Annotated in this window: 46 protein-coding genes (1 of these 46 only partly in view); 25 read left to right on the top strand and 21 right to left on the bottom strand. The window is 65.2% G+C overall.

Annotation, left to right across the window (positions count from 1 at the left end; all coding sequences use genetic code 11):
* Nucleotides 1–427: the 5' portion of a c-type cytochrome gene (locus tag BMW90_RS02740; RefSeq protein ID WP_074834758.1), read on the bottom strand. It extends 86 nt beyond the left edge of the window; 427 of the gene's 513 nt are visible here — the first part of the coding sequence; it begins with the start codon at nt 425–427; its stop codon lies off the left edge, out of view.
* 119 nt (nt 428–546) lie between these two features.
* On the opposite strand from BMW90_RS02740, the gene BMW90_RS02745 reads away from it, so the two are divergent.
* On the top strand, nt 547–1,380 hold the full coding sequence (locus tag BMW90_RS02745; protein ID WP_048532466.1) for a prephenate dehydratase: 834 nt from the start codon (nt 547–549) through the stop codon (nt 1,378–1,380).
* 48 nt (nt 1,381–1,428) lie between these two features.
* On the opposite strand, the gene BMW90_RS02750 is transcribed toward BMW90_RS02745, so the two are convergent.
* The 3 genes from BMW90_RS02750 to ileS all read right to left on the bottom strand — a co-directional run bounded on the left by BMW90_RS02750 (nt 1,429) and on the right by ileS (nt 5,976).
* Nucleotides 1,429–1,881: a methylated-DNA--[protein]-cysteine S-methyltransferase gene (locus BMW90_RS02750; RefSeq protein WP_074834759.1), complete on the bottom strand. Its 453-nt coding sequence runs from the start codon at nt 1,879–1,881 to the stop codon at nt 1,429–1,431.
* A 52-nt stretch (nt 1,882–1,933) separates the two neighbouring features.
* A complete protein-coding gene (gene yghU / locus BMW90_RS02755; RefSeq protein WP_074834761.1) occupies nt 1,934–2,797 on the bottom strand; it encodes a glutathione-dependent disulfide-bond oxidoreductase in 864 nt (287 codons plus the stop codon).
* A gap of 167 nt (nt 2,798–2,964) precedes the next feature.
* Nucleotides 2,965–5,976 carry an isoleucine--tRNA ligase gene (ileS, locus tag BMW90_RS02760; RefSeq protein ID WP_074834763.1) on the bottom strand — a complete coding sequence of 1,004 codons (3,012 nt, stop codon included), beginning with the start codon at nt 5,974–5,976 and terminating at the stop codon, nt 2,965–2,967.
* Between the two features lie 491 nt (nt 5,977–6,467).
* On the opposite strand from ileS, the gene BMW90_RS02765 reads away from it, so the two are divergent.
* The 9 genes from BMW90_RS02765 (at nt 6,468) to BMW90_RS02805 (ending at nt 17,506) form a co-directional block, all read left to right on the top strand.
* Entirely contained in the window at nt 6,468–7,235 is a 768-nt protein-coding gene (locus BMW90_RS02765; RefSeq protein WP_083415924.1) for a LytTR family DNA-binding domain-containing protein, read from the top strand.
* A gap of 491 nt (nt 7,236–7,726) precedes the next feature.
* Complete coding sequence (gene acs, locus BMW90_RS02770) at nt 7,727–9,658, top strand: acetate--CoA ligase (protein ID WP_139211177.1); 1,932 nt, start codon at nt 7,727–7,729, stop codon at nt 9,656–9,658.
* A gap of 5 nt (nt 9,659–9,663) precedes the next feature.
* Nucleotides 9,664–10,344 carry an adenylate kinase gene (locus BMW90_RS02775; RefSeq protein ID WP_048533883.1) on the top strand — a complete coding sequence of 227 codons (681 nt, stop codon included), beginning with the start codon at nt 9,664–9,666 and terminating at the stop codon, nt 10,342–10,344.
* Nucleotides 10,345–10,477: 133 nt separating this feature from the next.
* Nucleotides 10,478–10,738, top strand: a complete 261-nt coding sequence (locus BMW90_RS02780) for a DUF4212 domain-containing protein (RefSeq protein ID WP_074834769.1) — start codon at nt 10,478–10,480, stop codon at nt 10,736–10,738.
* Nucleotides 10,739–10,750: 12 nt separating this feature from the next.
* Entirely contained in the window at nt 10,751–12,538 is a 1,788-nt protein-coding gene (locus tag BMW90_RS02785) for a sodium:solute symporter family protein (RefSeq protein WP_074834771.1), read from the top strand.
* Nucleotides 12,539–12,700: 162 nt separating this feature from the next.
* Nucleotides 12,701–14,524 (top strand): DUF294 nucleotidyltransferase-like domain-containing protein, encoded by a 1,824-nt coding sequence (locus BMW90_RS02790; protein ID WP_074834773.1) that lies wholly within the window; start codon nt 12,701–12,703, stop codon nt 14,522–14,524.
* A 6-nt stretch (nt 14,525–14,530) separates the two neighbouring features.
* Complete coding sequence (locus BMW90_RS02795; RefSeq protein ID WP_074834775.1) at nt 14,531–15,043, top strand: hypothetical protein; 513 nt, start codon at nt 14,531–14,533, stop codon at nt 15,041–15,043.
* An 8-nt stretch (nt 15,044–15,051) separates the two neighbouring features.
* A complete protein-coding gene (locus tag BMW90_RS02800; protein ID WP_048532455.1) occupies nt 15,052–15,447 on the top strand; it encodes a response regulator transcription factor in 396 nt (131 codons plus the stop codon).
* Nucleotides 15,448–15,451: 4 nt separating this feature from the next.
* Nucleotides 15,452–17,506 (top strand): 3'-5' exonuclease, encoded by a 2,055-nt coding sequence (locus tag BMW90_RS02805; protein WP_074834777.1) that lies wholly within the window; start codon nt 15,452–15,454, stop codon nt 17,504–17,506.
* Nucleotides 17,507–17,656: 150 nt separating this feature from the next.
* Here BMW90_RS02805 and BMW90_RS02810 read toward each other — a convergent pair whose 3' ends face one another.
* From BMW90_RS02810 to BMW90_RS02840, 7 genes are all read right to left on the bottom strand, one after another.
* Complete coding sequence (locus BMW90_RS02810; protein ID WP_074834779.1) at nt 17,657–19,843, bottom strand: 3-hydroxyacyl-CoA dehydrogenase NAD-binding domain-containing protein; 2,187 nt, start codon at nt 19,841–19,843, stop codon at nt 17,657–17,659.
* A gap of 29 nt (nt 19,844–19,872) precedes the next feature.
* Nucleotides 19,873–21,084, bottom strand: a complete 1,212-nt coding sequence (locus BMW90_RS02815; RefSeq protein WP_048533881.1) for an acetyl-CoA C-acetyltransferase — start codon at nt 21,082–21,084, stop codon at nt 19,873–19,875.
* An 11-nt stretch (nt 21,085–21,095) separates the two neighbouring features.
* The gene (locus BMW90_RS02820; RefSeq protein ID WP_074834780.1) at nt 21,096–21,737 is read right to left on the bottom strand and encodes a glutathione S-transferase family protein; all 642 of its coding nucleotides are present in this window, start codon (nt 21,735–21,737) and stop codon (nt 21,096–21,098) included.
* Nucleotides 21,738–22,053: 316 nt separating this feature from the next.
* A complete protein-coding gene (locus BMW90_RS02825) occupies nt 22,054–22,266 on the bottom strand; it encodes a hypothetical protein (protein ID WP_048532451.1) in 213 nt (70 codons plus the stop codon).
* A 53-nt stretch (nt 22,267–22,319) separates the two neighbouring features.
* Entirely contained in the window at nt 22,320–24,095 is a 1,776-nt protein-coding gene (locus tag BMW90_RS02830) for an acyl-CoA dehydrogenase C-terminal domain-containing protein (RefSeq protein WP_074834782.1), read from the bottom strand.
* A 30-nt stretch (nt 24,096–24,125) separates the two neighbouring features.
* Nucleotides 24,126–24,527 carry a MerR family transcriptional regulator gene (locus tag BMW90_RS02835; RefSeq protein ID WP_048532449.1) on the bottom strand — a complete coding sequence of 134 codons (402 nt, stop codon included), beginning with the start codon at nt 24,525–24,527 and terminating at the stop codon, nt 24,126–24,128.
* Between the two features lie 152 nt (nt 24,528–24,679).
* Nucleotides 24,680–25,087 carry a MerR family transcriptional regulator gene (locus BMW90_RS02840; RefSeq protein WP_074834784.1) on the bottom strand — a complete coding sequence of 136 codons (408 nt, stop codon included), beginning with the start codon at nt 25,085–25,087 and terminating at the stop codon, nt 24,680–24,682.
* 190 nt (nt 25,088–25,277) lie between these two features.
* Between BMW90_RS02840 and BMW90_RS02845 the strand changes: the two genes are divergently transcribed.
* From BMW90_RS02845 to BMW90_RS02855, 3 genes are read left to right on the top strand one after another with little or no spacing between them, the layout of a single operon-like run.
* Nucleotides 25,278–25,700, top strand: coding sequence for a PaaI family thioesterase (locus tag BMW90_RS02845; protein WP_074834786.1), 423 nt, complete (start codon nt 25,278–25,280; stop codon nt 25,698–25,700).
* Between the two features lie 32 nt (nt 25,701–25,732).
* Entirely contained in the window at nt 25,733–26,239 is a 507-nt protein-coding gene (locus BMW90_RS02850; protein ID WP_048532446.1) for a PaaI family thioesterase, read from the top strand.
* A gap of 7 nt (nt 26,240–26,246) precedes the next feature.
* Nucleotides 26,247–27,596 (top strand): MATE family efflux transporter, encoded by a 1,350-nt coding sequence (locus tag BMW90_RS02855; protein ID WP_074834788.1) that lies wholly within the window; start codon nt 26,247–26,249, stop codon nt 27,594–27,596.
* 34 nt (nt 27,597–27,630) lie between these two features.
* Here BMW90_RS02855 and BMW90_RS02860 read toward each other — a convergent pair whose 3' ends face one another.
* The 4 genes from BMW90_RS02860 to BMW90_RS02875 form a co-directional block, all read right to left on the bottom strand.
* Nucleotides 27,631–28,770 (bottom strand): glycosyltransferase, encoded by a 1,140-nt coding sequence (locus BMW90_RS02860; RefSeq protein WP_074834790.1) that lies wholly within the window; start codon nt 28,768–28,770, stop codon nt 27,631–27,633.
* 67 nt (nt 28,771–28,837) lie between these two features.
* Nucleotides 28,838–29,830, bottom strand: a complete 993-nt coding sequence (locus BMW90_RS02865; RefSeq protein ID WP_074834793.1) for a YcjF family protein — start codon at nt 29,828–29,830, stop codon at nt 28,838–28,840.
* Entirely contained in the window at nt 29,827–30,273 is a 447-nt protein-coding gene (locus BMW90_RS02870; RefSeq protein ID WP_074834795.1) for a GNAT family N-acetyltransferase, read from the bottom strand. The genes BMW90_RS02865 and BMW90_RS02870 overlap by 4 nt, the downstream gene beginning before the upstream one ends.
* On the bottom strand, nt 30,270–31,685 hold the full coding sequence (locus BMW90_RS02875) for a YcjX family GTP-binding protein (protein WP_074834796.1): 1,416 nt from the start codon (nt 31,683–31,685) through the stop codon (nt 30,270–30,272). The genes BMW90_RS02870 and BMW90_RS02875 overlap by 4 nt, the downstream gene beginning before the upstream one ends.
* A 108-nt stretch (nt 31,686–31,793) precedes the next feature.
* On the opposite strand from BMW90_RS02875, the gene truA reads away from it, so the two are divergent.
* The 3 genes from truA to argF all read left to right on the top strand — a co-directional run bounded on the left by truA (nt 31,794) and on the right by argF (nt 34,929).
* Nucleotides 31,794–32,564, top strand: a complete 771-nt coding sequence (gene truA, locus BMW90_RS02880) for a tRNA pseudouridine(38-40) synthase TruA (protein WP_074834798.1) — start codon at nt 31,794–31,796, stop codon at nt 32,562–32,564.
* Nucleotides 32,565–32,756: 192 nt separating this feature from the next.
* Entirely contained in the window at nt 32,757–33,929 is a 1,173-nt protein-coding gene (locus BMW90_RS02885; RefSeq protein ID WP_074834800.1) for an aspartate aminotransferase family protein, read from the top strand.
* Nucleotides 33,930–34,002: 73 nt separating this feature from the next.
* A complete protein-coding gene (argF, locus tag BMW90_RS02890; RefSeq protein ID WP_074834802.1) occupies nt 34,003–34,929 on the top strand; it encodes an ornithine carbamoyltransferase in 927 nt (308 codons plus the stop codon).
* A gap of 40 nt (nt 34,930–34,969) precedes the next feature.
* On the opposite strand, the gene BMW90_RS02895 is transcribed toward argF, so the two are convergent.
* Nucleotides 34,970–35,497, bottom strand: coding sequence for a TetR/AcrR family transcriptional regulator (locus tag BMW90_RS02895; RefSeq protein ID WP_074834804.1), 528 nt, complete (start codon nt 35,495–35,497; stop codon nt 34,970–34,972).
* A gap of 70 nt (nt 35,498–35,567) precedes the next feature.
* Here BMW90_RS02895 and BMW90_RS02900 point away from each other — a divergent pair, with 70 nt between their 5' ends.
* Complete coding sequence (locus BMW90_RS02900) at nt 35,568–36,638, top strand: alcohol dehydrogenase family protein (protein WP_074834806.1); 1,071 nt, start codon at nt 35,568–35,570, stop codon at nt 36,636–36,638.
* Between the two features lie 51 nt (nt 36,639–36,689).
* On the opposite strand, the gene BMW90_RS02905 is transcribed toward BMW90_RS02900, so the two are convergent.
* Nucleotides 36,690–37,601: a pirin family protein gene (locus tag BMW90_RS02905; protein WP_048532435.1), complete on the bottom strand. Its 912-nt coding sequence runs from the start codon at nt 37,599–37,601 to the stop codon at nt 36,690–36,692.
* A gap of 173 nt (nt 37,602–37,774) precedes the next feature.
* Here BMW90_RS02905 and BMW90_RS02910 point away from each other — a divergent pair, with 173 nt between their 5' ends.
* Nucleotides 37,775–38,254: a hypothetical protein gene (locus BMW90_RS02910; RefSeq protein WP_074834807.1), complete on the top strand. Its 480-nt coding sequence runs from the start codon at nt 37,775–37,777 to the stop codon at nt 38,252–38,254.
* A gap of 76 nt (nt 38,255–38,330) precedes the next feature.
* Here the strand turns inward: BMW90_RS02910 and BMW90_RS02915 are convergent, their stop codons facing one another.
* Genes BMW90_RS02915 through BMW90_RS02925 form a run of 3 tightly spaced genes read right to left on the bottom strand, consistent with a single transcriptional unit; the run spans nt 38,331 to nt 41,038 of the window.
* The gene (locus BMW90_RS02915) at nt 38,331–38,900 is read right to left on the bottom strand and encodes a TadE/TadG family type IV pilus assembly protein (RefSeq protein WP_048532433.1); all 570 of its coding nucleotides are present in this window, start codon (nt 38,898–38,900) and stop codon (nt 38,331–38,333) included.
* Between the two features lie 6 nt (nt 38,901–38,906).
* Nucleotides 38,907–39,446: a TadE/TadG family type IV pilus assembly protein gene (locus BMW90_RS02920; protein WP_074834809.1), complete on the bottom strand. Its 540-nt coding sequence runs from the start codon at nt 39,444–39,446 to the stop codon at nt 38,907–38,909.
* Nucleotides 39,443–41,038 (bottom strand): TadE/TadG family type IV pilus assembly protein, encoded by a 1,596-nt coding sequence (locus tag BMW90_RS02925; protein ID WP_170850502.1) that lies wholly within the window; start codon nt 41,036–41,038, stop codon nt 39,443–39,445. Before BMW90_RS02925 ends, BMW90_RS02920 begins: the two co-directional genes overlap by 4 nt.
* A gap of 472 nt (nt 41,039–41,510) precedes the next feature.
* On the opposite strand from BMW90_RS02925, the gene BMW90_RS02930 reads away from it, so the two are divergent.
* The 4 genes from BMW90_RS02930 to BMW90_RS02945 all read left to right on the top strand — a co-directional run bounded on the left by BMW90_RS02930 (nt 41,511) and on the right by BMW90_RS02945 (nt 45,969).
* Entirely contained in the window at nt 41,511–42,941 is a 1,431-nt protein-coding gene (locus BMW90_RS02930) for a Glu/Leu/Phe/Val family dehydrogenase (protein WP_074834812.1), read from the top strand.
* Nucleotides 42,942–43,247: 306 nt separating this feature from the next.
* Nucleotides 43,248–44,867, top strand: coding sequence for a TadE/TadG family type IV pilus assembly protein (locus BMW90_RS02935; protein WP_074834814.1), 1,620 nt, complete (start codon nt 43,248–43,250; stop codon nt 44,865–44,867).
* Complete coding sequence (locus tag BMW90_RS02940; protein ID WP_074834816.1) at nt 44,864–45,403, top strand: TadE/TadG family type IV pilus assembly protein; 540 nt, start codon at nt 44,864–44,866, stop codon at nt 45,401–45,403. Before BMW90_RS02935 ends, BMW90_RS02940 begins: the two co-directional genes overlap by 4 nt.
* Before the next feature lie 5 nt (nt 45,404–45,408).
* The gene (locus BMW90_RS02945; protein WP_074834881.1) at nt 45,409–45,969 is read left to right on the top strand and encodes a TadE/TadG family type IV pilus assembly protein; all 561 of its coding nucleotides are present in this window, start codon (nt 45,409–45,411) and stop codon (nt 45,967–45,969) included.
* Nucleotides 45,970–46,032: 63 nt separating this feature from the next.
* On the opposite strand, the gene yghX is transcribed toward BMW90_RS02945, so the two are convergent.
* Nucleotides 46,033–46,935 carry a YghX family hydrolase gene (gene yghX, locus BMW90_RS02950; protein ID WP_074834818.1) on the bottom strand — a complete coding sequence of 301 codons (903 nt, stop codon included), beginning with the start codon at nt 46,933–46,935 and terminating at the stop codon, nt 46,033–46,035.
* Between the two features lie 314 nt (nt 46,936–47,249).
* Between yghX and BMW90_RS02955 the strand changes: the two genes are divergently transcribed.
* From BMW90_RS02955 to BMW90_RS02965, 3 genes are all read left to right on the top strand, one after another.
* A complete protein-coding gene (locus BMW90_RS02955; protein WP_048533878.1) occupies nt 47,250–47,666 on the top strand; it encodes a secondary thiamine-phosphate synthase enzyme YjbQ in 417 nt (138 codons plus the stop codon).
* Nucleotides 47,667–48,592: 926 nt separating this feature from the next.
* Nucleotides 48,593–48,976 carry a hypothetical protein gene (locus tag BMW90_RS02960; RefSeq protein ID WP_074834820.1) on the top strand — a complete coding sequence of 128 codons (384 nt, stop codon included), beginning with the start codon at nt 48,593–48,595 and terminating at the stop codon, nt 48,974–48,976.
* Between the two features lie 165 nt (nt 48,977–49,141).
* A partial coding sequence (locus BMW90_RS02965; RefSeq protein ID WP_074834883.1) for an IS5/IS1182 family transposase occupies nt 49,142–49,402 on the top strand: 261 nt, incomplete at its 3' end.

Below are 49,402 nucleotides of genomic sequence, written 5' to 3' on the forward strand. Positions count from 1 at the left end.
GTGCAAAATCCCTGGGATTCTCGAGGAAGGCTTGCAGGTTTTCCGGTGTCCAGACATCGGCGACCGCGACAAGCGCGCCCGAATAGCCAAAGCCGGCAACAGAGCCCACGTCGCGGCCCACGACACCGAACAGGTGCGGGCCGGTGCCGTTCGCGCCGTCCTCGACCTTGTGGCAGGCGCGGCATTTGCCCCAGACGCGTTCGCCCTTGCCCGGATCGGCCGCGGCCAGAAGTTCGGCGAAAGGCACGGCCTCTTCGGCTTCGCCGCTGGTTTCTTCTTCGCCGGTATCGATGACATAGGCCTGCTCTTCGCCGCCATGGCCGCTACCGGTTTGATAGATCTCTTCCGCCGCCCATTTGCCGAGCAGGAAGATCAGGAAAGCGCCGCAGAAGCCCCCCAGAATCTTGGTCGAGGTCATTGTATCCATAACACGCGAGTCCCTTAGCTTGGTCTTGTTCGGGGTCTTACGGCTTCCCCTTCGCGGAGGCAAGGTATAGAAACCGCGACGAAACGCCCGGGGCCGGGCCGAAATATGGAAAATCAGCCATGACAGGACGCATCGCCTTTCAAGGGGAGCCCGGAGCCTACAGTCACGAAGCCTGCCGTGACGCACGGCCGGATATGGAGCCGCTGCCCTGCGGCAGTTTTGAAGAAACCATCGCCGCAGTGACGTCCGGCGCGGCCGAGCTGGCGATGCTGCCGGTCGAGAACACCACCTATGGCCGGGTGGCCGACATTCACCGCCTGCTGCCGCAGAGCGGGCTCAGGATCGTCGGCGAAGCCTTTGTGCGGGTGCATGTGAGCCTGATGGCGCATCACGGCGTGCAGATCGAGGATGTCGAAACGGTGCGCGCGCATATGGTGCTCTTGCCGCAATGCGCCGACTTCCTGAAGACCTATGGCATCCGCGGCGAGGCCGCCGCCGACAGCGCCGGGGCCGCCGCCGAACTGGCCGAGAGCGGTGACCGGCGCTCCGGTGTGCTGGCCTCGGACCTGGCGGCCGAGATCCACGGGCTGCACATCCTCGCGCGCCATATCGAGGACCATGCCCACAACACCACGCGTTTCCTGCTGATGGGGCGCGAGCCCGACATGTCGCGGCGCGGCGATCACGGCATGCTGACGACCTTTGTCTTTCAGGTGCGCAACATTCCGGCGGCGCTGTACAAGGCGATGGGCGGCTTCGCGACAAATGGCGTCAACATGACCAAGCTGGAAAGCTACATGGTGGGCGGGTCGTTCACCGCGACGCAGTTCTATGCCGATATCGAGGGCCATCCCGACGATCCGGCGGTGCAACGCGCGCTGGACGAGTTGGATTACTTCACCGACATGCTGGAAATCCTCGGCACCTATCCGCGCGATCCGCGGCGCGATTGAGGCGTCCTGCGGTTGCCGTCGACTGGGACGGTGGCCGATCGGCGGGGGCTAGATCAGCAGGCTGGCGGCCCCTTCGTGCCGCAACAGCCAGACCTTGGTTTCCACGCCGCCCTTTGCCGAGAATCCGCCCAGGCCCGAGGCCCCGAGAATGCGGTGACAGGGGATCAGCACCGGGATCGGATTGGCGCCGCAGGCCTGACCGATGGCTTGAGCCGGCACCTGCATCTCGCGCGCAAGATCGCCATAGGTGCGGGTTTCGCCAAACGGGATGGCCTGCATCGCGGCGCAGGTGCGGCGGGTGAGGTCTGAGCCGCGCGGCGTGAGCGGCAGATCAAAGCTCTGGCGGGCTCCGGAAAAATAGGCGTCAAGCTGGCGCGCGGCCTCGATCAGCAGCGGATCGTCATCGTAGCCGCCGGCCCGCCAGTGCAGGGCGGTGATGGCGCCGTTTTCCGCTTCCAGCGTCACGGGGCCGAGGGTTGTGGTCAGGCTGCGTTCCGGCATAGAGGCAGATTGGCCTGTCTTGGCGGCAGGCTCAATCCGGTTCCTGCGGATATCAGGCGTTTTCCAGCTTGTCCTGGGTGCGGTTCTCGAAATCCTCGGCCGCGTGACGCTCGTGCAGTTGCGACGAGAGGTCGCCGCCGGTGCGGTTGACCATGCGGCCGCGCTGCACCGCGGGGCGGGCGTCGATGCGTCTGGCCCAGTCCATCACATGGGCATAGCTCTCGACGTCGAGGAATTCGGCGGCATTGTAGAGCCGGCCCAGCACCAGCTGGCCGTACCAGGGCCAGATCGCCATGTCGGCCAGGGTATATTCGCCGCCGACCATCCAGTCGCGTTCGGCCAGATGCCGGTTCAGCACGTCGAGCTGGCGCTTGCTCTCCATGGCGTAGCGGTTGATCGGATATTCGTATTTCTCCGGCGCGTAGTTGTAGAAATGGCCGAAGCCGCCGCCGAGGAACGGCGCGCTGCCCATCTGCCAGAACAGCCAGGACAGAAGCTCGGCGCGGTGCTCGGGCGCGCCCTGGAAGGCATTGCCGAATTTCTCCGACAGATGCAGCATGATCGCCACGGATTCGAACACCCGCACGGGGGTCTCGCCCGAGCGGTCCATCAAGGCGGGGATCTTGGAGTTCGGGTTGATCTCGACGAAGTCCGAGCCGAACTGATCGCCATTGCCGATGCGGATCAGCCAGGCGTCGTATTCGGCGGCGTGGCCGGCGGCCAGCAGTTCCTCGAACAGCACCGTGGCCTTGACCCCGTTGGGCGTGCCCTGGGAATAGAGCTGGAAGGGATGTTTGCCGACCGGCAGCTCCTTGTCATGGGTGGGGCCGGCGATGGGGCGGTTGGTCGAGGCGAACTGGCCGCCGTTTTCCTGATCCCATGTCCATACCTTGGGGGGCGTGTAGCTTTCGGTCATCGGTCCGTCCTTGGATTGGGTCTTGGTGCAGACCTAGGGCGTAGCGCGGGTTCAACCAAGGTCTGCACAGGGCTTGTGCGTTTATATGGGGGCTTTGCCCCCCGGCCTGCGGCCGCCCCCCAGGAATATTTGGGGCCAGAAGAAGCAGGGGGGCGGTGCGGGATCGCTCAGGTCAGCGCGGCGTTGCAGCGGGCGCAGGTGGCGGGGTGGGCATGCGTGCCGACGTCGGGCAGGATCTTCCAGCAGCGCTGGCATTTCTCGCCTTCGGCTTTCTCGAAGACCACGCCGACGCCGTCGATCTCGGGCAGGCGGAAGGCCTCGGCCGGTTGCGGATCGCCGGTCAGCGACATGCCGGAGGTGATGCAGATGTCGTCGAAGTTGATCGACGTCAGCGCCGCCAGCATCTCCTTGTCGCGGATATGGACCACCGGGGCCGCCTCGAGCGAGGCGCCGATCACCTTGTCGCTGCGCTGGATTTCCAATGCGGCGGTGACCACGCGGCGGGCCTGGCGGACCTTGGCCCATTTCGCCGCCAGCGGCTCGTCGAGCCAGTCGGCGGGGGTTTCCGGGATGTCGGTCAGGTGGACCGAGCTCTCCTCGCCGGGGAAGCGTTCGAGCCAGACCTCTTCCATGGTGAAGACCAGGACCGGTGCCAGCCAGGTGGTCAGCCGGTGGAACAGCAGGTCCATCACGGTGCGCGCGGCCCGGCGGCGCTGGGTGTCGCCGTCGCAATAGAGCGCGTCCTTGCGGATGTCGAAGTAGAAGGCCGAAAGCTCGACCGTGGCGAAGTTGAACAATTGCTGGAAGACGCCCTGGAAGTCGAAGGCGGCATAGCCCCTGCGCACCACATGATCGAGCTCGGCCAGCCGGTGCAGGATGTAGCGTTCAAGCTCGGGCATCTCGGCGGGTGCGACCCGGTCGCTTTCCTCGAAATGCGACAGCGCCCCCAGCAGGAAGCGCATGGTGTTGCGCAGCCGCCGATAGCCGTCGGCCACGCCCTTGAGGATCTCGGGCCCGATGCGCTGGTCGGCGGTGTAATCGGTCTGCGCCACCCAGAGGCGCAGGATGTCAGCGCCGTATTGCTTGACCACCTGGTCGGGGGCGATGGTGTTGCCGAGCGATTTGGACATCTTGTTGCCCTTCTCGTCCAACGTGAACCCATGGGTCACCACGTTGCGATAGGGGGCACGGCCGAGGGTGCCGCAGGCCTGCAACATCGAGGAATGGAACCAGCCGCGGTGCTGGTCGGTGCCCTCCATGTAGACATCGGCGATACCGTCCTCGGTGCCATCCTCGCGGTCGCGCAGCACGAAGGCATGGGTCGAGCCTGAATCGAACCAGACGTCGAGGATGTCGAAGACCTGATCCCAGTCGTCGGGGTTGTGATCCGTGCCCAGGAAGCGTTCCTTGGCGCCGTTCTTGTACCAGGCGTCGGCGCCCTCGGCCTCGAAGGCTTCGAGGATGCGGGTGTTGACCGCCTCATCCCGCAGCAGGAACGCGGGATCGGTGGGCAGGGCGCCCTTTTTCGTGAAGCAGGTCAGCGGCACGCCCCAGGCGCGCTGCCGCGACAGCACCCAGTCGGGCCGGTCCTCGATCATCGAATAGAGCCGGTTGCGGCCGGTCTTGGGCGTCCAGTGCACCAGCTGATCGATCGAGGTCAGGGCGCGCTGGCGGATGGTCTTGCCGTATTGATCCTGGCCGTCGCCGACCTCGCGGTCGATGGCGGCGAACCACTGCGGCGTGTTGCGGAAGATCACCGGCGCCTTGGAACGCCAGGAATGCGGGTAGGAGTGCTTGATCTTGCCGCGCGCCAGAAGGCCGCCGACGGAGGCGAGCTTGTCGATGATCTTCTTGTTGGCGTCGCCTTCGCCGCCCTTGCGCGACAGGATGTAGCTGCCGCCAAAGAACGGCAGATCGGGCCGGAAAGACCCGTCGTCGAGCACGTTGTAGGTGATGACGCGGTCGAGCATGTTCAGGTCACGGTAGAGCTCGTATTCCTCCATCCCGTGGGAGGGCGCGCAATGCACGAAACCGGTGCCTTCGGTATCGGTGACGAAATCGGCGGCGCGGAAATCGCGCGGCGCGTCCCATTCGCCGTTCGCGCCCTCGGCGCCTGCCAGCGGGTGCAGCAGGGTCAGCCCGGCCAGCAGATCGGCGCTGACGCTGCGGACACGGGCGTACTGGTCCTCGTTCAGGCGGGCGCGCTTGAAGACATCGGCGGCCAGGTTGTCGGCCAGCAGGAAGCGGTCGCCGGGGGCGGCCCAGCATTCCTCGGGCGCGCCGGTCACCTCGTAGAGCCCGTAAGAAATGTCGCGGCCGAAGACCACGGCCTTGTTCGAGGGCAGGGTCCAGGGGGTGGTGGTCCAGATCACCACATGCGCGCCAATCAGGTCATGGGCGACCTGTTCCTCGGCGGCCATGACGGCGCGGCCTTCCTCGGCCTCGGTCTCTTCGCCGGCCAGCGTCAGGTCGGGGAAATCGACATTGGAGACGCGGAACTTGACCCAGACGGTAAAGCTCTCCTTGTCGTGGTATTCAACCTCGGCCTCCGCCAGGGCGGTCTTTTCCACCGGTGACCACATCACCGGCTTGGAGCCCTGGTAGAGCGTGCCGTTCATCAGGAATTTCTGGAACTCTTCGGCAATCACCCGCTCGGCATGGAAATCCATCGTCAGATAGGGCGCGGGCCAGTTGCCGGTGACGCCCAGCCGTTTGAATTCGTCGCGCTGGACATCGACCCAGCCTTCGGCAAAGCGGCGGCATTCCTGGCGGAAATCGATGACCTCCACCTCGTCCTTGTTCTTGCCTTTCTTGCGGTATTGCTCCTCGATCTTCCATTCGATCGGCAATCCGTGGCAGTCCCAGCCGGGGATGTAGCGCGCGTCGAAGCCCATCATCTGGTGGCTGCGGACGATCATGTCCTTGATCGTCTTGTTCAGGGCGTGGCCGATGTGCAGGTGACCGTTGGCATAGGGCGGGCCGTCGTGCAGGGTAAAGGGCTTGCGGGCATCCTCGGTGCTGGCGGCGCTGGCGGCACGCTCGCGCAGGCGGTCGTAGATGCCGATGCTTTCCCAGCGCTCGAGCCATTCGGGTTCGCGCTTGGGCAGGCCGGCGCGCATCGGGAAATCGGTGTTGGGCAGGTTCAGAGTGTCTTTGTACTCAGGCGTATCGGCGCACATGAAGGGCGTCCTTGTCGGTTTATTCGGATGTCAGGGGTGAGGCGGCGCGGCAGTCCATACGCCTTGTCCCGGCGGCTCGTCTGATCAGAGCGCCGGGCATGTAATTCGAATGATGATCGCGAAATGTGCCATCTTGGGGTTGCTTATAGGCGCGGGGGAAACGGGCGTCCAGTGGGCCCGGATGGCATGGGGGCGGGCGCCGGGGCGCAGGTGCACCCGATAGACCGCGCTGCAAAATGAAAGGCCGGCCTCGGTGGTGCAACTCCCCCAGGGTCATTGCGCCATCCAGGCCGGCCCGCTCTAGAACACGCACCTTCAAAGGTGCGGCGGTTTGGTCATGGGTCCGAAGACCCGCAAAAGAACTGTAAGAAACGCTCCCCCCTGAATATCGCGGCAGGCTCAGGTATCAAACGCCCGAATCCCGGATCGGCCTAGTTAATCTTCGTAAATTTTTGCTGGATTTCGTGAGTTACCTAGGGTCAAATTTCACGATGCGTGAAACTTTGGCAGAGATCTGGGCCTCCATCGACTGGGAACGCAAGATCATCGCGTTCTTTGGCGGGGTGCTGGTGATGACCCTGGCCGGGCCCTTCGGAACCTATGAGTACATGAGCTTCAACCAGAGGCTGGTGTTCTGGCTCGTGGTCTTTACCGGCGTCGGGTTTTTCATGCATGTGTTCCAGACCACGGCGCTCAAGTCGGCTTATCTGGGCCGGATGCCCAGGCTGTTGCGCCTTGGCATCGGAGCGGTGCTGGCCGGGCTGCCGGGGGCGGCGGTGGTGATCTTTGTCTACGGCGTGTTCCGCCCGGCGATGATCTCGGCCGAGGCGTTGCCTGTGATCTGGATGCAGGTGGCACTGATCGGCTGGGCCGTGGGGACCGTCGAGTTCTTTGAGTGGCGTCAGGCCAGCGCGCCGGAAGAGACGCCGACCCGGCGCACCGTCTTTCACAAACGCCTGCCACCGGCGCTGGGCGACGATATCATCTCGATCTCGATGCAGGACCATTATGCAGAGGTCACCACGCCGCTTGGTTCGCATCTGGTGCTGATCCGCCTGTCGGACGCGTTGGCCGAGCTCAAGGGCGCCGCCGGGCTTCAGGTGCATCGCTCGCATTATGTCATGACGGCACATATGGAACGGTTCTGCCGCGAGGGAGGGCGGTTGCGCCTGCGTCTGACGGACGGCCGCGAGCTGCCGGTCAGCGCGCGCTACGCCGACAAGGTGCGCGCCGCGCTGAAACAGAAAGCGGCGGCGTGATCACAAGTGCGCTCCGGACCGCTGTTGTCGCGCCGGGCAATGCCCGAGGGGCCGGCCGGCCCTGCTGGAACGGCCCGGGTTCGCAGGGAATCACTGATGTGATCACAAATCGGCGGTCATGAGACCATAGTCGCGGTTTTTCCGCCCCGGATGGCATCGCCGGGACGCGGCGGCGACACGCCTGCAAATTTGTCGCAGGCCTCGCGCAAGATTGTTAGCGTCCCAAATCTGGCGGCCGAGCGGAAATTTACTAATTCCTGTCGGCGCGGGCAAAAATGCAAACATCTGACGTAACGGCATTTTTCGCTGCAATGGCACAAAAATTTACTGATTGACAGCGCCGCCTGTCGATTTCTTTACAGAAAAAGCCTTAAGCTTGAGTGACCCGCATCAAATTCCCGCAATCCTCTGTAAACTTGCCGCGACGTTGTTCATCGGGGCGCATGGAGGAGCCATGCTGCGCCCCGGCACAGGGAAAAAAGGGGGACCACATGCCCAACGATCATTCCGCACGCCAGTACCATGTCGACGCAGCGAAATATCAGGAAATGTATGCCGCATCGGTTGCTGATCCGGAGGCGTTCTGGGCCGAGCAGGGCAAGCGCATCGACTGGATCAAACCCTACAGCCAGGTCAAGGATGTGAGCTTTGCCCCCGGCGACATTCACATCAAGTGGTATCACGACGGCACCCTGAACGTTTCCGCCAATTGCATCGACCGCCATCTCGAGACCCGCGGCGACCAGACCGCCATCATCTGGGAGCCGGACGACCCGGAGGAGCCGGCGCAGCACATCTCCTACAGGGAACTGCACGCCAACACCTGCAAGATGGCCAATGTGCTGACCGATCTGGGCGTGACCAAGGGCGACCGGGTGGTGATCTACCTGCCGATGATCCCCGAAGCCGCCTATGCCATGCTGGCCTGTGCCCGCATTGGCGCGATCCATTCCATCGTCTTTGCGGGGTTCTCGCCCGATGCGCTGGGTGCACGGGTCAACGGCTGTGACGCCAAGGTTGTGATCACCGCGGACGAGGCCCCCCGCGGCGGCCGCAAGACGGCGCTGAAATCGAATGCCGATGCCGCGCTGGCGCAATGCAAGGACAGCGTGAAATGCCTGGTGGTCAAGCGCACCGGCGGCGAGACCTCCTGGAACGACGGCCGCGATCACGATTATACCGCGCTGGCCAAGGATGCCGCCGACAGCTTCGATCCGGTCGAGGTCGGCGCCGAGGATCCGCTTTTCATCCTCTACACCTCGGGTTCCACCGGTCAGCCCAAGGGCGTGGTGCATTGCTCGGGCGGCTATCTGGTCTACGCCGCGATGACGCATGAGATCACCTTCGACTACCACGATGGCGATATCTACTGGTGCACGGCGGATGTCGGCTGGGTCACCGGCCACAGCTATATCGTCTATGGGCCGCTCGCCAATGGCGGCACCACGCTGATGTTCGAAGGCGTGCCGACCTACCCGGATGCCAGCCGCTTCTGGCAGGTCTGCGAAAAGCACAAGGTCAACCAGTTCTATACCGCGCCCACCGCCATCCGCGCGCTGATGGGGCAGGGGCCGGAGTTTGTCGAGAAGTGCGACCTGAGCGATCTGCGCCTTCTGGGCACCGTGGGCGAGCCGATCAACCCAGAGGCCTGGAACTGGTACAATGAGGTTGTCGGCAAGGGCAATTGCCCGATCGTCGACACCTGGTGGCAGACCGAGACCGGCGGCCACATGATGACGCCGCTGCCCGGCGCGCACGAGCTGAAACCCGGCGCCGCGCAACAGCCGTTCTTCGGCATCGAGCCCAAGGTGCTCGATCCGCAGACCGGCGAGGAAATCACCGGCAATGGCGTCGAGGGCGTCCTGGTCATCGCCGACAGCTGGCCGGGCCAGATGCGCACCGTCTGGGGCGATCACGAGCGGTTCGAAAAGACCTATTTCTCCGACTACAAGGGCTATTACTTCTCCGGCGACGGCTGCCGCCGCGACGAGGACGGCGATTACTGGATCACCGGCCGTGTCGACGACGTGATCAACGTCTCGGGCCACCGGATGGGCACCGCCGAGGTCGAAAGCGCGCTGGTGGCGCATCCCAAGGTCGCCGAGGCCGCGGTGGTCGGCTATCCGCACAGCATCAAGGGGCAGGGCATCTATTGCTATGTCACGCTGATGTCGGGCGATGCACCGACGGACGCGTTGCGCAAGGAGCTGCGCGATTGGGTCCGGCAGGAGATCGGGCCGATCGCCAGCCCGGATCTGATCCAATGGGCGCCGGGCCTGCCCAAGACCCGTTCGGGCAAGATCATGCGCCGCATCCTGCGCAAGATCGCCGAGAACGATTATGGCGCGCTGGGCGATACCTCGACGCTGGCCGATCCGTCGGTCGTCGATGATTTGATCGACAACCGGATGAACCGGGACTGATGGGCATGGAGGCTTCTGTGCAGACCCGCCCCGCCGTTCTGATCCTTCTCGGGCCTCCGGGCGCCGGGAAGGGCACCCAGGCCCGCAAGCTCGAAGAGACCTTCGGGCTGGTGCAACTCTCGACCGGCGACCTGCTGCGCGCCGCCGTGGCCGCCGGCACCGAGGCCGGCCGCCAGGCCAAGGCGGTGATGGAGGCCGGCGGGCTGGTGTCCGACGAGATCGTTATCGCCATCCTGCGCGACCGGCTGGCCGAACCCGACACCGCGCGCGGCGTCATCCTCGATGGCTTCCCGCGCACGAGTGCGCAGGCCGAGGCGCTCGACCGGCTGCTCGACGAGAGCGGCCAGAAGATTACCGCCGCGATCTCGCTCGAGGTCGAGGATGCGGCCATGGTGACGCGGATTTCCGGCCGCTACACCTGCGCCGACTGCGGCGAAGGCTATCACGACAGCTTCAAGCAGCCGGTCGAGGCCGGGATCTGCGATAAATGCGGCGGCACCGAGTTCAAGCGCCGGGCCGATGACAATGCCGAAACGGTGGCGTCGCGGCTTGCCGCCTATCACGCGCAGACCGCGCCGCTGATTGCCTATTACGACGGCCAGGGCGTGCTGAAGCGCGTCGATGCCATGGGCGAGATCGGCGCCATCGCCGCCGCGCTCGAAGAGATTGTCGCCAAGGCCCGCTAGGGCCGGGGCGACAGACCAACCTACGCACAATCTGCGTTGGAGCAACGCGGGGGGCCTCGGCCGCCCGCGCACAGGGAAGGTGCGTCCGCGCCATGGTGGCCGGAGGCTTTGGAGAGAGAGGGGAGAGACCGACATGTCGGACAACTCTGAAAACAATGGCTACTGGCAGGCGAATATTCGCCTCGTCAAGATTTGCCTGGTCATCTGGGCCCTGGTGTCCTTCGGCTTCGGCATTCTGCTGCGGCCGATGCTCGGCGGCATCCCGGTCGGCGGCACCGACCTGGGCTTCTGGTTCGCCCAGCAGGGATCGATCATCGTCTTCCTGGCGCTGATCTTCTTTTACGCCTGGCGGATGAACAAGCTCGATGCCGAACACGGCGTCGACGAGCAATAAGGGACGGAGATCATGGATCAATTTACCATCAACCTGCTGTTCGTAGGCGCCTCTTTCGCGCTCTACATCGGCATCGCGATCTGGGCCCGGGCGGGCTCAACCTCGGAGTTCTATGCCGCAGGGCGGGGCGTGCACCCGGTCACCAACGGCATGGCCACGGCGGCCGACTGGATGTCGGCGGCCTCCTTCATCTCGATGGCCGGCCTCATCGCCTTTACCGGCTATGACAATTCCACCTACCTGATGGGCTGGACCGGTGGCTATGTGCTTCTGGCGCTGCTGCTCGCGCCGTATCTGCGCAAGTTCGGCAAGTTCACCGTGTCCGAGTTCATCGGCGACCGGTTCTACAGCCCCACCGCGCGCATGGTGGCGGTGATCTGCCTGATCGTCGCCTCGACCACCTATGTGATCGGCCAGATGACCGGCGTCGGCGTGGCCTTTGGCCGCTTCCTCGAGGTGTCGAACACCGCCGGCCTTCTGATCGGCGCCTGTGTGGTCTTTGCCTATGCGGTCTTTGGCGGCATGAAGGGTGTGACCTACACCCAGGTGGCGCAATACTGCGTGCTGATCATGGCCTATACGATCCCGGCCGTCTTCATCTCGCTGCAACTCACCGGCAATCCGATCCCGGCGCTGGGTCTCTTTGGCGATCACGCCGCCAGCGGCGAGCCGCTTCTGGCCAAGCTTGACCAGATCGTGCAGGAGCTCGGGTTCAACGAATACACCGCGCACCATGGCGACACCTTCAACATGGTGCTCTTTACCCTGTCGCTGATGATCGGCACCGCCGGGCTGCCGCATGTGATCATGCGCTTCTTTACCGTGCCCAAGGTGTCGGACGCGCGCTGGTCGGCCGGCTGGACGCTGATCTTCATCGCGCTGCTGTATCTCACCGCTCCCGCGGTCGGCGCCATGGCGCGGCTGAACATCACCGAGCAATTCTGGCCCAATGGCACCGAAGGCCAGGCGGTCTCGGTCGAACAGATCGAAACCGACGAGACCTATGCCTGGATGCAGACCTGGCAGAAGACCGGCCTGCTGGGCTGGGAAGACAAGAACGGCGACGGGCGCATCCAGTACTACAACGATGCCAACCCCGAAATGCAGGAACGTGCGGCGGCCAATGGCTGGGACGGCAACGAGCTGACCAACTTCAACCGCGATATCCTGGTGCTGGCCAACCCCGAGATCGCCAACCTGCCGGGTTGGGTGATCGGTCTGGTCGCTGCCGGTGGTCTTGCGGCCGCGCTGTCGACGGCGGCGGGCCTGCTGCTGGCGATCTCCTCGGCGGTCAGCCATGACCTGCTCAAGGGCCAGCTGACGCCCAACATGTCGGAGCGCGCCGAGCTGATGTCGGCTCGGATCGCCATGGCGGTGGCCATCGCGGTGGCGACCTACCTGGGGCTCAACCCGCCGGGTTTTGCGGCGCAGACCGTGGCGCTGGCCTTCGGCCTCGCAGCGGCCTCGATCTTCCCGGCGCTGATGATGGGCATCTTCTCGAAGCGGGTGAACAACACCGGCGCGGTTGCCGGCATGCTGGTCGGCCTGCTGGTGACGCTGGTCTACATCTTCCTGCACAAGGGCTGGTTCTTCATCCCCGACACCAACAGCTTTACCGACGCCGATCCGCTGCTCGGCACGGTCAAGTCGACCTCCTTCGGGGCGATCGGCGCCCTGCTGAACTTCGGCACCGCGATCCTCGTGTCGAAGCTCACGGCGGAACCGCCGAAGCACATCCAGGAACTGGTCGAAAGCGTGCGTGTGCCGCGTGGCGCAGGTGCGGCCGTCGAAGGCCATTGAGATGGTGCGGCCCGGTATCCCCCGCGATATCGGGCCGACCTCTGGCGGCGTGCCTCGGTTTCCCGGGCGCGCCGCCGTCATTTGCTGTAAGCCTTGATCCAGAGCAAGGCGGGGCGACCGGACATGCCCCGAACCGGACCCGACACACAACCAGAGGCGCCCATGGCCCTTGAGACGACCAGCACGCTGGCATTCCTGCAATCGGTCCACCCCTATGACGCCATGGCGCCGGACCGGCTGGCGCAGGTGGCGGCGGCGATGACGCCCGCCGGCTTTCAGCCCGGCGCGCCGATCTATGCGCTGGGCGAGGTGCTGGCCGGGCTTTGTCTGATCGTCTCGGGCGAGGTCACGATTTCCGATGCCAACGGCGTGCAGGTCTCGGCACTGGGGCCGCGCAACTCCTTTGGCGAACGTGGTCTGCTGCGCGACCGGCACGCCGTCACCTCGGCCCGCGCCAAGACCGCGGTGCGCCTGCTCATACTGCCGGCGGCGCTCTTTGAGACGTTGCTGCGCGAGGACCGGGCCTTTGCCCGCTATTTCGATCGCGTCCGGCCGCGCCGGGCCGCCGCGCGCGACCTGGCCGAGATGCGGGTCGGCTACCTGATGGCGCCCGATCCGCTGTCCTGCCCGCCCGACACCACCGTGCAGCAGGCCGCCGCGATGCTGCGCGAGGCCAAGGTGTCGTCGATCGGGGTGGTCGAGGGGGGGCGGCTGCTGGGCATTCTCACCACCCGCGATTTCACCACCCGCGTGCTGGCCGAAGGCCTGCCGGGCGACACCCCGGTGAGCCGGGTGATGACGCCCGATCCCGCGGTGCTGAGCGTCAACGATCTGGGGTCGGACGTGCTGCACCTGATGCTCGAGCGGCGGATCGGCCATGTGCCGGTGACCGAAGCCGGCAGCTTTCACGGCATCATCACCCAGACCGATCTGACCCGGCAACAGGCGATCGGCGCGGCGGTGGTGGTCAGCGACATCGCCTTTGCCGAGAGCGTCGACGAGCTTGGCGGCTTCACCCTGCTGATCCCGCAGGTGCTGGCGCAGCTGGTGGCCACCGGCAAGCCGCATGATGTGGTGACCCGGCGGATCACCGATATCGCCGATGCGGTGACCCGCCGGCTCTTGAAAATGGCCGAGGCGGCGCTCGGCCCTCCGCCGGTGCCCTATCTCTGGCTGGCCTGCGGCAGCCAGGGCCGCCGCGAGCAGACCGGGGTCAGCGATCAGGACAACTGCCTGTTCCTGGACGACAGCGCACAGCCCGAAGATGACGCCTATTTCGCGGCGCTGGCCCGGTTTGTCTGTGACGGGCTCGACGCCTGCGGGTATTACCATTGCCCCGGGGAGATGATGGCCACCAACCCGCGTTGGCGGCAGCCGGTCGCCACTTGGCGCGGCTATTTCGCCGCCTGGGTGGCCACGCCCGACCCCATGGCGCAGATGTTGGCCTCGGTGATGTTCGACCTGCGGCCGATTGCCGGCGACGCGCGGCTGTTTGCCGACTTGCAGGCCGAGACGCTGGCGCGGGCGGCGGGAAATTCGATCTTTGTCAGCCACATGGTGTCGAATTCGCTGAAACACGTGCCGCCGCTCAGCCTGTTGCGGGGCTTTGCCACCATCCGCTCGGGCGAGCACAAGGACACCATCGACCTCAAGCACAACGGCGTCGTGCCGGTCGTCGATCTGGCGCGGGTCTATGCCCTGACCGGCCGGCTCGGCCCGACCAATACGAGGGCACGGCTTCTGGCGGCGCAACAGGCGCAGGTGATCTCGGCCACCGGCGCGCGCGACCTGATTGCCGCCTATGACCTGATCGCCCAGAGCCGGCTTGAACATCAGGCCCGTCAGATCAAGCACAGCGCCGCGCCTGACAATTTCATGGCCCCGACCAGCCTGTCCGATTTCGAACGCGGCCACCTGCGCGACGCCTTTGTCGTCGTGCGCACCATGCAATCCGCCCTCGGCCACGGCCGCGGCACCCTGGGATGACAGCTCATGTTCTATGAACTTCTAGCCACGATCTTTGCCGGCCTCGCCGGCGGCGGCCTGATCTACGGCCTCAGCCGGCTGACCCGGGGGCGCATTCCGCACTCATGGACGATTGCCGGCGCGGCGCTGGTGATGATCGCCTTTTCAATCTGGAACGAATATAACTGGTTCTCCCGCAGCGCGGCGCAATTGCCCGACGGCGTCGTGGTGGTGGCGGCCAGCGAGAGCCGTGACTGGTATCGGCCCTGGACCTATGCGCTGCCGGTGGTTCCGCGCTTTGCCGCGCTCGACACCAATTCGATCCGACGCAACCCGGACGTGCCGCAGCAGCGCATCGCCGATCTCTATTTGATGGAGCGCTGGCGCGCGGCGGTGGGCGTCCGAATCGCGGTGGATTGCGCTCGCCCGGCGCAGGCGCGGCTCGAACAGGTGACCTATGGCGAGGAGGGGGCCATGATCAGCGACAGCTGGGAGCAGATGGCCACCGACGATCCGCTGATCGTTGCGGCCTGCGGGTAGGGGGAGCGATGACCGGGAGCACGGAAGGCGCGCGTATCCTTTTGGTGGAGGACGAGCAGAACATCGCGCTGGCGCTGAAATTCCTGATCGAGAAGATGGGCCACCAGGTGACCCATATCGACGACGGCCACCGGGCGCTGCAAGAGGTGGCGGGGCTGGCGCCTGATCTGGTGCTGCTTGATGTGACGCTGCCGGGGGCCTCGGGCTACGAGATCTGCCAGCACATCCGCGCCAGCCACGCGCTCGATGCCACCCGCGTGCTCATTCTCACCGCGCGCGGTGCCGATATCGAACGGCGCAAGGCGCTGGCGCTGGGGGCGGATGGCTTCATGTCGAAACCCTTCGAGATGTCGGAGCTTCAGGCACAGGTCGCGGCGCTTCTGGCGCGGCCAAGGGAGGCGTGACCCGATGCTTGCCCGCAAGAGCCTGCGGCTGCGCGTCTTTCTGTTTTTTGTCCTGCTGGCGCTGGCCAGCCTCTCGCTGATCGCCGGCGGTCTCTGGCTGGGCTATTCCCGTGCCAGCGCGCCTCGCGATCCGGCCGGTTTCGTGTTGGCGGGCGCTGTGGCGGGCTTTGCGGTGCTGGGGCTGGTGACCTGGATCTGGCGGCTCTTCGACGAAAACCTGGCCCGCCCGATGCAGGCACTGGCGGCGCAGATGCGGGTGCTGGCCCATGCCGAGGACACCCGCCTGCCGGCCCCGGAAAGCGCCCGCTACCTCGGCGATCTGGCGCCCGCCGCCCAGGCCATTGCCGCGCGCCTGGCCGAGACCCGGGGCGACCTTGCCCGGGCCATCGAACGCGAGACCACCCGGCTTGCCGAGGAAAAGGCCCGGCTCGAGGCGCTGCTGGCCGATGTCAGCGCCGGCATCCTGCTCTGTTCGGCGGATCACATGGTGGTGTTCTACAATTCCGTTGCCCGCGATCTTCTGCAAGCCGGCAACGCACCGCGGCTCGATCAGCCGGTGACGGCCTGCCTGCGCGAAGGGCCCCTGCGGCATGCCCATGACCGTCTCTGCCGGCCGGGCGCGACTCAACAGGAAACCCAGTTTCTTGCCGCCACCCCGGACGGCCGGGCGATGTTCACCGTGACGATGCGGCTGGTTGGACAGGGCGCGGCGCAGGCCGGGGGCTACGCGCTCACCCTGCGCGACGTCACCGCCGAGATCGGCCTGCACGCCGAGCGCGAGGCGCTCTTGTCGGAGATGATCGAGGACATGCGCCGCAAGGCCGCCAACCTCGACACCCTGAGCCGGTTGCGCCGCGCCGGGGCGGATCCGCTGGAGCAGGCGTTTCAGCAGGAGACCCGTGATCTGGCGCAGGCGGTCGACACGTTCGGCCAGCGCTACAACGAGATTGCCCAAAGCCACTGGCCGCGCTCGGAGATTGCCGCGCGCGACCTGATGGACAGCCTGCGCGCCAGGCTGCGCGGCGACGGGCTGGCCTTCGGCACCGATCACCAGCGGCTCTTTGTGCTCTGTGACGGCTTCATGATGGTGACGCTGCTGGCACGGCTGGCCGGGCAGGTGGTGGCGCAGGGCCATGGCGCCTCGGTCGCGGTGGCGCTGGGCCCGGGCGCGACGCCGGACGAAGCGCTGGTGACGCTGAGCTGGCAGGGCAGGCCGGTGGCCCTTGGCGCGCTGGAGGACTGGCTTGCCGCGCCGCTCGACCCGGCACAGCCCGAGCTGACCGGGCGACGGGTGCTGGCGCATCACGGCACCGATGTCTGGCCGGAGGACGGAGCCCGGGGGGACGCGCGGCTCTGCCTGCCGCTGCCGCGTGTGGAAGAGACCGGCGCGCAGGGCCTGCGCGGCGCGGTCTATGATTTCGCGCTGTTCGACAAGTCCCGCGCCGCGCCGCTGGCCGACCGGCGGCTGAACGAGCTGACCTATGTGGTGTTTGACACCGAGACCACCGGCTTGCTGCCCAGCCAGGGCGACGAGATCGTGCAGATCGCGGCGCTGCGGGTGGTGGGCGGACGGCTGCTTGAGGCCGAGCGGCTCGAGATGCTGGTCGATCCCGGCCGCAGCATTCCCGCGGCCTCGACCCGGGTGCATGGCATCACGCAAGCGATGGTGGCGGGCGCTCCGGGGATTGCCGAGGCCGGTCGCCAGTTGCACGATTTCGCCCGCGGCGCGGTGCTGGTGGCGCATAACGCACCGTTCGACATGGCGTTTTTTCACAAGCACGCGGATGCGATCGGGCGCCGCTTCGATAATCCGGTTCTGGATACCGTGCTGCTTTCGGCCGTGCTTTTCGGTCTGACCGAAGAGCACAGGCTCGATGCGCTCTGTGTCCGGCTTGGCGTCATCCTGCCCGAGGAGCAGCGCCACACCGCGATGGGCGATGCGCTGGCCACCGGCAGGGTCTTTGTGAAAATGCTCGGAATGCTGTCAGCGCAGGGGTTTGACAGCTTTGGCCAGGTGCATGACGAAATGAAGAAGCAGATGCGGCTTTATCGGCGCTGATCCGGCGGCGCGTGGGGGGCGTGCAGGGGCTGCCATCACGCCATGCAGGCGCTGCGCTTGCCCTCCTGCTCCGGGGCGGCGCGCGGAACCGAGGGTGTTCCGAGGCATTTGTGCGGGGCGGGCCTGTGGGATGGCCCGCCCCGTCTTGGGTCAGGCGGCCCGGGCGGCGGGGCCGAAACGTTTATAGAAGCTTTGGCCCTTGGCGGCCATCTCGCGCAGGAGATCGGGACAGGCAAAGCGCGCGCCATGCGCCTCGGCCAGCTGGTCGCAGCGTTCGGCGGCATAAGGCGCGCCGATCATGTCGAGCCAGCTGAACGGGCCACCGGACCAGGGCGCAAAGCCCCAGCCGAGGATGGCGCCGACATCGCCTTCGCGGATGTCCTCGAGCACGCCTTCCTCGAGCGCGCGCACCGCCTCGAGCACCTGGGCAAAGAGCAGACGGTGCTGCACCTCGGTCAGATCGGGCTGATCCACGGCCTGCGGGTACTGCGCCTTGACCGTTTCCGACAGCCCCTGGCGTTTGCCGGTGGCGTCATAATCGTAGAATCCGGCCTTGGTCTTGCGGCCGAGCCGGCCTTCGGCCTCCATCCAGAAGATCACCTCGTCGACCTCGCCATCGGGATAGGCGTCGCCCATCGCCGCCCGGGTGGCACGGGCGATCTTGGCGCCGAGATCGATCGAGGTCTCGTCTACCAGTTGCAGCGGGCCGAGCGGCATGCCGACCATCTTTGCGGCATTCTCGATCAGCACCGGGGAGACGCCTTCCTTGACCATGCGCATGCCCTCGTTGATGTAGGGGATGATGCAGCGATTGGCGTAGAAGAAGCGGGCGTCATTGACCACGATCGGGGTCTTGCGGATCTGGCGGACATAATCCAGCGCCTTGGCCACCGCGCGGTCACCGGTTTGCTTGCCTTTGATGATCTCGACCAGCATCATCTTTTCCACCGGCGAGAAGAAGTGAATGCCGATGAACTGCTCGGGGCGGCTCGAGGCCTTGGCGAGCTGGGTGATCGGCAAGGTCGAGGTGTTCGAGGCAAAGATGCAATCGTCGCCGATCACCGCTTCGACCTTAACCGTGACTTCGGCCTTGATCTTGGGGTCTTCGAACACCGCCTCGATGATCAGGTCGCAGCCCTCGAGCGCGGCGTATTCGGTGGTGGCTGTGATGAGCGACAGCGTGGCCGCTTTCTTCTCTTCGGTGGCTTTCTTGCGCTTGATGCCCTTGTCCATGTAGTCGGCGGTATAAGCCTTGCCCTTGTCCGCCGCTTCCTGCTTCTGGTCGATCAGCACCACCTCGATGCCGGCGAGGGCCGAGACCAGGGTGATGCCTGCGCCCATCATGCCGGCGCCCAGCACGCCCACCTTCTTGACCTTCTGGTCGGGGGCCTCGGGGCGGTTGGCGCCTTTCTCTAGCGCTTCCTTGTTGATGAAGAGCGAGCGGATCATCGCCGCCGACGACGGGTTCATCAACACGTTGGTGAACCAGCGCGCCTCGACCTTGAGCGCGGTGTCGAAGGGCACCAGCGCGCCTTCGTAGACCGCCGAAAGCAGTGCCTTGGCGGCCGGATAGACGCCCTTGGTCTTGCCGTTGACCATGGCCGAGGCGCCGACGAAGGTCATGAAACCGGCCGGGTGATAGGGCGCGCCGCCGGGGATCTTGTAGCCCTTTTCATCCCAGGGTTTGACGAATTTCGGCTCGGACAGGATCCACTCTTTCGCGGCGGCGACGGGATCATCCGCCACCTCGTCGATCAGCCCGGCCATCTTGGCCTTTTTCGGATCCGAGAGCTTGCCTTCGAGCAGGAAGGGCGAGGCCGCCATGGCGCCCATCTTGCGCACCAGACGGGTGGTGCCGCCGGCGCCGGGGAAGATGCCGACCATGATCTCGGGCAGGCCGATCTTGGCCTTCGGGTTGTCGGCGGCAAAGACCCGGTGGCAGGCCAGCGGAATCTCGAGCCCGATGCCCAGCGCGGTGCCGGGCAGGGCGGCGGCCACCGGCTTGCCGCCCTTGTTCTTGTCGTCCATGCCGCCGCGCTCGATCTTGCGCAGGATGGCGTGCATCTGCATGATGCCGTCGAACAGCCCGCGCGCGGGATCGTCGCCGGCGCTTTCCTTCATCTTGGCGATCACGTTGAGATCCATGCCGCCGGCAAAATCCGGCTTGGCCGAGGTGATAACGATGCCCTTGACGGCGTCATCGGCCAGGGCGGCATCGAGATGGCCGTCAAGCTCGGCCAGCCCGTCGAGGGACAGCACGTTCATGCTCTTTTCAGGCACGTCCCATTCGATGATGGCCACGCCATCGGCGTCCTTGCGCAGGGTAAAATCGGTCATTCTGGCTCTCCCAAATCCTTGAACGGCGCTCACAGGCGCTCGATGATCGTTGCGGCCCCCATGCCGGACGCAATGCAGAGCGTGGCGAGACCCACGCCCTTGCCGCTGCGCTCCAGCTCGTCGAGCAGGGTGCCGATGATGATCGCGCCGGTGGCGCCCAGCGGATGGCCCATGGCGATGGCGCCGCCGTTGACGTTGACCTTGTCATGATCGACATCGAACGCCTGCATGAAGCGCAAGACGACGCTGGCAAAGGCCTCGTTGACCTCGAAGAGATCGATGTCGGAGATCGACATCCCGCTGTCGGCGAGAATTTTCTCGGTCACCGGCACCGGGCCGGTCAGCATGATCGTCGGATCGGTGCCGATCTTGGCGGTGGCGCGGATGCGGGCCCGGGGCTTGAGCCCATGCGCCTCGCCGAATTCCTTGTTGCCGATCAGCACGGCGGCGGCGCCATCGACGATGCCCGAGGAATTGCCGGCGTGGTGGATGTGGTTGATGCGCTCGAGATGCGGATATTTCATCAGCGCCACGGCATCGAAGCCGGGCATGGTTTCGCCCATGTCCTTGAAGGCGGGCTTGAGGCCGCCGAGGCTTTGCATGTCGGTGCCAGGCCGCATGTATTCGTCCGCTTCGAGGATCGGCAGCCCGTTGACGTCACGCACCGCGACAACGGATTTGTCGAACCGCTTGTCCTGCCAGGCGGCGGCGGCGCGCTTCTGGCTCTCCACCGCCAGCGCATCGGCGTCATCGCGGGAAAAGCCGTATTCGGTGGCAATGATATCGGCCGAAATGCCCTGCGGCACGAAATAGCTCTCCATCGCCAGCGACGGATCGACGGCAATCGCCGCGCCATCGCTGCCCATGGCGACGCGGCCCATCATCTCGACCCCGCCGGCGATATAGGCCCGGCCGGCGCCGCCGCGCACCTGATTGGCGGCCAGGTTCACGGCCTCCATGCCGGAGGCGCAGAAGCGGTTGATCGAGAGGCCGGGAATGCGTTCGTCAAGATCGGAGGCCAGCACCGCCGAGCGCGCCAGGCAGCCGCCCTGTTCGCCCACCTGGGTGACATTGCCCCAGATCACGTCCTCGACGGCATGGCCGTCAAGCCCGTTGCGGTCCTTGACCGCGTTCAGGATCTGGGCCGAAAGCCGCAGGCTGGTCACCTCGTGCAGGGAGCCATCCTTGCGGCCCTTGCCGCGCGGGCTGCGCAGGGCGTCGTAAATATAGGCGTCGGTCACGTGCATCCTCCTCAGGTGGCCCGGTCGGCAGGCGAGCCGGGCATCAGGTCATAGGGGGGCTTCCACCCCGGTGTTTCGGAAAGCCGGCTGAGCCAGGCGTCGATATTGGGCCAGTCGGCCCGCTCGAAGCCGAAGGGCTCGGGATAAAAGAGATAGCCGCAGCAGCTCAGATCGGCGTTGGTGAGGCCCGCGCCGACGATCCAGTCGCGGCCGGCCAGATGGGCATCGAGCACCCCGTAAGCGGCCTTGAGCCGGCCCTGCATGAAGGCGATCACCTCGGCCGGGCGTCGGTCTTCCGGCAGAAAGTTCATCAGGAAGCGCAGCGGGCCGTTCTGGCCGGACAGCTTGTGATTGTCCCACAACACCCAGCGCAGCACCTCGCGCGCCTCTTCCGGCGTGGCGCCGCCGAACTTGCCGGTCTTTTCCGTGACATAGGACTGGATCACACCGGACTGGCTGAGCCGGGTGTCGCCATCCACCAGCACCGGCACCTCGCCCATGGCGTTGATGGTCTCGCGGTATTCCGGCGTGCGGGCCGCGCCATTGAAGAAATCGACATAGACCGGCGTCCAGTCGAGGCCGGAGAGTTCCAGCGCCAGCGCCGCCTTGTAGGCATTGCCGGATTCGCCGAAGCAGTGGAGTTTCATGGTCATGTCTTCCCATTCCTGATCTGGTCGCCCCTGGCGGGCGTGGCACTGGCGTATTTTTCAAAGAGAAGAAGCAGCAGGGGGTAACCCGTTGTTAAGGTTAATCGGCGAGGCTCGAAGGTGCGGTACAGGCTGGCGAGCCGATGACCGCAAGAGGAGAAGCCCCGTCGCCCCGCCAGCAGCCCGCCGCGGGTCCGGGCCGGGTGACGGGGTGGACCTCCCTTTCGTGTTTCTTCTCTTTCCAAATACGCCTTTCTGCGGGCGGTCCGGGCCCGCGTGACTTTGGACGCTGTCGCGCCGGTCGCTGTCACCTGCCGCGCCCTCATCGCTTCCGCGCATCCAGGTCCGAGTTGAAGAGCCGCAGCCTGTGGGTCAGCGCCTCGTTGTCGGTGATGCTGTCGAAATGCTCGAAGACGAAGGACAGCGCCTCGCCCTCGTCGAGACCGGCGGCCTCGGCAAAGCGGCGCAGCCGGCGATAGCCGTCTTCGGTCATCGCCGCGTTGAACCGGCGGGTGAGGCGAAAGCGTTTGGGCATCGGGCGGTCCTTGATCTGAGAGGTCGGGTGGGGGGTGTTCCCCCACCGTATTTTCAGAAGTTCTCGGCCGCCAGCCCCATCACCGGCGCCGCGCCGGTCTCGATCCGCGCCAGATGCGTCTTGGTCATCGGCAGTTGCCGCGCCATGTAATAGCGCCCGGTGGCGAGCTTGGTTTCGTGGAAGTCGCGGTCGGCGGTGCCGGCGGCCAGCGCTGCCTGCGAGGCCTTGGCCATCCGCGCCCACATCAGCCCGAGGCAGACATGGCCGAAGAGATGCATGAAGTCATGGCTGCCGGCCAGCGCCGCGTTGGGGTTCTTCATGCCCTGCTGCATGAAGAACATGCCGGCCGCCTGAAGATCCTTCGACGCGGCTTTCAGCGGCTCAACGAAGTCCTCGAGATCCGCGTCGTCGGCGTTCTCCTTGCAGAATCCCTTGACCATGTCGAAGAAGCCCATGACGTGTTTGCCGCCGTCCTGCGCCAGCTTGCGGCCGACGAGGTCGAGCGCCTGCACACCATTGGCGCCCTCGTAGATCATCGCGATCCGGGCGTCGCGGGCAAATTGCGACATGCCCCATTCCTCGATGTAGCCATGGCCGCCGTAAACCTGCTGCGCGGCGACCGTGCAGTCAAAGCCCTTGTCGGTGAGGAACCCCTTGATCACCGGCGTCAGCAGCGAGATCAGCCCCTCGGCCTGCGGGTCATCGTTGCGGTGCGCCCGGTCGATCAAATTGGCGCCCCAGAGGCCAAAGGCCCGCGCGCCTTCGACAAAGCTCTTCTGGTCGAGCAGGTTGCGCCGGATGTCGGGATGCACGATCAGCGGATCGGCCGGGCCATCCGGGTTTTCCGTGCCGGTCACCGCCCGGCCCTGAAGCCGGTCCTTTGCATAGGCCAGCGCATTGTCATAGGCCACCGCGGCCTGGCCCAGGCCTTGCAGGCCGACGGCGATGCGCGCCTCGTTCATCATGGTGAACATCGCCCGCATGCCTTTGTGTTCGGTGCCGAGCAGCCAGCCCTTGGCACCGTCGTAATTCATCACGCAGGTCGAATTGCCGTGGATGCCCATCTTTTCCTCGATCTTGCCGACCGAGACGCCGTTGCGGTCGCCGAGGCTGCCGTCGTCGTTCACCAGGATCTTGGGCACGATGAAGAGCGAGACGCCCTTGATCCCTTCGGGGCCGCCGGGAATTTTCGCCAGCACCAGGTGGATCACGTTGTCGCTGAGGTCATGATCGCCGGCCGAGATGAAAATCTTCTGTCCGGTGATGGCGTAGGAGCCATCGGCCTGCGGCTCGGCCTTGGTGCGCATGAGCCCGAGGTCGGTGCCGCAATGCGGCTCGGTCAGGTTCATGGTGCCGGTCCAGTCACAGGTGACCATCTTCGGCAGGTACATCGCTTTTTGTGCCGCCGTGCCATGGGCATGGATGGCGGAATAGGCGCCATGGGTCAGGCCCGGATACATCTGGAACGCCATGTTCGATGCGGTCAGCATTTCGCCCACCGCGGTCTGAACCAGGTATGGCAGCCCCTGCCCACCATACTCCGGGTCACAATCCAGGGCGGTCCAGCCACCTTCACGCAGCTGATCGAAGGCTTGTTTGAACCCCTTCGGCGTGCGCACGACGCCGTTCTCCAGTGTGCAGCCTTCGGTATCACCCACCACGTTGAGCGGTGCGAGCACATCGCGCGCGATCTTGCCGGCTTCTTCCAGCACCGCGCTGGTGAAATCAGCATCCAGCTCGTTATAGCCGGGCACATCCTGCGCCGGTGCGTTCAGCACCTCGTGCAGAATGAATTGCAGATCCTTGGTAGGCGGTGAGTAGCTGGGCATCTGGGTCTCCCTAGGGGTCTTACATGGCCGCTATTCTGCGGCCTTCTTGTGAGCGGACATCGAGGCGATCATCTTTTCGCCCCACTTCAACTGGTCCTTGAGGTCCTTGATGTTGGCGTCGAGTTCGGCACGCTGGCGCTCCAGATCGTCAAGCCGCTTGCTGGCAAGCTCGTAGGTCTGGCGCAGCTGCGTCTGCTGCTGATCGCCGATATCGTAGAGGTCGAGAAGCTGGCGGATTTCCTCGAGCGAAAACCCGAACCGCTTGCCGCGCAGGATGAGCTTGAGCCGGGCCCGGTCGCGGCGGGAAAACAGACGTTTCTGCCCGTCGCGTCGGGGGAACAAGAGTTCCTTGGCTTCATAGAAGCGGAGAGTTCTTGGAGTGACCTCGAATTCATCGCACATCTCGCGGATTGTCATCGTTTGTTCTGTCATTGGTAGCACCTGTTGATCATCGTCGACCAAGGTGCAGTTGCAAATCGCACCCTCTGCCTACAATGGGAAAAATGGGTGACGTAACCCAAACGCTACGTCAGTTTCAGGGTGACGTAAGATCACTGCGCATCACCCTACGTCAGCGCAACATTCTAACCGCTTTGAAAAGGGCCGGAGGCCGCTTCGGCCCCGTCGTTCAAGGTCTCTGCGGTCTCTTTGCGAAGGTCGCTCAGCTCGCGCATCGCGGCGTCGAGCTGTTCTTTCTGCTCGGCCAATGCGATCAGCTGACGGTCGGCCATATCGAGAAACACCCGCATCTGCGCGCGGGTGCCTTCGTGGTCGTAGATCATCAGCCATTGCCGGCATTCCTCGAGCGAGAAGCCAAAGCGCCGGCCGCGCATGACGAGTTCCATCCGCGCGATTTCGCGCGGGCCGTAAAACCGAGAACGGCCTTCGCGCTCTGGCGAAAGCAATTCGATATACTCGTAATAACGCAAGGTTCGTGGTGTGACGTCAAACTTGGCGCACATCTCCTTGAAGCTGAGCCTTGTCTCGCTCATGCCGCATTCCCCCGGTTGCTCTGCTGCCTGCCTCACACCGAAACACCACCCCCAAGGCGGCTTGCGCTCCGGGCATCGGGCCATCCGCGGACAGATTAGGCCAAAAAGGGCGGGGGGCGCAATGACCGCTCGCCGCTTGCAACCGGTGAGCGGGAATGCGCATAAATCGGAAACACTGCAAGGACAGAACATGCCGACCGACAAGACTTCCTTTGCCCGACAGTTCATCGGCAGCATCCCGCATTCACGCGAGCTTGGCATGACGATCACCGAGGTTTCGGACGGCAAGGCCGAGATCGCCATGGGATATGACACCCGCTTTGTCGGCGACCCCGAAACCGGGGTGATCCACGGCGGCGCGGTCTCGGCGCTGATGGACACCTGCTGCGGCACCGCGGTGATGAGCCATCCGCAGGTCGGCGGCGCCACCGCCACCATCGATCTGCGGATCGATTACATGCGGGCCGCCACCCCGGGGCAGACGATCACCGCGCGGGCGGAATGCTACCATGTCACCCGGACGGTGGCCTTTGTCCGCGCCACCACCTACGACGAGGATTTCGACCGGCCGGTCGCCACCGCAACCGGCGCCTTCACCGTCGAGAAAAGCTGAGCCCCGAAACCGCCTGACCCCGAGGTCGCCCCATGCCCCAGAACCGCCGTGAACCCCTGCAACAGGTCAAGCACCGTCGCGACGCCGCCCTGCGCGCCCTGGCCGGCGGCATTCCCTATGCGCAATACCTGGGCATCACCTTCGACCGGCGCGGCGACGAGTTGACGGCGCTGCTGGCCTATGACGACAAGCTGATCGGCAACCCGATGCTGCCGGCATTGCACGGCGGGGTGACGGCGGCCTTTCTCGAGGTGACGGCGATTGTCGGCCTGTCGTGGTCGTTCATCTGGGAAGACATGGAAAGCGGCGCCCTGCCGCTCGAGGAGGTCGAGGCCGGCACATTGCCGCGCCTGCCCAAGACGATCGATTTCACCGTCGATTACCTGCGCTCGGGCCTGCCGCGCGACAGCTATGCCCGCGCCCGGGTGACCCGTTCGGGCCGGCGCTATGCCAGCGTGCACGCCGAGGCCTGGCAGGACAACCGCAACCGGCCGCATGCCCAGGCGACCGGGCATTTCCTGATGCTGCCCCGTGACTGACCCAGCCATGGGACCGGCGCCAGGGCCCGCGCCGCTGACCCATCGGCGGGTGCTGAAGATCTCGCTGCCGATCATGCTGGCGGCGATGACGACGCCGCTGATCGGGGTGGTCGATACCGGCGTGGTGGGCCAGATCCCCGCCGCCGAACCGATTGCCGCGGTCGGTGTCGGTGCGGTGATCCTCTCGGCGGTCTACTGGATCTTCGGCTTTCTGCGCATGGGCACCACCGGGCTGACCGCGCAGGCGGCGGGGCAGGGCGATAGCGCCGAGGTGGCGGCGCTGCTCACCCGCGGGCTGATGATCGGCCTGGCGGCGGGGGTGATGTTCATCCTGCTCCAGCCGCTGCTCTATCCGCTGGCCTTCGCGGTCTCGCCGGCCTCGCCGGAAGTCGAGGCCATGGCGCGCGACTACATGCAGATCCGCATCTGGTCGGCGCCGGCCGCCATCGCCATCTACGGCATCTCGGGCTGGCTGATCGCCCAGGAACGCTCGCGCGCGCTGCTCGGGCTGCAACTCTGGATGAACGGCGCCAACATGGCGCTTGACGTGGTCTTCGTGCTGGGCCTCGGCTGGGGGGTCAGCGGCGTGGCGTTGGCCAGCTTCCTGGCGGAGTGGAGCGGGCTGGCCATGGGACTCTGGATGTGCCGCGCCGCCTTTCGTCACCCGTCCTGGCGCGACTGGGCGCGGGTCTTCGACCGGGTGCGGCTCAAGCGGATGGCGGTGGTCAATGCCGACATCATGATCCGCTCGGCGCTGTTGCAGGCAATCCTGGTGAGCTTTCTGCTCTTTGGCGGCCGTTTTGGCGATGCCACCCTGGCGGCCAATCAGGTGCTGCTGCAATTCCTCTACGTGACCGGCTATGCGCTCGACGGTTTCGCCTTTGCCGCCGAGGCCCTTGTCGGCCAGGCCTTCGGCGCCGGCGCGGTAGACAGGGTCCGGCGCGGCGCCGCGCTCACCACGCTCTGGGCGACGATCACCGCCGGGCTGCTGTCGCTCCTGTTCTGGCTGTTCGGCCCGGCCTTCATCGACATCCTGGCCAAGGCCTCCGACGTGCGGCTTCTGGCGCGCGAATTCCTGCCCTGGATGATCGCCGCGCCGGTGATGCAGATCGGCCTGACCATGCTCGACGGCATCTTCATCGGCGCCACCCGGTCGGCCGACATGCGCAACATGATGCTGCTGGCGGCACTCTGCTATCTCGCCGCGGTCTGGCTGTTGACCCCGGTCTGGGCCAACCATGGCCTGTGGCTGGCGCTGCATGTCTCCTTTGCCGCCCGCGGCCTCAGCCTCCTGGCGCGGTATCCGGCGCTGGAGCGGGCGGCCCATGCCGTAAGCGCCGCCCGGCAGGCAGGCTGATCGCGCCGCCACCGGGGCTGAAGCTGCGGAAGGATCAGCCCGCCACCGTCTCCCGGATCACCCGTTCCAGCTTTTCCAGCAGCTTCTGGTTGTCAAAGCGGTCCTCGGCCACCTGCCGGGCCTCGGCGGCCATGGCGGCGCGGTTCCCGGCGGTCATGGCGCTGCGGATCGCGTCGGCAAAACCGGCCTCGTCGTGCTCGTCCACCAGCCAGCCGGTGCGGCCTTCGTCGACCGCCTCGGGGATGCCGGCATGGCGGGTCGAGACGGTCAGGCAGCCGCAGGCCATGGCCTCCTGGATGGCGGTGGGCAGCCCTTCGGTGTTGCCGTTGGCGGCGGTGATCGAATGCTGGAGAAAGAATTCGGTGCCGGCCAGACGGTCGCGCACCGCCTCATGCGGCTGGGCACCGTGGAAACTCACCCTGGCCTCGGCTCCGGCTTCGGCCACCAGGGCCCGGGCCGGCGTGAGCAGGGGGCCGTCGCCGATGACATCGAGATGCGCCCCCGCCAGCCCCTCGCTCGCCTTCAGGAAGGCGCGGAGGGTCACCAGCGGCGCCTTCTTCTCGACCATCCGCCCCACTGCGAGGCACGAGAGCGGGCGTTTCTCGGCGGGCCGGAACAGCCGCACGTTCACCCCCGAAGGGATCACATGCGCATTGGGATGGGTGACGCCGCGCGCCGCCAGATTGTCGAGCAAGAATTGCGAGACCGAGAACACCCCGGCCAGCCGCGGCATCATCTTGGCATAGGCGCCGGGGATATTGCCCTGGTTCAGCGCCTTGGAGGCATCGGTGCCGCGAAAATAGGAAAAGCAGGGAATGCCCATCTCGTTCGCCAGCGGCGCCACCGCCAGCGCCTGGGTGCCGAACTCGGCTAGGATCCCCTCGATGCGCTGTGCTTTCAGAAAGGCCTTCAGCTCGCGTTTGGCCTGGCCGAACGGCAGCCGCCCGGTGCCGTGGCGCAGCCGGTTGATCCCGACGGCGAGGGGCATCATCAGCCGGTCGGCCAGCCCGGTGTCGCGGCCGCGCCGGTTGAACCAGGCCACGTCATAGGGATTTTCGCCGTGATAGCGGCCGCAGACCACCGCCGCCGCGCCGCCGAAGATGTGCTGGATATGACGGTTGATGAAGGTCTCGCCGGGCAGGTGATACTCACCGGTCACGATGCAGATGCGCATGGGCGCGGGGCCTTTCCTTGGTTCCGCGCCTGCCTAGCAGCGCCCCCCGATTGCCGCAAGCGCGGCCTTAGCGATCGCTCTTGAAGACCCCGGTCAGCGCGCTCTGCACGATGCCGCGCACCGAGGGGCGGGTCTTGACCCCGAAAGGCACCGGGCGACAGACATCCATCGCGGCGACGCCGACCCGCGCGGTCAGCGCCCCGTTGACCATGCCCTCGCCAAAGCGCCGCGAGAGCTTGCCCAGCAGCGAGCCGCCGAGCAGCGGCTCGAGCATGTCGTCGCCCACCGCCACCGCGCCGGTGGCCACGATATGCGCCATCACCGCCTTGGTCAGCCGCCAGCTGCCCAGCGTGCCCGAGCGGCCGCCGTAGATCTCGGCGATGCGGCGGATCATCCGCAGGTTGGAGGTCAGCGCCGCCACCACGTCGGCCAGCGCCAGCGGCACCACCGCCGTCACCGTCGCCACCTGCCGCGCCGCCGCCTCGACCTCGCGCCTGGCGGCGGCATCGAGCGGCGCCAGCAGGTCAAGCTCGACCTCCCCGAGCATGGCGTCGGCGTCAAAGGCATCCTCCATCCCGTCGCGCAGCTTGTCGCGGCCCCAACGCGTGTCCTCGCGCCCGGCGTAGAAGGTCAGGAGATCGGCGGCCACCGCACGCGCGGCCTTGAGATCGGAATTGGCCAGTGCCTCATCCGCCCGGAGCCGCAGCCTGTCGATCCGCCGCAGCCGGCCGAAGGCGGCGACCTCCTTGAGCGAGATCAGCACCATCACCAGCAGCAGCGCGGCGATCAGCGCGGTCACCGCGTAGCCCAGGATCGGCTGCCGGTCGATCATCGCGGTGGCGAAATCCCAGGCCGCGACCGAGACAGCCGCGCCGATCACCGCCCCCAGCAGCCCCCAGAACCAGCGCGCCAGCCGCGACGGCCGCCGCGCCGCCAGCACCGCCGCCGTCTGCATCGCCTGGCCCTTGGGCGTCGGCGCGCCCAGTTCGGGCACTGGCGGCGCCTCGGCGGGCGAGGGGGTGTCTTCGTCAAGCTCGATCAGCACCGGTCCCTTGCTCATGTCTTGGCCTCCCAGGCATAGCGCACGTCGGGCAATTGCTCCTGGTTGCCCGCGCCGTCGCTGCGCGTCACCTCGGCAAAGCCTTCGCGTTCATAGAATTTCTGCGCCCCGGTGTTGCGCTGGAAGGTCCAGAGCTCGAGCCGGTTCGCCCGGGCCTTGGCGTCGTCGAGCAGCGCCACCCCGACCCCCTGGCCGCGCTCCGGCGCCGCCACGAAGAGCGCATCGATCTCTTCGCCATTGCGGGCGATAAAGCCCAGGATGCGGCCGTCGCCGCTCTCGACCACCCGGACCCAGCCCTTGTCGATCATCCGGCCGCAATGGGCCACGTCCTGCGCGCCGCTGTGCAGGTTCGGCTTCCACGGCGGCGTGTCCATGGCTTCGGTCAGGATCGCGGCGATCTTGCCGGCGTCAGTCGAACGGGCGTCTCGGATGTCGGGGCTCACAGCTTGTCTCCGATCAGGAATTGCGCCGCCCGGTCAATCCGGATGTGGGGCGGGCCGTCGCCGGGTTTGAGTGTCAGCGGCGCCGGGGCGAAGCGCATCGCCTGGAAATCGCCGTCGAGCCAGCGCTCGGCGCCGTCGCGCGCCGGGCCGAGCAGGGCGTTCGGATCCTCCGGCAGTTCGCCGGGGTAGAAGGCCGCCTGCCGGCCGCCGTCGAGCAGCGCGCCGCGCACGCAATCGAGGCTGCGGCCCTTGTGGTCGAGGGTCTGTTCGGTGGTGGCGCGCAACGCCGCGATCGACATCGCCGCCGTATCGGCGCCGGCAAAGCGCGCCCGGTCGCGGGCGTCGCGGGTCAGCGCCTCCATGATCGCGGTCAGCCGGGGGTGCTGGACGTGGTGCAGGTGATCGGCCTTGGTGGCGGCAAAGAGGATCTTCTCGACCCGCTTGCCCATCAGCAGGCGGGTGAGGAAATCGTTGCGTCCAGGGCGGAAGGCCGAGAGGATGTCGGCCATCGCATGGCGCATATCCTCGACCGCCTGCGGCCCCTTGTGGATCGCGCCGAGGGCATCGACCAGCACCACCTGCCGGTCGATCCGGGCAAAGTGATCGCGAAAGAACGGCTTCACCACTTCGCGCTTGTAGGCCTCGTAGCGCCGCTCCATCTCGCGCCAGAGCGCCTTGCGCGGGGTCTCTTCCGGCTGCGGCAGCGGCGCGAAGGTCAGCACCGGCGCGCCGGCCAGATCGCCGGGCAGCAGGAACCGCCCCGGCGTGCAGTCGTAGTATCCGGCGTCGCGGGCGGCGTTGAGATAGGTGGTGAAGCTCGCCGACAGCGCCTTGGCGACCGGCTCCCCGGCCGGCTGCGTCGCGTCGGTCTGACCGGAAAGCACCAGAAAATCAGCAGCTTCCGAGCGCCCCTTGATCCGTTGCATCACCTCTTCCGACCATTCGGCATAGCTCTTGTCCAGAAGCGCCAGGTCAAGCAGCCATTCACCGGGATAGTCGACGATGTCGAGGTGGATGACCCGCGGCCCCTGCAAGCCCGAAAGCAGCCCGCCGGGCTGCACCTTGAGCGAGAGCCGCAATTCGCTCACCGCCCGGGTGCTTTCCGGCCAATGCGGGCTGCGCGAGGTCAGGTCGCCCAGATGCGCCTCATAGTCAAAGCGCGGCACGGTATTGTCGGGCTGCGGCTGAAGATAGGCGGTGAGCAGCCGGCCCTCTGCGGCGGCGACCAGCCCCGGCATCCGCCCGCGATCCATCAGATTGGCCACCAGCGACGTGATGAACACCGTCTTGCCCGAGCGCGCCAGCCCGGTGACGCCCAGCCGGATCACCGGCTCGAAGAAGGTGCCGCTGACCGTATCGGTCACCGCTTCGACGCTGCGCAACACACCATCGGCCAAAGTATTGATGACCAAACCTGCCCCCTCGTTCTGACTGTTCCAGAGGATAGGCGCCGCGACGCCGCAGTTCCAGTGGCGCGAGGGGGATTGTTTCGGCCCGGCCCTCGGGGTAGATGCGCGGCCATGCCCAGATATGCGCTGAAAGTGGAATATGACGGCACCGGGTTCGCCGGGTGGCAACGGCAGGCCGATCAACCCTCGGTGCAGGGTGCGATCGAGGCCGCGCTGGCCCGTCTGGAGCCGCGCGACCACACCATCGCCGCCGCCGGTCGCACCGATGCCGGGGTGCATGCCCGCGGCCAGGTGGCGCAGTGCGACATGCTCAAGGAGTGGGATCCCTTCCGGCTCTCCGAGGCGTTGAACCACCACCTGAAACCCGCCCGTGTGGCGATCCGCGATTGCGCGCCGGTGGCCGATGACTGGCATGCGCGCTTCTCGGCGCTGGAGCGGCGCTATCTCTTCCGGCTGCTGTCGCGCCGCGCGCCCTGCACCATGGAGGCGGGGCAGGTCTGGCGAGTCAACAATCCGCTCGATCTCGAGGCGATGCGCGCGGGCGCGGCGCATCTGGTGGGGCATCACGATTTCACCACCTTCCGCTCGTCGATCTGTCAGGCGGCCTCGCCGGTCAAGACGCTCGACAGCCTCGAGATCACCCTGGCCGAGACCGATGCCGGGCCTGAATACCAGTTCCGCCTGGCGGCGCGGTCGTTCCTGCACAACCAGGTGCGCAGCTTCGTCGGCACGCTGGAACGGGTGGGCTCGGGCGCCTGGCCGCCCGATCGGGTCAAAGACGCGCTCGACGCCCGCGACCGCGCCGCCTGCGGCCCGGTCTGCCCGCCGCAGGGGCTTTACCTGATGGGCGTGGGCTATCCCGAGGATCCCTTTGCGCGATGAGCCCTTGCGCGCGGCGGCGTTCCGCCCTAGACAGCGCGCATGACACAGACACCCCGGATCCGACGAGATTTCTGATCTTCCCGCCGCGCCGCCCCGCGCGCGGCCCCGGCCTGTTTGTTTTCAATCCCATCAAAACCTTGACTTGACCGCGTGCCCTTGGCACCAATCGGCCTTCTTGCAAAGGATGACGCCATGATCCCTCCTGTCCTGCCAACCTACAACCGGGCAAAATTGCACTTCGCCAAGGGCGAAGGCAGCTGGCTGATCGAAGAGGACGGGCGCCGATTTCTCGACCTGGGCAGCGGCATCGCGGTCAATGTCATGGGCCATGCGCATCCGGCGCTGGTCAAGGCGCTGACCGATCAGGCGCAGGCGCTGTGGCATGTCTCCAACCTCTACGAGATCCCGCAGCAGGAGGCGCTGGCCCGGAAGCTGGTCGAGGCGAGTTTTGCCGACACCGTTTTCTTTACCAATTCCGGCACCGAATGCGCCGAGCTGGCGATCAAGATGGCGCGCCGGTATCATCACGCTGCCGGCCAGCCGGAAAAGACCGGCTTTCTTACCTTCGAGGGCTGTTTCCACGGCCGCTCCACGGCCGCCATCGCCGCCTCGGGCAGCGAAAAGATGACCCAGGGCTTCGGCCCCCTGATGCCCGGCTTCACGTCTCTGCCCTGGGACGATCTCGATGCCGTCGAGGCGGCGATCACCGAGACCACCGGCGCCGTGCTGATCGAGCCGATCCAGGGCGAGGGCGGCATTCGCCCGGCCTCCGACGCCTTCCTCAAGGGGCTGCGGGCGCTCTGCGATGCCCACGGTCTGCTTTTGATCTTCGACGAAGTGCAATGCGGCATGGGCCGCACTGGCCGGCTCTTTGCCCATGAATGGTCGGGGGTGACGCCGGATATCATGATGGTGGCCAAGGGCATCGGCGGCGGCTTCCCGCTGGGCGCGGTGCTGGCCACCGAGGCGGCGGGCGACCCGATGACCGCCGGCAGCCACGGCTCGACCTATGGCGGCAATCCGCTGGCCTGCGCGGTGGGCTGCGCGGTGATGGATCACGTCGGCACGCCGGCCTTCCTCGACAGCGTCAACCGCAAGGCCGGGCTGTTGCGCCAGAAACTCGAAGGCCTGGTGGCGGATCACCCCGGCATCTTCGAGGGGGTTCGCGGCCAGGGTCTGATGCTCGGGCTGAAGTGCCGGGTCGCCCCGGGAAATCTGGTCGCCGCCGGCTATGACGCCCAGGTGATCACCGTGCCCGCCGCCGACAACGTGGTGCGCCTCTTGCCGCCGCTGACCGTCACCGAGGACGACATCGCCGAGGCCGCCCGCCGTCTCGACCGGGCCGCCGCCGCGCTCGCTGCCTGATCTTCTTCTGTTTGAAAATACCGCGGGAGCTTGGGGGCTGGCCCCCAATCTTCCGCCAGAAAAGCGAATAGCCATGAACCATTTCCTCGACATCCACAAGACCGCCGCCGCCGACCTGCGGACCATCATCGACAATGCCCAGACGATGAAGAAGGCCCGGCTCGGCCGGACGCGCGGCGCGCCCGACGACGACCAGCCGCTGGCCGGCCGGATGGTGGCGCTGATCTTTGAAAAACCCTCGACCCGCACCCGGGTCAGCTTTGACGTCGGCGTGCGCCAGATGGGCGGGCAGACCATGGTGCTCTCGGGGCAGGACATGCAGCTGGGCCATGGCGAGACCATCGCCGATACCGCCCGCGTGCTGTCGCGCTATGTGGACCTGATCATGATCCGTACCTTCGATGAATCGGTGCTGATCGAAATGGCGGAATATGCCGATGTGCCGGTGATCAACGGTCTCACCGACCGCACCCACCCCTGCCAGATCATGGCCGATATCCTGACCTACGAGGAACACCGCGGGCCGATCCGGGGCAAGCGCGTGGTCTGGGCCGGCGACGGCAACAATGTCTGCGCCTCCTTCCTGCATGCCGCCGGGCAGTTCGGCTTCGACATGGTCTTTACCGGCCCGTCGCAGCTCGATCCCGAGGCCGAGTTCATCGGCCATGCCCGCAAGCAGGGTGTCAGCGTCACCATCGAGCGCGATCCGGTGCGGGCCGTGACCGATGCCGATCTGGTGGTGACCGACACCTGGGTGTCGATGCATGACAGCCAGTCCTCGAAGGAGCGGCGTCACAACATGCTGCGGCCGTATCAGGTCAATGCGGCGCTGATGCAGCACGCCCGGCCGGACGCGCTTTTCATGCATTGCCTGCCGGCCCACCGCGAGGAAGAGGCGACCTCGGAGATCATGGACGGCAAGCATTCGGTGGTCTTCGACGAGGCGGAAAACCGGCTGCATGCACAAAAGGCCGTCATGCGCTGGTGCCTGGGCGTCTGATCCCGGCGCAGAGGCGTGTCTCAGGGCGCTCAGGGCGCGTTCACGCCGATGCGTCGGCCGTGAGCGTCTTGGCCAGTGCGCCGGCCGCGGCCATGGCCGCGGCGCCGCGCAGCGGCCAGGTCTGCGTCAGCCCTTCGAACAACAGCAGCAGATGGGTCTCGCGTCCGGCAAGGCCGGTGGCGGCCGCCGCGCGGGCGGCGACTTCGGTCTTGTGGCGCTCGAGCAGGGCGCGCAGGTCGGCATTGCCGGGATCGGCGGCCACGGCGGCGTGAAACAGACAACCATGCGAGGCTTCGGTCTCCATCCATCCGCCGATCCGGGTCAGGATCTCGTCAAGCGCCGCCTCCGGCGCCGGCGGCAGATCGTCGAACACCCGCGCCAGATAGCGCCGGTGCCGGTTTTCCAGCGCCGCGCGCACCATTTCGACCCGCGAGGGGGTGTATTTGTAAAGCGTGCGCAGGCTTACCCCAGCCGCATCGCGCAGATCCTCGACGCTGGGCGCGGCAAAGCCGCCGCTGGCAAATGCGCGCTCAAGCCCGCTGGCGATCCTGGTCATCGTGTCGGTCATGCTTGACGATGTAGAATGGTTGCTCTACCTGGGCAAGTAGAGAGATCATTCTACACGTGGAGATTCCGCAATGACATTGCCCCGAACGATGAAAGCCGTTGTCCTGACCGGCCATGGCGGGCTCGACCGGCTCGAGTGGCGCGAGGACGTGCCGGTGCCGCAGCCGCGGGCCGGCGAGGTGCTGATCCGGGTCGGCGCCTCGGCGGTGAACAACACCGATGTGAACACCCGCACCGGCTGGTATTCCAAGGCGGTGCGCGGCGACACCGGCTCGGCCGCCGCCGGGGGTTATGACGGTGCCTCGGATGCCGATGGCGGCTGGTCGGGTGCGCTGAGCTTTCCCCGGATCCAGGGCGCCGATTGCTGCGGTGAGATCGTCGCCCTGGGCGCCGGTGTTGCGCCGGAGCGGCTGGGCGCGCGGGTGCTGGTGCGTCCGATGTACCGGCCTGAAGGGGGCGATGCCGATGCGCTGGAGACCTTCGGTTCGGAGCGTGACGGCGGTTTCGCCGAATATACCACCATCGATGCCGCCAATACCGTCCCGGTCGACAGCGCGCTCTCGGATGTGGAGCTGGCCTCCTTCCCCTGCGCCTTCTCGACCGCGGAAGGGATGATCCAGCGCGCCGCCCTGGGCGCCGAACGGGTGCTGATTACCGGCGCCTCCGGCGGGGTCGGCTCGGCTGCGGTGCAATTGGCCAAACGTCGTGGCGCCCATGTCACGGCGGTGACCAGCCCGGCCAAGACCGCGGCGCTCAGAACGCTCGGTGCCGATGCCACCCTGGGCCGCGACGACCAGCTGCCGCAGGACGCCTTTGACGTGGTGCTCGATCTGGTGGGGGGCACGCGCTGGCCCGGGCTGCTCGACGCGCTTGCGCCCAGGGGCCGCTATGTGACCTCCGGCGCCATTGCCGGGCCGATTGTCGAGCTCGACCTGCGCACCCTCTACCTCAAGGACCTGACCCTGATCGGCAGCACCCGGCAGGAGCCGCGGGTCTTCACCGATCTGGTGGGTTATATCGAGCGGGGCGAAATTCGCCCGGTGGTGGCCGAAACCCATCCGCTGCACGATCTGCGCCAGGCGCAGGAGGCCTTTCTGGAAAAATCCCACATGGGCAAGATCGGCATCCTGATCGCCGGCTGATGTCGTGGCGAAAATGATCGGGGCGCCCGGTGTCGGGCGCCCCGCGTGCGATCAATGCGCCGGGCGGATGAAGGTGTCGTTGCGCAGCTCTGCAAAGGCCTGGGTCAGCTCTTCGCGGGTGTTCATCACGATCGGCCCGTGCCAAGCCACCGGCTCGTTGATCGGCGCGCCGGAGATCAGCAGAAAACGAATGCCCTCGGGCCCGGCCTGCACCGTCACCTCGTCGCCGGTGCCGAAGCGCACCAGCGTGCGGTTGCCCGAAAGGTCGCGGATATTGACCTCCTGGCCCGCCACCTCCTTCTCGAGCAGCACGCCCTGCGGCCCGGAGGCATCGGCAAAGGCGCCGGCGCCCTCGAAGACATAGGCAAAGGCGCGGCGGTAGGTGTCGACCCGGAAGGTCTTCTTGACGCCCGCCGGGACAAAGACATCGAGATATTGCGGATCGGCGGCGATACCGTCGACCGGCCCGCGCTTGCCCCAGAACTCGCCGGTGATCACCTTGACCCGCGTCCCGTCGTCATCCACCACTTCGGGAATGTCCGGCGCATGGATGTCCTGATAGCGCGGCGCGGTCATCTTCAGCGAGGACGGCAGGTTGGCCCAGAGCTGAAAGCCGTGCATCTGGCCTTTGGCGTTGCCCTTGGGCATCTCCTGGTGAAGAATGCCCGATCCGGCGGTCATCCATTGCACCGAGCCCGCGCCCAGGGTGCCGGAATTGCCGAGGCTGTCGGCATGATCCACCGCGCCCCCCAGAACATAGGTGATCGTCTCGATGCCGCGGTGCGGGTGCCAGGGAAAGCCGGCGCTGTAGTCGCCGGGCGTCTCGCCGCGGAAATCGTCGAACAACAGGAAGGGGTCGAGCTCGCTCGGATCCTGAAAGCCGAAGGCGCGGTGCAGTTTGACGCCGGCACCCTCCATCGTGGGTTGGGCGCGGCGGGTTTCCAATGTGGGTCGCAAAGACATGGTATGGTCCTTTCTTGCCTCTTGCGGCAAAGATAGGTCGTGCATCAGCGCGCTGCAATCGCGGTCGCCGAAGGGGTCATGTGCGTCAGGACACAAGTCCATTGGCCCGCAAGCCCCCTCGCACCCGGCCGCAAAGCAGGGTAAGAGGCGGCGGAGCTGAGGAGAACGCGCATATGGCAGAGGTTTTGGCGGAACTGGCGGCATCGCCCGCACGGCGGTATTTCGGCGTCGGCACGATGTTCGGGCTGGGGCTGCTGGTGCTTTATCTGGCGCTGTCTCAGAGCTTTGATGCCTTTTACTGGCAGCTGGCGCTGATCGCGCTGGGTGGCGCGGCACTTTATGCGGCGATGCGGATGCTTCAGGCCACCGCGCTGCGACTCGAGCTGCGCGATGACGGGCTTTTCGATTCCGAAGGTCATCTGCTGGCGGCCTTCGACGATATCGTCACCGTCGAACGCGGCATGCTGGCGATGAAGCCGTCGAACGGCTTCATGATCGTCACCCGGACCAGACAGCCCCGGCGCTGGCGGCCCGGGCTCTACTGGGTGATGGGCAAGCGGATCGGGGTCGGCGGGGTGACGGCGGCGGCGGATGCGAAATACATGGCCGACCTGATGAACATGCAGCTGGTCGAGCGGCGCGGCGGGCTCTGACAGGAGGAACAGACCGGACATTGCTGCCCGGCCTGTCGCTGGTCACAACACGTCTGTCGGTGTGCCTGTTGGGGGGTTAGCTTCCCAGCCAGACGAGTTGTGGCGCAAACCGGGGGCGGGTAAAGACGCGCGCGGTCAGCACGCCGTCATTGAACCCGAGCTCCAATGGCCAGTCGTAATCGACATAGGTTTCGACCACGATCAATTGTTCGCCGCTCACCATCACCGGCAGTTGGTCATGCTGGCCGGCAAGCTCGGCATCGGTCAGGGTCATGGCATGGGCGCCGCGCACCTCGCTCCATTCGACGTTGTAGCTTGCGCCCGGCCCGTCATAGGACACGACGCTGACGCGGATGGTGTTGTCGGCATCGCCGGTGCCGGTGAGAAAGCCGAACAGGTCCTTGGCGCTGTCGACATACGCCGGCGTGATATAGGCGGTCTCGCGCGAGAGCATGTCGCCCAGGGTATAGGTGGCCTTTTCGCCCATGCTGTCGCGGCGGAACGCATCGTAGAACACCATCGACACCGCCATCGTCAGCAGCAGCACCGGCATCAGGATGATGGCCTCGATATTGACGCTGCCATCGGCATCGCGGCGGAATTTACGCAGTTGCGAGGCGAGTTTTCCGAAATTTTTAACAATCATGACGAATTACCTCGGTTCCTGGACAAAGGAGGTTGCGGCCAACAGGGCGTAGTCTCCGGCATTGTCCTTCTGGAGAGACGGCGCCAGGAAAGTAATCGGAAAGATCGGCGTGACCTTGGCGCAGGCGCGCAGCACCATCAGCTCGTTGGTCTGGCCGTTGACGAAGGCGCGCACCGGCGCGACCTCGAGCGCAGTGTCGGTGCAGTCGGCCGAGCCGGGCAAGGCCGTCCAGCCGCGCGGGTCGCGCTGCACCATCTCGAGCCGCAGGTTGGTGGTGCAATCGGGCAGGATCACGGCGCGTTCGCAGATCATGTCCTTGATCGCATTGTGTTGCGGCGCCGCCCCGGTCTCGAGCCGGATCGACCGGACGGTCTGATCCATGGCGCGTTCCAGCATCGTGGCACGGGCGGTATAGGCGCCCACCTCGAGCATGGTCAGCAGGATCAGCACGATCATCGGCATCCAGAGGGCAAAGGCCACGGTTTCGACCGAGCCCGACTCTTCGCGGACAAACCGGCGCATATGGAGTTTCAGGCGATGGGTCATTGGGTCAGCCTCAGTTGGGTGATGGTCCGGGCGATGGAATTGAAGGCGTCGGAGATCTCGACACCGGCGACGTCGAAGTAATGGGACGGCGAGGAGGCGCAGTTCTCCATCGCGTCCAGGCCGCGCTGGGGCGCCTCGAAGCCGATGGCGAAGACCACGATGCCTGCATCCCGAGCCTGGCCACAGATCGCCGCAAGCCGGGTGTCGGCGTGGTCGGCGTAAACGATACCCTCATAGGCGTTGTACTGCCCGGCATAGGTGCTGTAGGACACCCGGCCATCCCGGTAGGGCGTGCGATAGAACTTGGTGGCGCGGCCGCGGGTGCCCCAGCGGGCAAAGGTTTCGGCATTGCTCATCTGCCGCGCGTTGCTGCCGCCGTCGGGCGAATTGCGGTACTTGTAGCTGTTCGAGTAGTTCTCGTAGCGATCCCAGTAGTAGACATCCGAGGATGTACCCGACTGGTCGACGATGCGGGACGAGAACCGGTCGTTCGTCGGATTGTTGTCGCCGCGGTCGTCAATGAAGATCTCCGACATGCCGGTCTGGAACTCGGGCTTGAGATCATATTCGGTGGTATTGGCGCCGTCGGTCATCAGCACGATGATCTTGAGCGCGTCGGGATCGGTATAGGCGCTGGGACGGCCGGCGACGATGGGATCGGCCTGGCCATCGGCGATCATGTCGTCGACCAGCGATTGCGCGCTCGGATCGAGCAGGGCGGTGCCCCATTTCATCCCGAGGTCGATCGCGGTGTTGCCGCCGGCGCCGAGGTTGTCGATGTGGCCTTTGAGGGCCGTGGCATCGGCGCTTTGCACCACGATCGCGCCGTAATCGTCATCCGGGCACCAGGGCTGCGAGATCTCGGTGGTGTATTCGCTGCTGCTCCAGGGGTCGAAATGGCTCAGCCGGTCAAGCTCGGAAGTGCGCGAAATGCCCAGGGTGTCGAAGGCGGTATCGGGAAAGATCGCGCAGCTCGAATAATTGTGCTCGGCCGAGAGGTTGAAATACTGCGACACCACCGATCCGAGGTTCACCGTGGCATTGTAGCTGACCAGGTTGACCGTGGTCAGGCTGGGGGCACCTTCGGGCTGAATCACCGTATCGACGAATTCGCGGGCGGCGGCGCGCAGGTTCTGGATCTTGTTGTTCGATCCCATCGAACCGGAGCGGTCGAGCACCAGCGAGATCTCGACGTTCGACATTCGTTCCATGGCTTCGCCGGCGGCCGGGGCGATCATCTGATCGATGCCCAGCACACCGAGAAAGAGCGGGTTGGAGGACTGCTGGGCCGTGGCCGAGACCACGCGGTAATTCAGCCCGTCGTCCACCGAAGTGGAGCTGAGCGTGCCGTCCATGCCGGATTTGACGAAGTAATCGTCGACCACCGCGGCAGGATCGAGATCCTGTTCGAGATCGGCCGCGGCCAGGACGGCCCGGTCAAGCGTGGCCTGCAATTTGGCGCGCTTCATCTCGTTCATCATCAGATCGACGCCGAAGCCGCAGATCGCGATGATGCCGACAAAAATAATCATGGCAAGTACGGTGATGGTGCCCGCGTCGTCGCGCCGGAACCGGTGCAACCGGGTCGCCATCCTTTCCCTTACGGAAAGCGGCGGACCAGAAATGTCCTTATGCATTATTACAATCCTCACTCACTGAAGCCCCGAAGTTTCAGTCTGGCGCCGAAATGGCGGTGGAAGCAGCTGTTCCCGGGACGGACCTCGTGCTGCAATATCTATGCCCGACGAACTCGGCGAAATTAAGGCAAGTCACTGTATAATAACGTGTTTTTGTATCTGTTTCAGCGTTAGTGCAAATTCTTTCGGGGGATTGTCTGGGCGCTAGAAACAATTTGAGGGAAATTGGGCCTACTGCGCGGTGTCAGCTGTCCGACGCATGGCTTGCCCGGCCATCTCGTGCGCCGAAGCCCGGGGCGGCGGGGAAAATCCGGCAAGGAAAAACCGGAAAAAATGCTCGCGCGCCTTAACCTTAGCGTCATAGGCTTGATGCCAAAAGATTAATCAAATGGGCGAGTCGTCTGCCCGGACCCAATGGAGGAACCCAATGCAGCCAGCCAATGAACCGACATTCCGCGAGAGCGTCGATCTGATGTTCAACCGCGCGGTCTCTCTCATGGACCTGCCGCCGGGGCTGGAGGAAAAGATCAGGGTCTGCAACGCGACCTATACGGTGCGCTTCGGGGTGCGGCTAAGGGGGCGGATACAGACCTTTGTGGGCTATCGGTCGGTGCATTCCGAGCATATGGAGCCGGTCAAGGGCGGCATCCGCTATTCCAACGCCGTCAACCAGGACGAGGTCGAGGCGCTGGCGGCGCTGATGACCTACAAATGCGCGCTGGTCGAAGCGCCGTTCGGTGGCTCCAAGGGCGGGCTCTGCATCGATCCGCGGCAATATGACGAGCACGAGCTGGAACAGGTAACGCGCCGCTTTGCCTATGAGCTGGCCAAGCGCGATCTGATCAACCCGTCGCAGAACGTGCCGGCGCCCGACATGGGCACCTCGGAACGCGAGATGGCCTGGATCGCCGATCAATACGCCCGGATGAACACCACCGACATCAACGCCCGGGCCTGCGTGACCGGCAAACCGCTCAATGCCGGTGGCATCTCCGGTCGGGTCGAGGCGACCGGGCGCGGTGTGCAATATGCCCTGCGCGAGTTCTTTCGCGACCGGCAGGGCGTTGACAAGGCCGGTCTCTCGGGCACGCTCGACGGCAAGCGGGTCATCGTTCAGGGGCTCGGCAATGTCGGCTATCACGCCGCCAAGTTCCTGTCCGAAGAGGACGGCTGCCAGGTGATCGGCATCATCGAGCGTGACGGTGCGCTGTTCAGCGCCGAAGGTCTCAACGTCGAGGGCGTGCGTGAATGGATCGTCAAACATGGCGGTGTGACCGGCTATCCGGATGCCGCGCATCATTCCGAAGGCGCAGCGGTGATGGAGGAGGAATGCGACATCCTCATTCCGGCTGCGCTCGAGGGCGTGATCAACATGTCGAACGCCGAACGGATCAAGGCGCCGCTGATCATCGAGGCGGCGAACGGCCCGGTGACGGCCGGGGCCGACGATATCCTGCGCAAGAAGGGCACGGTGATCATCCCCGATATGTATGCCAATGCCGGCGGTGTCACGGTGTCCTATTTCGAATGGGTCAAAAACCTGTCGCACATCCGCTTTGGCCGGATGCAGCGCCGGCAGGAAGAGGCGCGCCACGAGCTGATCGTCAAGGAGCTTGAGCGGCTCAGCGATCACCTGGGCGACAAATGGTCGATGACGCCGCACTTCAAGGAGAAATACCTCAGGGGCGCGGATGAGCTCGAGCTGGTGCGCTCGGGCCTCGATGACACCATGCGCACCGCATTCCAGTCGATGCGCGATGTCTGGCACGAGCGTGAGGACGTCGACGATCTGCGCACCGCCGCCTATCTGGTGGCGATCGGCAAGGTGGCGTCGAGTTATCGCGCCAAGGGGCTCTAGGGCCAGACAGCTTTCGCCGCGGGGCCGACCCGCGGCGAAATGCGGCGGAGATCGCCGCGCTTTACGGAAAGATAACGGCGCGATCACGCGCGGCCCGCTTTTGGCCCTGTTCCGCTGAATTCCCCCAACCACCTGGTTTTCAAGGAAAACACCATGTCTGCCGTGGCGCAGATGTGGCAGGATTTTCTAAATTCCTCGGGTAAAACCCTTTTTTTGCCGTTTTTGTGCCCTCAGCACGCACCAATTCTCACCCAATAGTAAATGCCTCACAGAGATCCGCTCCGTGGTCACAGAGGGAACGACAACATGACAGGATTTGCGAAAGGGCACCGCGCCTTTGTACGCCGCTTCTGGCAGGATGACTCCGGCAACGCCACCATCGTGTGCGTCTACCTGAGCCTCGCGATCCTGCTGACCACTGGCGCGGCCATTGACGTGATGCGCTATGAATCGATCCGCACCAAGATGCAGCACGTGCTCGACCGTGCCGTGCTGGCTGCCGCCGATCTCGATCAGGAGGCCGATCCGTCCGGCGTCGCCCAGGATTACGTCGCCACCGCCGGCGTCGCCGGTGCGCTGACGCAGGTCACCGTCGATGAGGGGCTCAACTATCGGACGGTCTCGGCCACCGGCAACACCGATGTCGAGACGCTGTTCATGCGCATGGCCGGGATCGACAGCCTGAACGCGCCGGCCCACAGTGTCGCGGAAGAAAAGATTTCCAAGGTCGAGATCTCGATGATCCTCGATATCTCGGGTTCGATGGGATCGAACAGCAAGATCCAGAACCTGCGCGCCGCCGCCAAGGAATTCGTCGATACGGTGATCACCCCGACTACCGACGCGATGGATCAGACCACCGTTTCCGTGGTGCCGTACAATGCCACGGTGAACCTCGGCCCGACCGTTTCGCAATATTTCAACATCGAGGACACGCACGACTATTCCAACTGCGTGATCTTCAACGACAATGAATTCGACACGGTCGATATCACACAGGACCAGCTGCTCAAGCGTCTGGCGCATTTCGATCCCTATTCGTCAAGCGAGACCACGACCGAGATCTCCAATCCCTGGTGCCCGGATGACGACTATGGCCAGATCGTCGTGGCCTCGAGCGATGCAAATGCGCTGAAGGCCCATATCGACTCGCTCGGGGCCGGCGGCAATACCGCCATCGACCTCGGCATGAAATGGGGGACGGCCCTGCTGTCCGACGCGGCCGCCCCGGTGTTCGACCAGATGCGCGCCGACGGCCACCTGTCGGAATCGGCCACCCAGCGTCCGGCAACCTTCACCGACACCGAGGCGATGAAAGTGGTGGTGCTGATGACCGATGGGCAGAACACCACGCAATATGACCTCAAACCCGAGTTCAAGACCGAATGGTCCGACGTCTGGATCGACGACCGGGGCACCACGTCGATGAGCGATGACCGCTTCTCGGTGCTTGTCGATGACAACACGGGCACCAGCAACGACACATACTACTGGGTGCGCTACGACGGCTGGAGCTGGGATTACCGCTATCGCAACTATCTCGACGGTGGCACGTCGGCTCGCCGGATGACCAACGCCGAAGTCTATGCCCGCTGGGGGGTCAAGGGCGTGGCCAAGAAGTTCTGGGAACGGCCCGAGCGCGACAACTTCATCTCGCAGAGCGCCTATTCCAACATCTACTACGGCTATACTGGCATCGTCGGTGCGACCTCGGCCGACACCCGTCTGTCGACGGTGTGCCAGGCAGCCAGGGACAAGGGCATCGTGGTCTTTGCCATCGCCTTCGAGGCGCCGACAGCGGGGCAGAACGCGCTCAAGGACTGCGCCTCCTCGGACTCGCATTACTTTGCAGTGGAGGGGATCGAGATCACCGAAACCTTCCACGCCATTGCCCGCCAGATCAACAACCTGAGGCTGATCCAATGACACGCAACCTGAAACAGGCAACCGCCCGGTTCTGCAAGGACGAAAGCGGCGCGGCCTCGGTCATCGAATTCGCCATCGTCCTGCCGCTGTTTGCAGTCTTCCTCGGCGCGATGGTCGAGATGGGCTGGATGAACATCCGCCACGCCATGCTGGAACGCGGCCTCGACACCACGGTGCGAGAAATCCGCCTCTCCACCGGTTTCGCGGCCAATTACGACACCATCCGCGAAAAGATCTGCGACACCGCCGCCATCATTCCCGAATGCACCGCAACGCTGCGGCTCGAGATGAAGGTAGTCGATCCGCGGGCCTTCGCCGGCATTCCGAGCGCCGCCGAATGTCAGAATTCGGCCGAAGACGCCCGGCCGCTGCGGAATTTCCAGAGCGGCGAGGACAACGAGATCATGCTGCTGCGTGCCTGCTACAAGTTCAAGCCGGTGTTCCCGACAACCGGTCTCGGGGGCCAGCTGGCCAAGGACAGCGAAGGCTTCACCGCAATCGTTTCTACATCCGCATTCGTCCAGGAACCGAGGTAATGGCCATGATGACCAGGATTCTGCAAAAACTGCGCCAGTTCACCGGCGACACCCGCGGCGGCGTCAGCCTCGAACTGATCATCTTCACCCCGGTGCTCTTCGTGATGCTGGCCGGCGCCTATGTCTACTATGATGCCTTCCGGCAAAAGGCGATCAACACCAATGCCGCCTATACCATCTCGGATGCGCTCTCACGCGAGACCGATGCAATCGATGACGACTATCTCGACGGGTTGCACAGCATGCTCGAATTCCTGACCCATGCGAACGATCAGGTCGGACTCCGGGTGACGATGGTGCGCTGGAACAAGCGCAAGAACGCTTACCGCCGCGACTGGTCACAGACCCGCGGGCCACTCTATCCGCTGAAGAACCGCGACCTGAACACCACCCTTGCCGAACATCTGCCGACGCTCTTGCACAATGAACGGGTGATTGTGGTGGAGACCTCCGCCATCTATTCGCCGATCTTCGACGTGCCGGGCATGAGCGAGGATACCGAGCTCTACAACTTCGCCTTCACCCGGCCGCGCTTTGCGCCCAAGCTGGAATGGGCCGGCATGTAACCCACCTCTGCCGTCATGGCCGCGAGAGGGCGCCCCGCGAGGCGCCCTTTTGCCGTGCTCTGCTCAGCGCAGATAGCGGTCGAAATGCGCGATCGTGCGGTCCCAGGCCAGTTCCGCCGCCGCTTCGTCATAGCGCGGCGTGCTGTCGTTGTGAAAGCCGTGGTTCACGCCTTCGTAGATATGCGCCTCATAGGTCTTGCCATGTTCGTCCAGCGCCGCCTTGTAGGCCGGCCAGCCCTCGTTGATGCGGCTGTCGAGCCCGGCATAATGCAGCAACAGCGGCGCCTCGATCCTCGGCACATCCGCTGCGCTGACCTGACGCCCGTAGAAGGGCACCGAGGCACCAAGCTCGGGATAGGCCACCGCCATGGCATTGCAGACCCCGCCGCCGTAACAGAAGCCGACGCAGCCCACCTTGCCCGTGGTCTCGTCATGACCGGCGAGGAATTCATAAGCGGCAAAGAAGTCGTTCATCAGCTTTTCGCGATTCACGGTCTGCTGCAACTCGCGCCCCTCGGCGTCATTGCCGGGATAGCCGCCGACCGAGGTCAGCCCGTCGGGCGCCAGCGCGAGAAAGCCGGCCTTGGCCACCCGGCGCGCGACGTCTTCGATATAGGGGTTGAGACCGCGGTTCTCATGCACCACGACGACGGCCGGCACCGGGCCCTCGACATTGGTCGGCCGCACCAGATAGCCGCGCACCTCGCCATGGCCGTTCGGCGAGGGGTAGGTGATATATTCCGGCAGGATGTCGGGATCGGTGAATTGCACCTGTTCGGCCAGCGCGTAATTCGGGCTGAGCATGCCCAGCAGCGCCGCGGCGGTGACCCCGCCGACGGCAAATCTGCCGGCGCGGTCGAGGAACTCGCGTTTCGTGATCTTGCCATGGGCGTAATAATCATAGAGGTCGAGCAGCTCCTGATCAAAATCCTTGGCGGTCATGCGGGGAGGGGAAATCTCGTTCATCGGTTGTCCTTTTTACAAACACAAGCCGGACGCCGGCCGCCCGACCGGTTCACGATACCGCGCAACGCCCAGTTGAACAGGTGAAAAGCCGGAGTTTGGCGCTGCCTCCGCTCACAGTTGCGTGCGTGGCGACCCCTCCGCCCGCGCCGCCGGGCCTGGGCATTTCCCCCTGACCTGCCGCGGTCATCCATGATAGGGAGCGGCCGAAACGCAGAAACAACGGAGCGTGCCATATCTGTCGTCAAACGCCGCCTTTGCATTCCGCGCGGGCGGGTCACGCTGCCGCCGACCACGTCCGAAGGATGACCGGCGCCATGCAGACCACCCTGTCCATCGCCACCCGGGGCCCGGGGCTTTACGAGGTCACCCGCGAAGTCGCGGCCTGGGTCGCCGGCGGCCCGGCCGGACCGGCGCTGCTGACGCTGATGATCCGCCATACCTCGGCCAGCCTGCTGATCCAGGAAAATGCCGACCCGGAAGTGCAGAGCGACCTGCGCGCTTTTTTTCACCGCCTGGTGCCACCCTCGGACGATCCGGCGATGTCCTATCTCACCCACACCTACGAGGGCCCGGACGACATGCCGGCGCATATCAAATCCGCGCTGCTGCCGGTCTCGCTCTCCATTCCCGTGCTTGATGGGCGCCTGCGGCTCGGAACCTGGCAGGGGATTTACGTTTTCGAACACCGCCGCGCACCCAAATCCCGGGACATCGTGGCCCATCTGGCCTGACGCCAGCCGCCCCCGCCACTCCTGTTGCAAAATGCCCTCGGGGGAGCCCCGCAGGGATAGCGGCCAACGCCTCTGTTAGTTGAAACACATTCTTTCAGGGGATACCGGAAGAGGTCAGAAGAGGCCGGAAGAAGCCGGATCACAAAAAAAATCAGGGTGTTGAGACGTCGCCCGAGCTGATGTGCAGACGAAACTGCAATTCTTTCAGAAACCTTCCGAAACGGCGGTTTGGACGTTGAATGGCTCTTTTGGGCGGTCAGAAGGTGATCGCGCTGATGGTCCGTATAAGCCCGGTTCAATACACGTAAAATCCGTGTTTGAACCGGCTTTCAAAGGCGTTTTTGGGTGTCACGGTGAGCATAATTCTCGGACGTCGGCGTCCGAGAAAGGCACAGGCGTCCGAGAACGGGAATTCGTGCTATATTTTAACGCCATGTGAGATCGGCACTCGCCGGGGACGTGCGGCAAACTCGGACGCGTTTTTTGGGTCTGCCCGAGCTAGGCGGCTAAGAATACCGTTCATGGTCGTGCTGCGGAATATGCTGTGCACTGTCACACCGCAGTCGGTGCGCAAACTCGCGCGGCGGCTGGGACTCAACAAATAAATGATCTGGCGCTGGCGGATGCTTGTGTTTTCCATCATCGGCAGCAGCCCGGCAGTGAGCTTCTCCGAGATCGTTGAGGCGGATGAGACTTTCCAGCGGGAAACGCGCAAGGGTTCTCGCGAATAGGTCCGGCACTTCGCGGATCCGAGGAGAGTCGCACCGCCGCCCCGGCTCAAGTGGGAGGATTTCACGACGCAGGGGCTTAAGTTGTGGCAAGGCTTCTCGAAGTGGCAGCTCCCCATTCTCACCGTCGCTGACCGAGGCGGCGCGCGTCACTTCCGACGCCTGCCGAACCGATAGGGCGTGACACTCGAGCGCGCCATGAAGCCGCTGGTTCCGAGCGATGCCGTGCTCTGTTCCGACGGCGCCACCGGATACAAAAACGTCGCAGCAGCAGGCGGTCTCGAGCACTTCGTGGTCGGAAGCAAGCCTGGCACGCGCGTGGCCTCAGGCTGTTATCACATCCAGAACGTGAACTCGCTCCACGCCCGCTGCAAAAGGTTCATGAAGCTTTTCTGCGGACCGGCCACTAAGAACCTGCGCGGCTACATCCGCTGGTTTGAGGTGCGGCTGGCGGGTATGCGCCCGGCGAAGATTGTCCGCGCATTGCAAACCAAGCGTCACGCAGAAGTCTGCTTCGAGCCCAAAATGACCGCGTTGGTCGAAGGAGGCTTCGCAGTTGCAGCATGGGCGCGCATGTCGTGAAGGCCCAAACTAGACCTGCACGCATATGTAGCGGAGGTTTGCTTCGAGCTCCCAGGAAGGGAGATGCTGAGCTGGACATCAATTGCGGGTTGCGCATACTAGGGTCAGGACCCATTGATTTCCGCCTGTCGGCGTGATTCACGGTTCGAAAAACGAGCGGTGAACATGTCCGATCTTTTCTGGCTGACAGATGCACAGATGGCGCGTCTTGAGCCCTTCTTCCCGAAGTCCCACGGCAAACCCCGCGTCGATGATCGGCGTGTGTTGAGTGGAATTATCTTCATCAATCGCAATGGCTTGCGGTGGCGCGACGCGCCGAGTGCGTATGGCCCACACAAGACACTCTACAACCGCTGGAAGCGGTGGAGTGACAGAGGCATCTTTACCCGGATGATGGCCGGACTGGCTGCCGGGCACGGCGAAGAG

Source organism: Marinovum algicola, from assembly GCF_900109145.1.
Lineage (GTDB): Bacteria > Pseudomonadota > Alphaproteobacteria > Rhodobacterales > Rhodobacteraceae > Marinovum > Marinovum algicola.

Excerpts from the sequence above, each read along its gene's own strand:
- BMW90_RS02810 (WP_074834779.1), bottom strand. The coding sequence starts at position 19,843 with ATGACCGATTTTACCCTGCGCAAGGACGCCGATGGCGTGGCCATCATC.
- BMW90_RS02800 (WP_048532455.1), top strand. The coding sequence starts at position 15,052 with ATGACCGGGAGCACGGAAGGCGCGCGTATCCTTTTGGTGGAGGACGAG.
- BMW90_RS02790 (WP_074834773.1), top strand. The coding sequence starts at position 12,701 with ATGGCCCTTGAGACGACCAGCACGCTGGCATTCCTGCAATCGGTCCAC.
- BMW90_RS02795 (WP_074834775.1), top strand. The coding sequence starts at position 14,531 with ATGTTCTATGAACTTCTAGCCACGATCTTTGCCGGCCTCGCCGGCGGC.
- ileS (WP_074834763.1), bottom strand. The coding sequence starts at position 5,976 with ATGTGCGCCGATACGCCTGAGTACAAAGACACTCTGAACCTGCCCAAC.
- BMW90_RS02745 (WP_048532466.1), top strand. The coding sequence starts at position 547 with ATGACAGGACGCATCGCCTTTCAAGGGGAGCCCGGAGCCTACAGTCAC.
- BMW90_RS02945 (WP_074834881.1), top strand. The coding sequence starts at position 45,409 with ATGATGACCAGGATTCTGCAAAAACTGCGCCAGTTCACCGGCGACACC.
- BMW90_RS02840 (WP_074834784.1), bottom strand. The coding sequence starts at position 25,087 with ATGAGCGAGACAAGGCTCAGCTTCAAGGAGATGTGCGCCAAGTTTGAC.
- BMW90_RS02930 (WP_074834812.1), top strand. The coding sequence starts at position 41,511 with ATGCAGCCAGCCAATGAACCGACATTCCGCGAGAGCGTCGATCTGATG.
- BMW90_RS02765 (WP_083415924.1), top strand. The coding sequence starts at position 6,468 with ATGCGTGAAACTTTGGCAGAGATCTGGGCCTCCATCGACTGGGAACGC.
- BMW90_RS02750 (WP_074834759.1), bottom strand. The coding sequence starts at position 1,881 with ATGCCGGAACGCAGCCTGACCACAACCCTCGGCCCCGTGACGCTGGAA.
- BMW90_RS02850 (WP_048532446.1), top strand. The coding sequence starts at position 25,733 with ATGCCCCAGAACCGCCGTGAACCCCTGCAACAGGTCAAGCACCGTCGC.
- BMW90_RS02955 (WP_048533878.1), top strand. The coding sequence starts at position 47,250 with ATGCAGACCACCCTGTCCATCGCCACCCGGGGCCCGGGGCTTTACGAG.
- BMW90_RS02805 (WP_074834777.1), top strand. The coding sequence starts at position 15,452 with ATGCTTGCCCGCAAGAGCCTGCGGCTGCGCGTCTTTCTGTTTTTTGTC.
- BMW90_RS02910 (WP_074834807.1), top strand. The coding sequence starts at position 37,775 with ATGGCAGAGGTTTTGGCGGAACTGGCGGCATCGCCCGCACGGCGGTAT.
- BMW90_RS02780 (WP_074834769.1), top strand. The coding sequence starts at position 10,478 with ATGTCGGACAACTCTGAAAACAATGGCTACTGGCAGGCGAATATTCGC.
- BMW90_RS02855 (WP_074834788.1), top strand. The coding sequence starts at position 26,247 with ATGGGACCGGCGCCAGGGCCCGCGCCGCTGACCCATCGGCGGGTGCTG.
- BMW90_RS02825 (WP_048532451.1), bottom strand. The coding sequence starts at position 22,266 with ATGCCCAAACGCTTTCGCCTCACCCGCCGGTTCAACGCGGCGATGACC.
- BMW90_RS02860 (WP_074834790.1), bottom strand. The coding sequence starts at position 28,770 with ATGCGCATCTGCATCGTGACCGGTGAGTATCACCTGCCCGGCGAGACC.
- BMW90_RS02885 (WP_074834800.1), top strand. The coding sequence starts at position 32,757 with ATGATCCCTCCTGTCCTGCCAACCTACAACCGGGCAAAATTGCACTTC.
- BMW90_RS02820 (WP_074834780.1), bottom strand. The coding sequence starts at position 21,737 with ATGACCATGAAACTCCACTGCTTCGGCGAATCCGGCAATGCCTACAAG.
- BMW90_RS02940 (WP_074834816.1), top strand. The coding sequence starts at position 44,864 with ATGACACGCAACCTGAAACAGGCAACCGCCCGGTTCTGCAAGGACGAA.
- argF (WP_074834802.1), top strand. The coding sequence starts at position 34,003 with ATGAACCATTTCCTCGACATCCACAAGACCGCCGCCGCCGACCTGCGG.
- BMW90_RS02935 (WP_074834814.1), top strand. The coding sequence starts at position 43,248 with ATGACAGGATTTGCGAAAGGGCACCGCGCCTTTGTACGCCGCTTCTGG.
- yghX (WP_074834818.1), bottom strand. The coding sequence starts at position 46,935 with ATGAACGAGATTTCCCCTCCCCGCATGACCGCCAAGGATTTTGATCAG.
- BMW90_RS02905 (WP_048532435.1), bottom strand. The coding sequence starts at position 37,601 with ATGTCTTTGCGACCCACATTGGAAACCCGCCGCGCCCAACCCACGATG.
- BMW90_RS02785 (WP_074834771.1), top strand. The coding sequence starts at position 10,751 with ATGGATCAATTTACCATCAACCTGCTGTTCGTAGGCGCCTCTTTCGCG.
- BMW90_RS02895 (WP_074834804.1), bottom strand. The coding sequence starts at position 35,497 with ATGACCGACACGATGACCAGGATCGCCAGCGGGCTTGAGCGCGCATTT.
- BMW90_RS02915 (WP_048532433.1), bottom strand. The coding sequence starts at position 38,900 with ATGATTGTTAAAAATTTCGGAAAACTCGCCTCGCAACTGCGTAAATTC.
- BMW90_RS02835 (WP_048532449.1), bottom strand. The coding sequence starts at position 24,527 with ATGACAGAACAAACGATGACAATCCGCGAGATGTGCGATGAATTCGAG.
- truA (WP_074834798.1), top strand. The coding sequence starts at position 31,794 with ATGCCCAGATATGCGCTGAAAGTGGAATATGACGGCACCGGGTTCGCC.
- BMW90_RS02925 (WP_170850502.1), bottom strand. The coding sequence starts at position 41,038 with ATGGCGACCCGGTTGCACCGGTTCCGGCGCGACGACGCGGGCACCATC.
- BMW90_RS02960 (WP_074834820.1), top strand. The coding sequence starts at position 48,593 with ATGAAGCCGCTGGTTCCGAGCGATGCCGTGCTCTGTTCCGACGGCGCC.
- BMW90_RS02865 (WP_074834793.1), bottom strand. The coding sequence starts at position 29,830 with ATGAGCAAGGGACCGGTGCTGATCGAGCTTGACGAAGACACCCCCTCG.
- yghU (WP_074834761.1), bottom strand. The coding sequence starts at position 2,797 with ATGACCGAAAGCTACACGCCCCCCAAGGTATGGACATGGGATCAGGAA.
- BMW90_RS02920 (WP_074834809.1), bottom strand. The coding sequence starts at position 39,446 with ATGACCCATCGCCTGAAACTCCATATGCGCCGGTTTGTCCGCGAAGAG.
- BMW90_RS02900 (WP_074834806.1), top strand. The coding sequence starts at position 35,568 with ATGACATTGCCCCGAACGATGAAAGCCGTTGTCCTGACCGGCCATGGC.
- BMW90_RS02830 (WP_074834782.1), bottom strand. The coding sequence starts at position 24,095 with ATGCCCAGCTACTCACCGCCTACCAAGGATCTGCAATTCATTCTGCAC.
- BMW90_RS02845 (WP_074834786.1), top strand. The coding sequence starts at position 25,278 with ATGCCGACCGACAAGACTTCCTTTGCCCGACAGTTCATCGGCAGCATC.
- BMW90_RS02775 (WP_048533883.1), top strand. The coding sequence starts at position 9,664 with ATGGAGGCTTCTGTGCAGACCCGCCCCGCCGTTCTGATCCTTCTCGGG.
- acs (WP_139211177.1), top strand. The coding sequence starts at position 7,727 with ATGCCCAACGATCATTCCGCACGCCAGTACCATGTCGACGCAGCGAAA.